Origin of the sequence: Asaia sp. SF2.1, from assembly GCF_000505765.1 — a bacterium.
In the GTDB taxonomy this organism is placed as follows: domain Bacteria; phylum Pseudomonadota; class Alphaproteobacteria; order Acetobacterales; family Acetobacteraceae; genus Asaia; species Asaia bogorensis.
The window spans coordinates 1-44,060 of record NZ_AYXS01000017.1 but is presented as its reverse complement, the minus strand read 5'-3'; the positions used below and the strand labels follow the sequence as shown (position 1 = coordinate 44,060).

Below are 44,060 nucleotides of genomic sequence, written 5' to 3'. Positions count from 1 at the left end.
AATTGCTAGTATGATGCTTTGTTATGGTTTCCTGAGATACTGTGTATAGACTATAGGATATTATAGTGCATGCTGCGCTAATTGCCATAAATTGTTCAATCATGGCAGGTGAGTAATCGTCCAGCACCTTACGGGACAACAACTTAGTACGATCTGGATGATCATTTATACTCATAAGCTCGGCCTGCCTCTTGGAAAAGCCTAGAAACAAAGTGAGCATTAGGCCGCACAAGACCAGCCAAGATGAAGTGGTGATCCCTAGACCCATTGTACCCGCTAGTATTCGCAACATAAACCCAAACGAAATTATGAACACGTCGATAACTGGTACATGCTTCCACTTTAAAGAATAAAATATATTGATCGTGGCATACGCAATAATAAATGATAATGCCCAATAGCTTACCGTGTAGGAGATGAGCACGCTGGTCGAGAATAGGATAAAGACAAACCTGTATGCAAAAGTGATTGAGATGCGTTTCGCGGCAATTGGCCTCTGGCGTTTCGTTGGATGCAGTCGGTCTGAATTGACGTCGAATATATCATTCAGCCAATACACAGCACTTGCCATTGCGCTGAACGAAACAAAGACAAGTAGAGTTTGCCATAATATCCTTAGATCCCATTTGGCATAGAACATTGGTCCTATCAGGACGAAGGAGTTCTTAAGATACTGATGCGGTCTGCATTCGTATACTATATCTTTGAGACGCAAATTTATACCCTCATACAGCTGGTCGATTTCGACATTCAGCGCCTAGTGGTGATGAACGCGTCGTACGCAGCATTCATCATGCTTACGTCGTCGAGGGAAGGGGACCAGCCGAGTTGTTCAACTGTACCGGAGGTCTCAAGCATGATGTCGGCATCCGCGATCATGAACTGCTCCGGATACAAAAGGGTGGCACCGATACGGTCCATCGCAGATAGAACGGCCTTTATAGCGGGTGCGGGTATAGGCAAGAGTCTGGAACGCGATTTAGCGTGCGCTATAATACCTGTTAGAAGGTCATAAGTGGTCGGCGGAGACTTTGACCCAAGATTGAATGGGCCGGGTGGACATCCTTTTCTCACCGCGAGCATCGCAGCGCGCGCACAGTCATCCACACCGACCATCTGATACCGATTGGATCCATCCCCAATCATGGGTACAGGAAGACCTCTATAGATCAGACCGAAAAGTTTTCCGAGAATTCCAAGGCGTCCAGAGCCCGTTATCAGCCGTGGTCGAAAGATGGTCGCGTTAATTCCTTCGGCGTTCATCAGAATCTTTTCAGCCAACAGCTTACTTCTACCGTAGGGACCAAGGGGTTTCTGCTCGCAATCCGGGGGAATAGGGCAAATCCCAGGATTGCCATAAGTCATGTCAGTCGAGAAAAAAACGAGCTTCTTCGAGCCAGCCTTTTGCATGGCATCAACGATAATTTGGGTACCATTGACGTTAACCTCTGAGAACCACTCGTCTCGGTTACGTTTAGGAACGTCGTTCGCAAATTGCCTCGCTGCGAGGTGATAGATGACATCCCCTGCGGCGAGATTGAGGCGTTCCACGTCATCCCGGTTTCGAATATCTCCTGTGACTGTTTGGATTCTTTCCCTGAAGATACCATCCGCCACGGGCTTTTGGTCGAAATGAACAACGGTATTTCCGGTTTTAAGAAGCAATCTTGTCAAGACTTTCCCGGTAAAACCAGATCCACCGGTGATGATATGTCTCATGATTATGCGCTCCTTGAGATCACGACAATACCGATACATATGATACCAATGCCGATAAGGCGGGTCGTGTTCACATGCTCTCCTAGAAAGAAATAACCAATAGCAGCTGTAATGAGGTAGCCAATAGACAGCAAGGGATATGCGGCGCTTACTTCGGCCTTGCTTAGAACGATCATCCATGCTCCAATACTTACTGCATAGCAAAGCATACCGCCTAAAAACCAAAAATTCCCGATGAGATTAGTTAGGAAGGAAAATGCCGTGATCAATGATGATGGCAACGCGCCTAACGTTAACATCGTTTTTCTTAGTGCAATCTGTGCCACAGCATTCAGTGTAACACTGAAGATAGCCATACAAAAAAGAGAAGCGTTCATCGCCGTGATTTGTCCTGATATATTGAAAGTGTATTTTCGATCGTGGCTTGGTCATCAGTGTTAGTTTATTTAAAGTCGGTATGAATGGCCTTTCCCATATCGATTATCAACGTATCTACTGATGATGGGGCTTGAGAAAGTGGTCCCACTTTGAAGTTCGTAAGGCCCGCCGGGATGGGATGTCGCTTTGCGCGCAGTACTGACCAAACCATACCGGCTGGCGCCCACGGTTGACCTGAAGACGGCAGACCAAATTCGTCATGAAGCATGGGAGTAACGAGAGCATCTTCCCACTTCGCAGGAACGAAATATATTGAGCGAGCAGAAAGTATTGTGCCAGAAGCGGTCTTGTAGTCCGTGAGATATTTCTCTATGAGGGCCAATTCTTTAACCTGAGGTTTGACTATCAGCTCTTGAACGTTTCTGTGTGCTAGGAATGCTAGATAGACCACGGCTAGAACCATCAATTTTTCTGACTGGATCTCAAATCTCCTCCCTCGTGTCAGACGACAAATCGAGAGAAATATGTATAGCGCCATCAACGTGCAGAGAGCCACTTGAGACCGATAGCTTGGCCAGTTCTCGGCTACGATCAAATTGGGCGTGTATGAGAGGGGAACAAGCGCAATATATAGGGGGATCGCAAGGGGATGTTTATAGTATTTCGAGACAATACCGATTACGATCAGAGCGATAAACGCCATAGGGATCAGTGGATTGTCGCCGACTGATGAAAGACGTAGTGCGTTGGGTAGTACTTCGCTTAGGAACCATGTTAGTTTACCGTATATATCGTGCGTAATAGCCGAACGCTCAAAAGAAGGTACATTCGAAAACAATATCCTAGGGAGGGCTTTGCTCGCGAGAAAATCCGTAACTAAGGCTAAAGCCATTACGCAAAATGATTTAGCAAAAAACTTGTACATATCTGATGTGTTGTGCGCACCCCACATCGTTATTGCAGCGAAAGCCCAGAACATCATCCCCGACGGTTGATAAACCATCATGGACATGCTCAACATGCAATAAGAGAAAATCGAATCTATGCGTGGATTTCGACCATTTCGCGCGAGAGCCATCGAGCTTAGGCCGGAGAGGCATGCGGCCCACGAAAACGGAGCATCAATGGTCCACGCGGAGTAGACCTGAAATGCTGGGTTTAGTACGCAGATAATAGCTCCCGTTAAGGCGAGAGTATTTGATATTTCAAGTGTAGTTTTTAGATGTCTATAGATAAGCGAAGCGAGTGCAGATATACCTATGATAGAAAATAATCTAATCCATCCATAGTCGGACAAATTAGTCATGAAAACGAAGATGTAATTAAATGGAGCATAGAGGGGTCTACCTCCTTGCACGAGCATTGTGCTAGTGGCAGTAAGATCATGTACTGCGGCATCAAACAAGACAGAATAATCATCGGAAAAGGCGTAGTCTGATGTAACTACCGATCCATATACCAATAGGAGAATCATCAAGAAAATCAATATCATGCCATATCTCCCAAATGGGAGTAGCAATTTTTCCATTCTGCTCATGCTTATTCTTTCATCGAAGTGCAGTTCTTATCGTGGCCCTCGATTCTACGTGACAGGTGCCTAGGCTGATCGACCAATTTGCTGAGATTGTCTGGCCGCGTCAATCTCACCGGCGGGATCGATTGTGTCGACGGAAATCAATGTCCGAACCTAACAGAAGCTGTTTGGCTTATCCAGTCTCTGCCGATTGGCGTCAAAATCTAATGCCAGGATGCTCGCGGATGAAGCTGAATTTTAAAAAGCAAGGGGATAGATTTAAAGTCTCGGTACGAGCACGTTCGTGTTCCTTCGAGTTCCGACATACTGTCGGCCATGCGGTTTAATCGTTAGATGCGCTATATTGTTCCAAGGTGTGCATGATCGCTGATCATAGTGGCCGATGTTCCGCCTACTTATCGTACTTCGTATCCTTAAATTCAGGATTCATACCAGAATATGACGGTTGCGGCGAGGCAGACGGCCGAAAAGAACCCGGTTGGGCATCTGTCGTAGCGCGTGGCGACGCGGTGCCAGTATTTGCGTTTGTTGTAACTCATGGGCGTCGTGCGGGATCTCAGCCCTGGAATGCAGGGTCTGACCCCTTTTTCCTCTAGTCCGTCTTTGAACCAGTCGGTGTCGTAGCTGCGATCGGCCAGAAGCCATTCCGCTGCAGGGAGACTGTCCAGCAAGGCCGCGGCGCCTGTGTAGTCGCTGATTGGGCCTGCCGTCATGAAGAAGCTGAGCAGCTGGCCATTCCTGTCGGTAACCGCGTGCAATTTTGTGTTCATGCCACCTTTTGTAAGCCCGATCAGGCGGCTCGCATCCCCTTTTTAACCCGCAGGCTGGAGGCCGTGCGGTGCGCCTTCAGATAGGTCGCATCGATCATGATCGTCTGACCTGCCAGCAACCAAGCCGTTCATCATGCGGGCGAAAACCCCGGCAGCACTCCAGCGCTTCCAGCGATTGTAGAGCGTTTTGGGTGGCCCATATTCCCGAGGTGCATTCCGCCAGCGCAGTCCGTTGCGGTTTACGAAGATGATCCCGCTCAACACGCGTCGATCATCAACGCGTGGCCTGCCCTGGCTCTTTGGAAAAAACAACTTCAAACGGGTCATCTGCTCGTCTGTCAGTTTGTATAGGTCGCTATCCTGAGGCCTTATAGTTATAGATTGTTGTGATACAAAGCGATGCGGGTTGGGCGTGTTTCGACCTCTCACAGCCTCTACTCATTCCCTCAGCGCAGTTCTAGATTACGCCCATGATCGAACTCGACCTCTCTGACCAGTCTGCCACCGAAGCTCTTGCCATCCGTCTGGCAAAGTTGTCGCGGCCGGGGGATGTGATCGCGCTTCATGGTGAGATGGGTATGGGCAAGAGCGTCTTTGCCCGAGCGTTCTTGCGTGCGCTGGCGGATGATCCTTCGCTCGAGGTACCGAGCCCCACATTCTCTCTGGTGCAGATTTATGAACTGCCCAAGGCCACCGTGGCGCATTTCGACCTCTGGCGGCTGGACGGACCTGATGCCCTGTTCGAACTGGGATGGGACGAGGTTCAGGAAGGAATCATGCTGGTGGAGTGGCCCGAGCGCGCGGGTGACGAGCTTCCTTCGCATGCCTTGCACCTGACCCTTTTGCCGGGGCCGGGAGAAACGGAGAGGCTGGCGCGGGTCACGGGGTGGGACGACCGGCTGTGACACTGGCGACGATTCCACCTGATCGCTCCTTTCTCGACGATGTGGCGCGTCGCTGGCTGGCCGGACCGGCGCGGCAGGAGGCCGATAATGCGCTTATTCTCGTGCCGAGCCGACGCGCCGCCCGTAATCTCACCGAGGCGTTTTTGCGCTCTCTGGATGGCAAGGCAGCACTACTACCCCGCATCGTGCCGGTTGGTGATGTGAACGAGGAGGATCTGGCGCTTTCGGGAGCCGAGGCGTTCTCCTTCCCGCCTGCGGTGGACAAGCTGCGCCGCCTGTCGGTTCTGGCAGCGCTGGTGCTTCAGGCTAAAGGCGTATTCAGCGCTGACCTGACGCTCGAGCAGGCCTGGCCGCTGGCTTCTGCCCTTGCAGAGCTGATGGATGATGCCGAGCGCGTTGGTGTCGATCTGCGCGAGCGTCTGCCCGATGCCGCCGAGCCACGCTTTGCCGATCACTGGCATAAAACGCTGCAGTTTCTGCACATCGTCACCGAGGCCTGGCCGCAATGGTTGCAGGAAACCGGGTTGATGAACCCTGTCGCACGACAGGTGGCGGTCCTGCAGGCGCAGGCGGCGCGCTGGCGCGATGCCCCGCCTCAGGGGCCGCTCTGGGCTGTCGGATTCACCGATGGCATGTTTGCCGTCTGTGCCATCCTGCGTGCGGTGCTCGATGCGCCCCAGGGCTGTGTCATTCTGCCCGGTGTGGATCTCGATCTGCCGGAAACGCTGTGGGACACATTGCCGGAGAGCCATCCGCAATCCGGATTCCGACGTCTCGTCAGCGATCTGGGTGTTTCCCGTGAAACCATCGCGCTCTGGGATGACCTCCCGCCCAATGCGGACAAGGCCGCCGCACAGGCCCTTCAGGCGCGTGCCGCCCTGACCAGCCTGTTCATGCGCCCGATGGAAGGCCTTTCGGCCTGGGGAGAAAGCACGACCCCCCTGCCACTGGCCGGCATCACGCGTGTCGATGCTGATGACCAGCAGCAGGAGGCCGCCAGTCTCGCCATGATCCTGCGTCATGCGGTCGAGACTCCCGGTCGGACGGCTTCACTGGTAACGCCTGACCGCGCTCTGGCGCGCCGCGTGGCAACGGAACTGCTGCGTTACGGTATTGTCGCGGATGACAGCGCAGGTGAGGCGCTGGCACTCACGCCCACTTCCATCCTGCTGCGGCTTGTGGCTGAAGCGGCTGTCGCCAATCTGGCCCCCGTTGCCCTGCTGGCGCTGCTCAAGCATCCGCTTGTCGCGTTGGGCAGCACACCGGGCAATTGTCGTGCCACGGCGCGTCGCCTCGAGCGACTGGTGTTGCGCGGTCCTGCGCCACCACCCGGCATGGCCGGACTGCGCCTTGCGCTGCAAAAGCAGGACCAGAGCGCGGCAGAGACGGCAGACAGCCCCGATCAGGTCGAGCCACTATCGGATTTTCTGGAACGGCTTTCGGAAGCGATGTCGCCCCTTCTGGAATGTGGGGATCTTCCCTTGCCGGATCTGCTCACCTTGCTCGTTCGTGCGGCAGAGGCGCTCGCCACGACACAGGATCAGCCGGGTGAAGAGCGCCTCTGGCTTGGGGCAGAGGGCCACGCCCTGTCGCGCCATGTCGCCAGCCTGATGACTCATGGTGCCGTTCTGCCGCCGCAGGGTCTGGCGGGCATGCCTGCCTTCCTGCTCGCCTCGATGGCGGGGCAGATGGTGTTTGGCCAGCGTGTGTTGCAGGGGCGCGATGGCGAAGCCCTTCACCCCCGGGTCTCGATACTGGGTGTGCTTGAGGCCCGGTTGCAATTTGCCAATCTTGTCATTCTGGGTGGGCTCAATGAGGGGATATGGCCGCCTGCCACCGATCCCGGCCCGTGGCTCAGCCGCCCGATGCGCACGCGCGCAGGCCTGCCTTCGCCAGAACGACTGGTGGGCACGGCCGCGCATGATTTCACCACAGCGTTCCTGTCGGGTGAGGAAATTGTCCTGTCGAGCGCATCGCGACGCGACGGGGCACCTGCCGTTCCGGCACGTTGGCTTGTGCGTCTCGATGCCCTGCTTGAAGGACGCGTGCAAAACCTGCCCAGCCATCCGGCCCTTTTCTGGCAGGCCCGTCTGGACCAGCCACAAGGGGCAGCCCGTCCGGTGCCGCCGCCTGAACCGCGCCCGCCTGTGGCCCGCAGGCCAAGGCGGCTTTCGGTAACGGAAATCGATCTGTGGTTGCGCGACCCTTACGCCATCTATGCCCGTCATGTGCTGGGCCTGAGAGCCCTGCCTGCTCTGGAAGAGGCAGCGGACCGCTCGGATATCGGTGTGGTGGTGCATGACGGTATCGATGCCTGGCTGGCCGCAGGGCAAAACGGGGGCGGGGCGCTTCATGCAGCGTTGCTCAAGGCGATGGAGGGGCGAGACCTTCGGCCAGCTCTTGCAGCCTGGTGGCGCCCGCGCCTGATGCGTATTGCCGATTGGGTTTGCGAGCGTGAGGCCGGGCGAGAGAAACCGGCCCGGATCAGTACGGAGCAGAAAGGCACCCTGACCCTGACGCCGCCCTATGCACCCTTCAAACTCAATGCACGCGCGGACCGGATCGAGATCGGATCTGACGGGCGGGCGACCATCATCGATTACAAGACAGGCAGCCTGCCAAAGGTGAGCGATGTGGAAGCCGGGTGGAGCTCGCAACTTGTGCTGGAAGCCGCCATGCTGCGCCTTGGTGGTTTTGCCGGCCTGCCGCCCGCCGAGACAGCCTCTCTGCTTTACTGGCGGCTGACCGGCGACCGGAACCGCGGTGAGGAGCTCTCGGTACCGCGCAAACCGGAGGATCTCGCCGATCTGGTCGAGACATCCCTCGACAGGTTGCGCCGACGTATCGAGGCTTTCGATAACCCGGCAACAGCGTATCGCTCACACCCGCACCCGGATTATGTGCCGCGCTACAGCGATTACGCCCATTTGGCGCGTGTGTCGGAATGGAGTGCGGCGCGCGAGGAGGGCGGAGAATGAGCCAGATCCCGGCAAGTAACGCCCTGGCGCATAATACTCCACCAGGCAATGCCCAGATTATTGCATCGGCCAATGACATCCAGCGTCTGGCGTCCGACCCGCTGGCTTCGGTTTTTGTCTCGGCCTCGGCAGGCAGTGGCAAGACGAAGCTGCTGATCGACCGCCTGTTGCGGCTCATGCTGCCTGTTCTGGTACCCGACCCGCAAACAGGCTCCCCCGTGCTTCTGCCCGGCTGTGACCCTGCCCGCATTCAGTGTCTAACTTTCACGCGGGCGGCGGCCGCCGAAATGGCCAATCGGCTGCAGTCCCGCCTCGGGCGCTGGGTGTCGCTACCCGATGCGGCACTCGATGGTGAATTGCATGCGCTGAGCGTACCCGTCTCCCCTGAGACGCGTCAGGCGGCACGCGCGCTTTTCGTGCGGGTGCTTGATCTGCCCGGCGGCATGAAGATCGGCACAATCCACGCTTTCTGTCAGTCATTGCTGCGTCGTTTCCCGCTTGAAGCTGCGATCAACCCGCATTTCACCCTGATGGAAGAGACGGATTCCGGTCTCGCTCTGGCCAATGCCATCGAGCAGACGCTCTCACGCGCCGCCCGTGACCCCGTTATGGAAGAAAGGCTCTCCCTGCTGGCCGGGCAGGTCGGGCTTGAAGACTATCTCGATCGTATCAGGGCGCTTCAGGGGCGTGCGGCGCGGCTGCGTCAGAGTTTTGCCCGATGGCAGATCGAGCCGGGGCGCATCGAGCGGGCCTATCGGCGCGCTTTTGATGCTGGTGAGGAAAGTCTTGACGACCTTCTGGCCCAGCGCACGGTTTCGCCTGACGAGGCGACGCTGCGGCGTTGCGCCCAGGAGGCTCTCCCCCTCGGTACACCGACCATGCAGGCTATGCTGGGCCGGATGCTGGATGCCCTGTCCCGCACACCGCAGGAACGGGATGCAGAGGACTGGTATGCGGTTTTCGTCACCGGTACCGGTACCCCCCGTGCCGCTAAGGGCTTCGTGCCCGCCGCCATCAACCGGGATCGCCCCCATATCATGGAGGCGTTTACCCGCGAGGCCGAGCGGCAGATTGCGCTGGGGCGCCGCATTGCTGTCCAGCGTCTGATCGCGCTCAATCTGGCCCTCTTTGCGCTAGCGGCCCCCACGCTCGAACGCTACGCACAGGACAAGACGCTCCGTGGGCTGGTCGATTATGACGATCTGATTGCCAGCACCCGCGATCTGCTGCGCGACCCGGGCGCATCATGGGTGCTCTACAAGCTCGATGGCGGACTTGACCACCTGCTGCTGGACGAAGTGCAGGATACGTCTGCCGCGCAATGGGAAATTGCCACAGCCCTGATCGAGGAATTCTTCGTGGGTGAAAGCGCCCGCGACATGGAAGGGCGGCCCCGAACGGTTTTTGCCGTGGGTGACTTCAAGCAGTCCATCTATGCCTTCCAGGGGGCCGATCCACAGGGATTGTTCCGTGCGCGCGACCGCTTTCGTGACATGGTCATCGGTGCCGCGCAGGAATGGCGTACGCCCGAAATCGGGGTCTCGTTTCGCTCGGTTGCCCCGGTTCTCGATCTGGTCGATGCCGTCTTTACCAACCCACTCGCCGCAGACGGATTGCGCGAGCCGGGGCGCGATACCCTGCCGCCCCATCGCTCTGCCCGCCCCGGTCAGGGGGGGCGCGTCGAGCTGTGGCCGCTCGTGCCAAAAGATGAGAAGGACGGTATCGACGACCCCTGGGCCGCGCCGACAGGCAATGCGGGGCAAAGCCGCGCACCCCAGAAGCTGGCCGATCATCTTGCCCAGTGGATTGCTGCCCAGATTGGCAAACCACCCCAGCCCGGTCAGACACCGTTGCGGGCCGGTGAGGTGTTGGTTCTGGTGCCACGTCGCTCCTCCTTTCTGCGTGCCCTGATCCGTGCCCTCAAGGGGCAGGGGGTGGAGGTTGCCACACTTGTCGGGGTCGGGCTGACGGACTCGCTGGCGGTGCAGGATATGATGGCGCTCTGTCATGCTTTGCTTCTGCCTCAGGACAATCTCACCCTGGCTGCCGTGCTGACCTCCCCATTCGGGGGTGTCAGTGACCATTCGCTGATGGATCTGGCGATGGAGCGAGGTGAGATACCGCTCTGGACAGCCCTGCGGGAGCGCCATCGTGAACGTCCGGAATGGCAGAGCGCCTGGGAGCGTCTGTCAGCGCTACAGACCCGAATCGATTTTGCCACGCCCTATCAGATTCTCGCCGATGCGCTGGGCCGTCATGAGGGGCGGGCAAGGGCTCTCGCCCGTCTTGGTCCTGAAGCCGCCGAACCGCTTGATGATCTGCTTTCCGCCGCCTTGCGCTTTGAGGCGCTGCACGCCCCGTCCATGCAGGGCTTTCTGCACTGGCTGGCGTCAAGCAGCCTGACCGTCAAGCGTGAAGCGGAGGCCGAGATCGATGCCGTACGCATTATGACGGTGCATGGCTCCAAGGGGTTGCAGGCCCGTCTGGTGGTGCTGCCTGATATGACCGGTGATGTGCAGGGTGAGAAAAAGCTGCTCTGGACACATCAGAACGGCCTTGATCTGCCAGTCTGGATGCCCGGCAAGGAGCTGGCATCTGATCTGGGTGACAGGCTCAAGGCTGAGGAGAAGGCCGCAGCCCAGGCCGAACGTAATCGACTGCTTTATGTGGCGCTGACACGCGCCAGTGACTGGCTGGTGGTGTGCGGTTGGGAGCCAAGGAAGAAGCCTGCGGAAACGTCATGGTATGCATTATGTGAGGCCGGGTTCCAGTCGCTCGCTGCCGTTCCCGCACCGTTTGAGGGCGGTTGGGAGGGGGAGACCCTGATCATTGAGGCGGCCCCTGCCGAACAGGCCCGTCAGGCCAAAGCGGTCTCACCGGTCGTGCCGGACGCCATGCCGGCCATTTTCGGTCAGGCACCGGAATGGCATGCTTTGGCTGCCCCCCAGGAATCACCTCTGACCCGCCCCCTGGCTCCGAGCCGCCCCGATAATGCGCAGTATGGCGCCGCGCCGCCCGCCCTTTCGCCCCTCAGGCTGGTGGCCGGGCGTGAAAACAGGCGGGCCCGTGCGATCGATCGCGGCACACTGGTTCATCGCCTGCTGCAGTGGTTGCCTGACAGGCCGGAAGCGGAATGGCGGGATCTGGCCCATGCCTGGCTCTCTCATCCGTCGCATGATCTGTTGCCTGACGATGTGACGCGTCTTGTCGGGCAGGTGCTGGCCATACTCACCGACAAGGCGCTTGCGCCGCTTTTCGGCCCGGGCAGTCTTTCGGAGCAGCCGGTTACCGGCGTGGCTTTCGGTCAGGTGGTGCTGGGGCAAGTGGATCGCCTCTGCGTGAGCGACAGTCAGATCATGCTGTGCGATTACAAGACGGGGCAGAACCCGCCTCGGCCCGGTCAGGCGATACCCGCCGCCTATCGACGGCAGATGGAAGCCTATGGCGCGGTGCTGAAGCAGATCTACCCCGATCATGAGCTCGTCATGGCGCTAGTATGGACCGAAGGCCCCACTATCAGCTTCATTCCCCCACACGCCTCATCATGAGGGGGCCGTCCGTGCTGAGGGGGGACAGGGGCTTGGGCAGCCTGATCCTCAGCACGGGAGGGTGATGGATTTCAGACCCGGTTAATGACGGCGCCAGTCATTACGGTGGTTGTCCCGACGATCCCGATTGTTGTCGTGACGGTTGTCGCGACGGTCATAATTGCGGCGATAGCCGGGTCCGCCCCAGCCACGGCCAGTATAATGCGGGCCGACCGAGTAGCCATTGTTCCAGCCCTGACGGTTCCAGCCGCCCGGATAGCCGTAATAATCGCCACCGTAATAATCATCGTAGCCGCAGCCGCTCAGGCCGAGGGTGCAAATGGCCAGAAGAGCAAAACAGGCAGAGCGTTTCTTCATTGGGGAGCTCCCATTTCCAGCATGTCTTTCTGGGCCTCGATGACGCCGAATACGGCACCGGACGGATCGGCCAGGATAGCGACGATGGCGCCATCCCGATCGACATGGGGCGGTACGATGACCTGCCCCCCTAGCGCAGTTGCCCGGTTGGCGGCATCCGCCGTGTCCTGAACCTGGACAAACTGTACCCACCGGGCACGGTCCTTCTGCGTCACACCATCGGGCAGGGTGTTGAGGCTCGCGCGTTCCTTGTCCTGTGAGGCGATGATGTAATGGCTCCCGTTATCGGCTTCAGGTGCTGCCATGACCTTGTAATTGAACAGAAGCTGGTAATATCCCGCCTCCTGTCCGGGGTTCGGGGCCAACAATGTGGCCCAGGACCAGCTGTTGAGCGCAGGGCTTCCGGGCTGGTCGGCGGGATCGCCCGCCAGGGCGCTGAGCGCTGCGTAAATGCCATGCTGCGGGTCGGAAACGATCACCGTCTGGCCAAGACCATCAATCTGGCGCGGCCCGAAAAGCACCTTGCCTCCCTGCTGCCGCGTCACACGTGCCACTGTCGCAGTATCGGAGGTCGAGATGAAAGGCATCCAGAATGGGGTATCGCGGTCAGGATGGCGCAGGGTGTGGGCCACCATCGTACCTATGGGCTGAGTACCTGACAGGATCTCGACCCGCGGCGTCTTGCCATCACCGACGGCACGGAAGCTCCAGCCAAAAAGCCGGGAGTAAAACACCTGTGCCTTGGTCAGATCAGGGGTCACCAGCATCGAGAAGACGATCTTGCCAGGCAGAATCCGGTGGGTCGCCGGGGCGCTGAGCGGGGCGAAGGGCTGGGTTGGTGCTGGCTGCGCCATGGCGGACGGGATAGCGGCAAGGACGCTGGTGCTGCAGAGCATCCCCACCCAGAGCTTTTGAAAAGCAGATTGTTTGGCCAAGAGAAAATCTCCAGTAACGTTATGACGTTATTGGATAAAACGTCTGCCGAAGGTTTGTGTTTCTCCAAATGCTGCGTCTGAGCCTTCACTAGCTCTTGAAGGCTGCGGCCGAACTGCTGATATGTCCCATTCAGGTGGGCCTGTAATGGCTCGCAGCTGTAATGGAGAACAAGATGAGCGAGAACACCGTTGCTGTCAGCGACAGCGGGTTTGACAAGGACGTGCTGCAGGCCGAAGGCCCCGTGCTGGTCGATTTCTGGGCAGAATGGTGCGGCCCCTGCAAGATGATCGCCCCTGCGCTCGACGAGATCGGTGGTGAGTACAAGGGCCGTCTGACGGTTGCCAAGATCAACATCGACGAGAACCCTGAGGCCCCGACGCGCTTTGGCGTTCGCAGCATCCCGACGCTCATGGTCTTCAAGAATGGTGAAGTTGTCGCCCAGAAGACCGGCGCCCTGCCCAAGAGCGCCCTGAAGGCCTGGGTGGATTCCGCCCTCTGAAACGTCCCGCCCTTTCCGGGGAGCCGAACCGGCTTTGTGGAAGGGGCGGTCGGTAAGGCGGGCACAGCAGCCCGTTCTGGCGCAGACGCGACCGGTTCAGGCCGCGTTGAGTGTCTGTCCTGACCAGTCACTCAGCCTGATATTGGCTGAGTGCACAGCCTGACGAAGCTCTGGGCTCACAAGGGCATCGAACTCGCCGCTCTGGTCGTAATCCGGCATGAGGCTGTGCAGCAGGTCATTCTGGCTCAGGGCCGGATGAAAATAGAGTTCTGACAGTCCCTCGGGCAGATGCGGGATCAGCCCCGCCACGCGCCCGGCGCGCATCTGTCCGCTCCATGCCAGTCCGAAGCAATGATCGTTGGTGGTCATTCCGGCGTGGGCAATCTGATGGCGCAAGACATTGCACCAGCGTCGCAGGGCCGCAGCACCCAGTGAATCGAAATATGTTTCTGCCGCTGCCAGTGGCGCCGGAGGCTCGCAGGGTGTCCGGACATGGCGAAGGCCGTAATGCTGCCCGGTCTCGATCAGAAGCCGCCCCACGGTCGGATGCAGATGCATGTGCTTGTGGGCATTGGCATGATCGAGGGTGAGCCCTGACGCCAGAAAAGCCCGAAACTGGGCCTCGATCTCGCGCGACAGCGCCCTGCGCGCGGCAGGACGGAAGAAATAGGAGACGCCAAGGCCGAGCTGACTCGTGCCGAAACGGTCATCAGGGGTGGCGATGGCCGGTATGGTGGCACCGGGCAGGGCGGTATCGCCCTCGATCACCACCAGATGCAGCCCGACCCGCAGATTGGGCAAGCGCCTGGCCCGGCGCACGGCATCCATACTGGCCGGGCCGGAAACCATGAGGCTGGCCGTCGAGAGCAACCCGTCACGATGGGCGATCTCGATGGCCTCGTTGACCTCTTCACTCAGGCCGAAATCATCGGCCGAGATAATCAGACGACGCATGGGAGTAAACGACGCCTGAGTGATCAGGCGGCGTTGCGGCCCTTGAGGAACTGGAAGAACTCCACGCCTTCACGGAGGCGACGCTTCATCATCTGCGGGCTGCGGACCATCTCGTTGACGATCGAGGCGATCTTCGGCGCGCGGAAGTAGAACTTGCGATAGAATTCCTCAACCGAGTTGAAGATCTCGGTGTGCGACAGATGCGGGTAGTGCAGCGGGGCAATCTGCACGCCATTCTCGTCGATCAGTTCGGCTTCAGCTTCGTTGAACCAGCCATTCTCGGTGGCCTGCTTGTGCAGTGCGGTGCCGGGATAGGGGGCTGCCAGCGAAACCTGCAGCGTGTGCGGGTTGATCTCGCGGGCGAACTGGATGGTTTCCTGAATGGTCTCCTTCGTCTCGCCAGGCAGGCCGACGATGAAGGTGCCGTGGATCTTGATGCCCAGCTTGTGGCAGTTCTTGGTGAACTCGCGCGCCACTTCAACGCGCATACCCTTCTTGATGTTGTGAAGGATCTGCTGGTTGCCGCTTTCATAGCCGACCAGAAGCAGGCGAAGCCCGTTTTCCTTCATGATCTTGAGCGTTTCATAGGGCACGTTCGCCTTGGCGTTGCACGACCAGGTGACGCCAAGCTTGCCCATTTCACGCGCAATGGCCTCTGCACGGGGCAGGTCATCGGTGAAGGTGTCGTCATCGAACATGAACTCCTTCACCTGCGGGAAATACTGCTTGGCAAGGCGGATTTCGGCAGCCACGTGCTCGGGGCTGCGCGTGCGGTAGCGATGGCCACCCACCGTCTGCGGCCACAGGCAGAAGGTGCAGCGCGATTTGCAGCCACGGCCCGTATAGATCGAGATGTACGGGTGCATCAGATACCCGATGAAGTAGTCCTCGATCTTCAGGTCGCGCTTGTAGACTTCCGTCACGAAGGGGAGGGAGTCCATGTCCTCGATCATGGCGCGGTCACGATTGGCGATGATCTCGCCATCCTTGTTGCGCCAGGTGATGCCGTCTACGTCCTTCAGGTCGCGGCCTTCGGCAATTTCCTTGATTGTGAAGTCGAACTCGTTGCGCGCTACGAAATCGATCGGGCTGCCCTTGGCCATCGACTCGTCCGGCTGCACGGCAACCTTGGCACCGACCATGCCGATCATCAGCTTGGGGTTGGCATCTTTAAGCATCTGCGCCACGCGGACGTCGGAAGCGAAAGACGGGGTTGAGGTGTGCATCACCACCAGGTCGCGATTCATCACGTCCTTGAGGATCGGCTCCATGCCCATACCGGCCGGGGGGGCATCGATCAGGCGCGAGCCCTCGACCATGGCAGCAGGCTGGGCCAGCCAGGTCGGGAACCAGAAGGAACGGATTTCGCGCTTGGCCTGATAGCGCGACCCGGCGCCGCCATCGAAACCATCAAAGGAGGGGGGCTGAAGGAACAGCGTGCGCATCATGATGAAGGCTTCCTCGGTAATAACGGTCGGGTCGTAAGATCCCGTGGGAGTGAAAAATCAGAATTGCCTGACGAATGCCCCTGCATATGGGGCGGAAACAGTAAAAAGTCTAATCGCCGGGTTCGACAGGTTGTACGGGTGGGGTCACGGGAACAGTGCGACGTATGTGAAGCGTCTGACCGCGCCATTCCACTTTTTGCCCCCGCGCACTGCCCACCATGATGCTAGCGGAGAGCCATTCACGCAGGGGGAAGAGGGCATAGACAGCCGGGCTTGATTGCCCCACCAGCCGATCAATAAAAAACGCTGTGGCGCTGCGGATCATCCAGACGGCCAGAAAAAACATTTCTGCCCACACCGTGGCCTGAAAACAGGCCAGCGTGACGCTTGCCCAGAACAGGGGAAGCTGGATGGCGGATAATCCATAGCCGACGGGCTCGACATTCTTGACCGTACGGCCCCAACGCAATTCATGATCGATCATGTCGCGTGCCGAGGCTTCGGCCACCGTTGTCCATGTCAGGCATGGAGCAAGCGCGATTTTCTGACCGTGAGCGCGGACAAGCTGGCCAAGAACGGCATCGTCAGCCACATGGTCTGCCAGTGCTTGCAGACCGCCAATGCGATCAAGCGTCGCCCGGGTAAAGGCCATGGTGGCGCCCAGGCAATCCTGTCGTCCCAGAAGGCGCGACATCATGACGCCCGGCATGAAATTATGGTTGATCTGACTGGCGGCAAATTGACGCACTACGCTGCGTGTTGCGGCCAGACCGGCATAGAGTGTGGTGACCAGCCCGATCTTTGGTGCCGAAAGGGTCTGAACGACATCGCGCAGATAACTGCGCTGAACATGAATGTCCGAGTCTGACACGACCAGAATGTCGTGTCTGGCTGCGGGAAACATGTTGATCAGATTGGCAATCTTGCGGTTGGCCCCATGCGTGGTGCCATCAATCACAAGGTCCAGATCAAGGTCAGGGTAATCCTGTTGAAGGCGACGCACGATGGCAATCGCAGGGTCATCACCGCGCTGAACGCCAAAGACGATCTGGTACTGGGCGTAATCCTGTTCGCAAAAGCTGCGCAGCGCTTCCTCAAGCAGCGGCTCGTCCCCGTGGAGGGGCTTGAGCACCGTCACTGGTGCCTGTGCACTTGAGTCGACAGGCGTTTGCTGAAGGATGTTGCGTTCGTTGCGACGAAAGGCCGCGAGCAGCCCGGCGCCGATAACGGATTGGGTGCAGCCTGCCAGGGCGAGACCGGCCGAGGCATAGCCCAGCACTGTGAGAGCGCCGGCCCAGTTCAGGGCGTGGGTCACGCGACACCTCTGCCCCTGACGGGACTTTTCATCTCGGGTGACCGGCAGCGCATCTTAGTTGTTCATGAACTTTGCGGTTTTGCGGTTCAGCAGAGTCACCAGGGCATCGGCACCGCCACGGGCAAGGGTCGAGCTGAAATCGGCACGCTGGGCCGCAACCTGGCTGATGTGACCATTCAGCAGGATATCGACAATGCGATAGCCGCCGCCTGAAGGCATCATGACATAGTTGATGGCTGTGGCCGTATCGGAGCCGTCACCAATGGTGGTGTTGACAAGGGTGCTGCCGCCGCTGGGCGCTGGGCGCGTGGTCGGGCTGACGGTGAACTTGGCGCTGCCACCCTTTTTGAAGCTCGACACATAGCGCGCGATGGTGAACTGACGAAAAGCAGCAAGAAGCTTCGTCTGCTCATCGGCCGAGAGGGTGATATAGCGCATGCCGATCGAGTTGTGCAGGACAGTCGACAGGTCGAAAACCCTATCGATAACGGGGGCCATGATCTGCGCCCGCGCCTCGTTGGAGCCGCTCGATGTGGTCTGGATCTGGCCGAGCACCGCATAAAGATCGTTGATTGGCGCGATGGCTGCCGATGATGGTGCCGCCGTCTGGGCAAGAGCAGGCGTGATCAGCGCAGCAGAGGCGACCGGTGCCGAGAGAAGGGCCAGAACACCGAGGGCCGCGTAACGGGACGCAGCTCCTTTTCGGCGCCCGGCGGAGGCGGCTTTGATCGTTATGCTGGAAAGCTGTGTCATGCTGCGTCCTCAAAATCTTTCCCGTACGACGGGCCCGTTCGGCGGGATCGACATATATCTGGATCCGTAGTCGGAAAACTGGGATGGCTCATATCAATTACAAGTCATCAGATGCCTGACCACGTGGGCATATGTCCGACATAATGTCGAAAAGTGCAATCTTCTCACTCTTCTCCAGTAACGATGGGTGGGAATGAGCGCATCGTTTGGTGTTGTGCAACTTGTTTCAGCTTAAAATTTGGTTAGTCATTACGCTTCGATGTCGCCAAAATGACACAGCCTGTGCAATGAAACGTCGCAGATGTTGAGATGCGACCACGGGACGGTGTATAGCCCACGTTTTATCATCCCGTTCGTCTCGTTTCGGGTCTTGTATCGGGTCTGGCACGCCTGTCATTATCCCGGTGTCTTTTTCTCGGATCCACAAGAACCGGCGGGTCTCAACGCCAACGGGTCTCAACGTATGACGTCTGAGTGGCAGGGTCATGGCGCTTTTCCGCGCTGCCAGAGCCTGTCACCTGGTGTAGGAGCATAGAGTTACATGGCCGTTCCATTGATGCAGGCCGTCCGTGTCGGGCGCTATGTGGTCAAGCAGCATCTTCTGGGTCGCAAGCGCTATCCGCTCGTTCTGATGCTCGAACCCCTGTTTCGCTGCAACCTTGCTTGCGCGGGCTGCGGCAAGATCGATTATCCGGCCCAGATCCTGAACCAGCGCCTTAGCCTGCAGGAATGTCTGGATGCCGACGCCGAAGCCGACGCCCCCGTCATCGCCATCGCCGGCGGTGAGCCTCTCCTGCACAAGGAGATGCCCGAGATCGTCAAGGGTCTGACGGCGCGCAAGAAATACGTCTATCTCTGCACGAACGGCCTTCTGCTTGAGAAGAAGCTCGATGATTACGAGCCGAACCCGTTCTTCTCGTGGGATATCCATCTCGATGGCGACAAGGCGATGCACGACTCGTCCGTCTGCCAGGAAGGCGTGTACGAGCGCGCGGTCGCAGCCATCCGCAAGGCGAAGGAGCGCGGCTTCCGCGTTTCGATCAACTGCACGCTGTTTGACGGTGCGCAGCCCGAGCGCGTGGCACGGTTCTTCGATGAGGTCATGGCGCTTGGCGTTGATGGCGTCATGACGGCACCGGGCTACGCCTATGAGCGTGCGCCCGATCAGGAGCACTTCCTGAATCGCCAGAAGACCAAGCAGCTCTTCCGTGACATCTTCCGTCTGGGCAAGGGCAAGAAGTGGCGCTTCACGCAGTCGCCGCTCTTCCTGAACTTCCTGGCTGGCAACGAGAACTATCACTGCACGCCCTGGGGCAAGCCCCTTCGTACCGTGTTTGGCTGGCAGCGTCCCTGCTACCTGCTGGGCGAAGGCTATGCCAAGACGTTCAAGGAATTGATGGACGATACGGCCTGGGAACAGTACGGCACCGGCGCTTACGAAAAATGCGCCGATTGCATGGTTCATTCAGGCTACGAGTCCACAGCCGTCATGGATGCGGTCAAGCGCCCCTGGCACATCGCGAAGGTTGCGCTGTTCGGCCCTGAGACCGAAAAGCCGATGGTCCCCGAGATCTCGCTCGAGAAGCAGCGCCCGGCGGAATACAAGTACGAGGCTCAGGTGGCCGAGCAGGTAACCCTGCTCGAATCCCGCAAGCCGGCCCGTGGCCCGCGTGTGCGCGTCCACAAGGCCGAGGAAAAGCCGGTCGAGGTTGCTGACGCCGCTGACTAACGGGCGTTGCGTCCGGACCGGTCTCTGCAGGGCAGGGCAACCATGCCCTGCATACTGGTCAAGACAGGCATGAGCGCCTTATCCTAAGGGGGCGGACATACGCTATGTATGTCCGCCTTTTCTTTTTTCTGAACGAAGGGCCCCATGCTCACCCCCATTCTGGTCATCTGTCTTCTCATTGCCCTGAACAGCATTTTCGCCATGGGTGAAATGGCGCTGATCTCGGCCAAGCGGCCGCGGCTTGCGGCGCTGGTCAAGCGTGGGGTGCGTGGCGCAGAGCGGGCGTTGCGTCTGGCTGATGAGCCCCATGCTTTTCTGCCCACCGTGCAGATCGGCATGACGCTCGTCTCGATTCTTGAAGGTGCCTTCGGCGGCAGCCAGATTGAAGAGGATCTGGCCCTGCTGATACGACGCAGCGACATGCTGCGGCCCTTCGCCAATGAATTGTCGATTGGCATTGTGGTGATGGCCATTACCTTCGCCATGCTCGTGTTTGGCGAACTCGTGCCCAAGCAACTGGCGCTTCAGCAGCCCGAAAAAATGGCGGCAAGACTTTCCTTCATCCTTTCTGCCCTGCTCACCATTTCACGTCCGATTGTGGCCCTGCTGAGCGGCACATCGAATCTCGTGCTGCGCGTATTCGGGGTGGGCGGCCTGACCCGTGCCGCCATTACCGAGGAAGAGTTGCGCGCCATTCTGGCAGAAGGTGCCCAGGCCGGAGTGCTGGAGACCGAAGAGCGCATCATGATCGAGCGCCTGCTTCGTCTGGCTGATCGTCCTGTGCGTGCCATCATGACCCCGCGTAACGAGTTGTTCTGGGTCGACCGGCACGCAAGCCGCGATGCACTGATCGTGAAGCTACGCCAGTCCACCTACACACGTATTCTCGTCTGCGAGGGCGATGTGGATCATCCTGTGGGTGTGGTGCTGGCCAAGGACCTGATGGATCGTCTGCTTCAGGGACTGCCGATTTCCATTGAAGCGGCCCTGCGCCAGCCCATCGTTGTACCCGATAGCCTCACGGCACAGGACATGATCGAGCGGATGCGTGGCGAGCGTCTCGGCATTGCCTTCGTGCTGGATGAATACGGCTCATTCGAGGGCATCGTGACACCGTCTGATATCTTCGAGGCGATCGTGGGCGATGAAAGCGCTGAGAAGAACAAGACCGAGCGTGAGAATCCGCAGCAGCGCGACGAATATGTGCTCGATGGTTTCATGCCTGCCGATGAGGTGCGCTCGGTGCTGGATCTGCCCGATCTGCCGGCTGCGGGCAGCTATCATACGTTGGCCGGGGCCATACTCGCTCTGCTGCGTCGCGTTCCCGCCAAGGGCGACAAGGTGGTTTTTGCGGGCTGGCTGTTCGAGGTGGTTGAAATGGAGCAGCGCCGGGTGACCAAGGTGCGCGCAAGCCGACAGGTCCTGGCTGAAAACTGAGGTTCAGTCTAGCGCTCTGGCCTCTGGATGGCGTGAGGGAAGAACGTGACGACAGAGCACGCGACACCGTCCTCTTCCCATTCGGCGAAATCCCTTCCGACGCGCATGGCTGTTGCCCCTTGCAGCCTTTCTGCCTTCTTCCGCCTGAGACTGCGTTACCTGCTGCATGCGGGCAAGACGCGTCTCATGCAGCGCTGGCTCGGGCTGCTTGTCATTGTTTTCCTTTCCCCGGCCCTGCCAATCGTCGCCCTATTGGTGCGGGCGGCGCATTTCTTGGTTTTGCTGTTCGCCACGCCGGGAGTTTTTCCGAAGGCAATCGGCCTGCATCTCGGGGCAATGGCTTTTGCGCAGATCAGCGCCCTGCTCTGGGTGGAGGGGCTGCGGCCGATCCTGCGTGGCGGACCCTTTCGCGGCTATCTGGACAGCCTGCCCATCACACTGAGCGAGCGTCTGGCGATTGCCGCAGGGCTTGCCTTCCTGCTCGATCTCCCCCTGCTGCTGCCCCTGCCGGTCGGCCTTGCGCTGATCGGTCTGAAGGCCTCGATGGTTGTTCTACTCTATATAATGAGAGGCCTGGTTTTTACGGGGCTGACCATCATGGTGCAGGCCGCTCGTATCGAAGCTGCGCCAGTTCTGGTGCTCTTCGTCCTAATGGCCGATGCGGCACTCGCGATGGTGTGTGGTATGGCGGCGTCTGGCGCCGCCCTGTCGATGCTCGCCTTGCCAGTTCTCATTGCCGGGGCAGGCCTGCGCCTGAGTGCGCGTCTGGGGGACTGGAACGGCGCCGCGCGGTACGCACGCCGGATCTCAACGTTTTCCCTCAAAGGGCTGAGCCGCCTGAACCCGATCCTGCGTCTACAGATACGGTGCTGTATCGAGCGCGGTAACACAACGCCCGGTGTGATGCTGATCGTCTGGGTCCTGCCGGTTGCCCTATGGGCGCTTCTGCATGGCTTTGATTACGATTCCCGCTCCATGCCCGTCGAGATCGTAGCCATGGGGCTCATCGCGCAAGGCAGTCTGGTGCCTTTCGCTGCGCTTGCCGAAGCGCATGAGCAGGCCTCGGGATTCTGTCTGGCCTTGCCTCTCCCGCGGTTCTTCTGGGTCAGAAGCGATATTGGCCTCGTAGTGGGTTTGTTTGTGATCCCGGGGCTGCTTTGTCTGCTGCCTCTCGTGCTGCATGGACTGATCTCGCTGCTGGGCGCGCTCCTCGTGCTCGCCTCCTATCTGCTCCTGATTTCGGCGTTGAGAGCGACCATCCAGATCGATCCACGCTGGCGGCCCATGCCTGCGCTCGCCCTTTCCGCGCTGTGGATTTCAGTCATCCTCTTTGGGGCTTTCGCATGACCGATAGACTGCTCTGCACCGACCTGGAGATGGCCTATAAGGGACGGCCCGTATTCTCTTCGGTGACCTTCGCACTGGGTGTGGGTCTGCATGGGCTCTGGGGCGGCAACGGCACGGGGAAATCAACCCTGCTTCGTGGTTTGTCCGGGGTCGCAAAACTGCAGAAGGGCCGGGTGATGATCGCGGGACATGACCTCGCTCGCCAGTCCGTCGCAGCCAAATCATGCCTTGCCTATGTCCCGGACGAAGGGGCGGTCTATCCGTTCATGACCGGGCGCGACCTCATGGCCCTGTGTGCCTGGGCACGCAAGGCGCCCGATGTCTCGCCGGATCTGATCGAGGGGTTCGGTCTCACGCCGCATCTCGACAAGCGCTATGACGCGCTGTCGCTCGGAACGCGGCGTAAGATGCTCATCGCTTCGGCTTTTATAGGCACACCGCAGCTATTATTGATGGATGAGCCGGGCAACGGGCTCGATGCAGCCTCACGCGATTATCTGATGATGCTGCTGGCAGAAACAGCGCGATCGGCCTGTATCCTGCTCTCGTCCCATGACAGCCTCTTTCTCGAGACGCTTGGGGCGCGGATCATCAGAATGGAAACGTTGGGAAAAGACTGAGGGCGACACCGTATTCCGGCATCGCCCTCATCATGAGCCGCTTGCCTGTCTGAGGCAGGCATCAAGTCGTGGAGGTCAGGCGACGCCTGACGACCTGAGACCTTCAGTGATAGGTCACTGGCCGCGCGCTGGCGATTTCCTGTTCCTCGGCGAAGGCTGGCCACTGGGCGTGGGCCAGAGCATGGAGCGACGGCGCGGGCAGGCCGAGCTTGTCGGCATAAATCCAAAGATAGGTAAAAGCGTGATGGACGTAGTCACGCGTCTCGCCGTTGGGGAGAAGCTCCATGAAGAGAAGTGGATCATGGGCCAGCTCTGCCTCGTGAGGCGTGCCGCTTTCCCAGCGCGCGATCGCACCCGGCCCGGCATTGTAGGAGGCAAGGGTGTGGATCAGATCGCCTCCCTTGGGTGCTGTGTCGGAACGCTCTGAAAGGCCAGCCAGATACTGAACGTAAAGCTGGCCGATTTCGAGATTGACCGCCGGGTTGTGCAGGCGACCGACCATATCGGCGGGGACGTTGATGATTGCGACGCCGTGGGAGTCGAGAGCAGGTTTGGGCCCGCTCACAAAGCTCGCCGTCAGGGGGCGGATCTGCATCAGGCCATGTGCGCCGGCACTCGATGACGCCTTCGGATCGAAATTCGATTCCAGACGCGTCAGGGCATAGACGAGCGCCGGGTCCATCTTGAAACCATGACGTGGCGAAAGCTGCGGGGTGGGGAACCCGGCCAGATGGGCCGGACGCCCGTCGCGTGAGCCAAGGATGGTGGCAATCTGCTCTGACAAGTCATGCAGGCCGGCCGCAGCGGCAACCAGCTGCACGGAATGACAGAGTGCGGTATCGGAAACGATGTCGGGCCACATACGGCGCAGCAGGGCTTCCGCACGGGCTGTTTCGCCAATCTGAAGCAGGGCGAACAAGCGCGGTCCCTGCGGCGTGGCGGCTACGGCATCGATATCGATTTCACCCATCACCGGGATCGGATTCTGGAGCGCGGTCTCATCTGACTGAAGCGCCGTGGCATTTCCTGCCGTGGCGTCCTCTGTGCTGGCAGCGATCTTGCCAGCATGATGCAGCCCAAGGGATTGTCTCGCCAGGATGCCATAGAATGTGCCGGGTTCAGCCGCCGCGCGCTGCAACCACGACGTTGCCAGAGTGGCAGGGCCCGGCAGATGACGATGCACACGAGCCGCCCAGTAGGCGCTGGCAGCGCGAATGTCGTTATTGGTCGTCCGAGCGCGTGAGGCCTGCTCGAAAAGCTGGGCCGCATCGCTCAGTTCGCCCTGACGCCAGGCGGCAAGGCCAGCCACGTAACCGGCATAGCCAAGCTGGCTTTCGCTCTGGGCAAACCCTTTTCGGGCCGTTTGCAGGGCAAACCCGGTTTCACCGGCACTCAACATGCCCAGAGCGACTTCTGCCTTGAGCTGCGCCGCATAGAGCGGCGTCATGCCTGGGGTGGAATCGATAAGTTTGACAGCGCTCTGACCGCCCTTGAGCCCCCACGAAACACGCTCGCTCACGGTACGGTCCAGCAGGGGATTACGGTTGAGAAGGTGAGAAAGCGGGTCTGTCGTCCCTGTCGTTGCGTTTGACGCGGTATCCGAAGGGGCAAGAGACGTTGGGAAATTCTGCAGGGTCACGCTGCCCTTGGGGCTAAGTGAGACCAGCAGGTTCTGTATGGCACCTGCATCGGCAAGGCTTGAAAAGGTCTTGAGCCACAGGCGCAGTTGTACCGGCTGTGGGTGATAGGCTGGGTTGAGATAGCGCTCCGCCAGAAGGTCACCCATCAGGATGCCATCATGGGCAGCACGGGAACGGGCAATGGCGGTCTCGAAATCACCGGCACGCTGGGCGCGGAACGCCTCTTTCAGCAGCGCGGCATCTGACGCGGTAAGGGGATGGGGAAGACCATTCGAACCCCCAGGCGTGTAGGATCGCGGCGTAGCAAACGCCGTTTCCTCGCTCTGGGCATTGTCATGATCGGCAGGGTTAAGCGTCGGTTTGCTTTCCTGGGCACGAAGCGGGTTGAACGTCGCTCCCGCCACAAGCATCGCGCACAGCATGAAAGCACGGGCGCTATTACTCGACGCGAAATAAGAAATTCCTCGCATGGTGGGGATGCTCGTAGCCCCTCTTGCATGTCAAAGCAAGAGTGGCCGAAAGGTCACACCAAAGGAGTTCGCTATTCTAAGATTGTTTGCTGAATTCTACCAGAGGGATACAGGCTAAAAACCGCGTTTTTCCGGGCAAAAATCAATTTTTTTTATTAAGGCTTTGCAACTGTCCGTGTCAGCCCGCAGCGTCGAGGCTTTCTGCCATGAAAACAAGGTCTTTCCACATCTCCCGGCGGGCACGGGCACTCGCAATCATCTGCTGGGGATGCTGCAGAACGAGCGCCTGAACGTCATGGCCATTGTCGAGTCGCAAAGTGATCCACGCGCCTCGTGAGCGTGCCACGCTCGCCTGTTCATCAACGAGAATGCGCAGAGGGGTCGGTCCAAGGAGAATCAGTCGCTCCGGCCGAGCGCGAGCAATGACCGCATTGAGCAGGGCACGACATTCTCGGCCTTCGATGGTCGAGACAGCACGCCCGCCCGGCGGACGCCAGGGAAGGGCAGGTGCCTGCGAAAGCGCATGGCGTTCAAGCCCGATGCTAGGCAGGATCATGTCGAGCAATTTGCCAGTCTCTCCGGCAAACACATCGCCCGACCGGTCTTCATCGGCGTCGGGCGCATCGCCAATGAGCATCAGCTTCGCGTCGGGCACGATATGAGGCCGGACACTGGTTGAGGCGGTGCGTGACAGGCCGCACTCCGGAAAGGTCTCCACACCCCACAGGCGCGCCGTTTCAGGGTCGACCGGCGCGGCACGTGCTGTGATCGTCGGCGCAGCACTGCCCTGTGCGCCGCCATGCGCACGGTCACCCGCGCGGCTATTACCCCCGGTAGCGGCGCGTCCTGACGGTCGTGCTGTGAGCGAGGCGGGACGATCGAGCCTTTGGGGCGGGGTCTCATCCAGAAGGCAATCCACCCCCCACTCCCGGTAGAGCTCCAGCAGGGCGAGAATTTCGGACTGGTCCTGACCGGACAGGGAAAGAGGCATCATATCTTATCAGTTTGGTGTCTGCTCGCGTTCAGTCTAGATTGCCGCACGATGCAAACCAAGCACTCTCCGCTCCGGCGCGTTCTTCTCGCCAGTCTGACAGCCATGCCCCTCGCGATGGTGCCGGGCGCTGCCCCTCATGCGGCCGAGGCGACCCCATCGGTACGCGACCATCAGGCCGGAGCCTTTCAGGTGCGGGGGGCCGCCACCCCGGCCTGGTCGCTCACGGGTAGTCTGCTGGGTAGTATCGTGTCGGTTCAGCGCAACAATATTCCCGATGCGGCGCAGGCATTGTTCGGTGCCGTGATGCACGGCTATCGCGAGCCGGATTTCATGCTCATGGCCCTGCGCTACAACGCCATGGATGCAGGCGAGGAAGCTGCCGGTCACGCTCTGACGCTGGCGCGCCTTCTGCCAAAGGAGAGCCTCTCACGCATCGTGATGGGGACTGCAGCCTTTCGTGACAGGCAGTGGAAAGACGCAGCAGCCTATTTCTCCCTGCATAGCAAGGCCTCTCAGGGTTTCCTGCGTCTGGCTGGACAGGGGTTGCTGGACTGGTGCCAGTACGGGGCCTCCCCCACGCAGGATGATGTCAGCCGTCCGGCACAATCCACGGCCTCGCTCGACCCGGTGGCCTATCTCGCCTTGCTGCAACAGGCGCGTATCGCTTCGCTGCGCAACCAGGCCCGCACCGATGGGCTGTTTGCTCGCCTGGATGCCAGCGCCGGATCCATGCCCCCCCTTCTGCGGGTACAGACGATGCAGTTCGAAGCGGACTGGCTGGCCTTCAGGCACCACCGTGACGCTGCCATCAAAAGACTGCATCAGGTCGGTGGGGTACTGCCTGCGTTCCAGCTTGTGGCTGACCGGCTGCGCCCGCAGGAACTCGGCACCAGATTTGACCCCTCCCAGGGGCTGGCGGAATTCTATGTTGGTATCACCACCCTTCTGGGGGACACCAACAGCCGTGACCGTAATGAGGAGGGGACTGTGAGCCCCGCCGATCAGGGCGATCAGAATGATGACAAGCTGAAGGATATCCGGCAGCTCAAGATCCTGCTCCTGCGTCAGGCCTTGCTGCTCCGGCCGGATCTGACCCTGGCGAAGATTCTTCTGGCCGAGGAACTTCGCAACGATGGTCAGGCCGACCTGGCCCAGACAGCACTCGACCATGTGGCAGATGATGATCCGCTGGCCCCCCTGTCAGACCACGCGCAGGCTCAGATCGCCCTCAAACGGCATGACCTGAAGGCAGCCTTGCGAGCGCTTGAGCGTGTGGCCAGGGCCAATCCCGATAACCCCGATATCCTCAACGAACTGGGTGCCACGCAGGACCAGCTTGGTGCGTATCAGGCCGCGGTGGATACCTATACGCGGGCGCTCAATCATGTCAGCGTCATGGAGGCACGGGTCTGGCCGTTGCTGCTTGGGCGCGCGATGGCGTGGGATCATATGGGCCGGCGCGACAAGGCGCAGGCCGATCTCGATCGGGCGCTTGCGCTTGCACCTTCGGAGCCAATGCTGCTCAATTATGCGGGTTACTCCGATGTGCTGCATGGCGAGCGACCGGAGCAGGCGCTCAAGCTGCTCCGTCACGCCATGGACCTTGCGCCGGATGACGCCGAGATACGTGACAGCTATGCCTGGGCGCTTCTCAAGCAGAATGGTGATCTGGCGCAGGCGCTTCCGCTTCTGCTCTCCGCCGTCAATGCCGCGCCGGGCGACGCCGAAATCGCGTATCATCTGGGCGTAGCCTACTGGTATCAGGGGCGCCAGCTCGAAGCGCGCGACCAGTGGAGCCAGGCGCTCAACAACAAGCCCGAGCCGGAAACGAAGGCCCTGATCGAGGCTGCGCTCGCCAATGGGCCTGATTTGCCTGTTTTGCGTGGTCGGCCCATCCCCCCGTCACGATGAGACAGACCATGAGCCCAGACGGCATGACCCCCGATCACTCCAGCGCCCGCGCCAAGATCAACCTGTTTCTCCATGTCACGGGTCGACGTGAAAACGGTTACCATGAGCTGGATTCGCTGGCCGTTTTCGCAGACACGGCCGACCGTCTGGTTCTGGAGGCACCGGCTTTACCCGGCGAAAAAGGCCGTCTCGTTATCGATGGGCCCTTCGGGGCCGGGCTGGATGCTGGTCCCGATAATTTGGTGCTCCGTGCCGCCGCGGCCTTGCGCGAAGCTGCCGCGGTGCCATCCACGACCCCTGACTGGCATATGCGCCTGACCAAGAACCTCCCTGTCGCTTCGGGCATCGGCGGTGGCTCGGCCGACGCTGCTGCTGCACTTCGCCTTCTCTCTCAGGCATGGTCGTGTGAATCGGCTGATCTTGCCACGGTTGCGGCAGGGTTGGGGGCTGATGTGCCTGTCTGTCTGGCTCAGAAGACACAGCGCATGCAGGGTATCGGCGAGACGCTGGTGGCTGCGCCGGTCTTGCCGCGTTGTGCCATGTTGCTGGTCAATCCCGGTATTGCCGTGCCGACGCCCGCCGTATTCAAGGCATGGAAGGAATCAGGCGCGGGGTTTCGACCGCCAGCCAGTCTGCCCGTATGCTGGGAGAATGTTCATGCCATGTGCGCGGCGCTGGCAGCGACATCGAATGACCTTCAACCCCCTGCGATCACGCTTTACCCGGTTATCGGTGATGTGCTGGCAGCCCTTGCCGACACCGAATCCTGCCTCTTTTCACGCATGAGCGGTTCGGGCGCGACCTGTTTCGGGCTATATGAAGATATGCCTGAGGCGATGCGTGCCGTTGCCAGCCTGCGTCATCACGGTTGGTGGGCCGAGGCTGGATGGATCCATACGCCACTAAACTGATCTGAAAACCCGGAAAGAGGACGATCACGACATGGGTGCGAGAATGCAGGTTGTGCAGAAAGATGATGGCACAGGGGCGACGCTGCGCTTTCTTGAAGGGAGCGGCCTGGAAGGGGAAATCGACCTGACCCTCGACCAGCTGAGCCAGCTGATTGCCAGCCTCGGACGGGTACGTTTTGCCATGACGGCCGGGCAGGCTCAGCCCCCCATCGGCAATGCGCCATTCCTGCCGGTTTACAGCACGAACTGGGCGCTCCAGATCGATGCCCTGACCGAGGGCTCGACGCTGGCCTTCCAGCACCCGGCATTCGGGCCGGTCGGGTTGGTGTTCGGGCCGGAAGATGCCGAGAAGCTGGTCAATGGCCTCAAGCATCATCGTGCGATCATGTCGACGAACACCAGCCGCCGACCGAGCTAGGCATGACAACCCTGATTGTCAGTTTGCTGACAATCAGGGAGGCAAGGCTTTCAGGAGACGGGGCGTGGCGTCAGTTCTTGCCCCGTGCAGCGCGCCACAAGGCCACGATCCCGGCCAGACCCAGCAGGGACGCACCCAGACCGATACGCCGCGGAATTGTCAGCAGCAGCGGCTTGCGACCCTGTTCGCGGAGCGGAATTCCCTCATAGGGGCCGTGCGCTGCGTAAGCGCCCTCGACGCTTTCCACAAAGGAGTCCGGTGCGTCTTCCGGTGCGCCGGCGCCAAATTGTGCCTTGAAACCCTTGCGCGCCAGAAAGCGGTCGCGCAGCGAAGGGGCAAGCCCATTGATCAGGCTTGGCAGAATGGATGATGCCCCAACCCAGATGTCACGATGATGGCCCAGGACAGCCTGACAGATCGCGTGGGCTGCAATCTCGGGCTCGTAGATGCGCCCGACTGGCTTGAGGGTATGACCCGAGAGGTTACGACTCCAGCCCAGTCTTGTCGTGTTGATGGAGGGCAGATGCACGACCGTCAGGTCGATGCGATCGGAAAGTGCGCGGATTTCCGGGCGGACACTGTCGCAAAAGGCACTGATTGCCGCATGAGCGCCATTGACGGCAGATTGCAAGGGCAGGCCGCGCAACGGATGAGCCAGACCCAGATTGACGATCGTGCCGCTGCCACGGCGGCGCATGCAGGCCAGCGCTGCCTGCGTGCCGAAAACGGAGCCGAGATAGGTCACGTCGGTCACCCGGCGCAATGTGGCCTCATCGAGCGACAGGACCGGGCCGATGGCGGTAACGCCCGCTGCGTTGATCCAGACCGTGATCGGACCCAGATTGCGCTCGACCTGCTCTGCTGCCTGGGCGAGCGCTGCAGCGTCTGACACATCCACCTGCAGGGTGAGGGTGCGCACCGCGCTTGCCTCGAGTTCCTGAGCGGCGTCCTGAAGCCGCTGCTCGTTTCGACCAATCAGGGCAATGTCGAAGCCATAGGACGCCAGCATACGCACGGTGGCCCGCCCGATACCGGCTCCGGCGCCTGTGACGACGGCAATCTGGTTGGGCATGGCGACAATCCTCATTCGGTCTACAAAAGGGTGACAGCCAGAATGCCAGTGATGATGAGAAAGAGAAAGCCTGCGAGAACGAGGGTCAGGCGGCGTTCGATGAAATCGCGGATAGGTGCACCGTAGAACCAGAGCAGGGTCGCAACCAGAAAGAAGCGCGCCCCGCGCGTGACCAGACTGGCTGCGATAAACGGCAGGATTGCGAAATGCGCTGCACCTGCTGCGATCGTGACGATCTTGAAGGGAATGGGTGTCAGCCCCTTGAGCAGAATGATGGCCACACCATACTGGCGGAACTTCTCCTGCATGACGGCCAGTGTATGCTCGGCATGATAGAAATGAACGATGGGTAGCGCGACGTGCTGAAGCAGCATGGCGCCGATCACCCAGCCGAGCATCGCCCCGGTGACCGATCCGACCGTGCAGATCGCCGCAAGCCTGAAAGCGCGCTCACGGGCCGCCAAAATCATCGGGATCAACATCAGGTCGACCGGGATCGGGAAGAAAGAGGCCTCGGCAAAAGCGACGGCAAACAGCCACCAGCTGGCATGACGTGAGGCCGCCAGTGCCAGGGTGCGTTGGTAGAGGGCGTGAAACAAGAGGCGACTCCGGGTGGGGCAGACCTCAGGTCAATGGCTCAAGAACCGAATCATGTCGAGCGCGGCGCCCATAAAATAACCCCGGCACCCAGAAGGCATATGGTGGCGCCAAGCAGATCCCACCGATCGGGCAGCCGGCTTTCGATCAGCCACATCCAGAGCAGCGACGCCACGATGTAGATGCCGCCATAACTTGCAAAGGCGCGGCCCGCGCTGTCGCTGTCTATACGTGTCAGCAGAGCGGCAAAAAACATGAGGCTCGCCATGCCGGGTACAAGCCAGAGCATCGATCGCCCCAGCCGCAGGCAGGACCAGAAGGCAAAGCAGCCTGCAATCTCTGCAAAGGCGGCGGCAACATAATAGAAGAACGTCAGCATGGCGTGACCTTGGATGGAATGCGCATTTCGCTGCGTCTCTTCTTACAGCAATCCTTCAGGTCGGCCTCATGCAAGGGACTATGCCGCGGTGAAACATGCGGTGATGCAGAACCTGCCTGTGGTCGAGCGACGGGATGGGAGCCTCTCCTGTACCCCCAACATATGACCCCGAATGGCCGAGCCATGATTTTCGGAGAGGATCAGCGGGATAGTATCAGGGACTGGAACGAAGGGGTGAGCCATTCGAACGCGATGGAACATTGCTTTATCGAGCGTTCTGTATAAGACACAGATCAATCGTTGAATGCGTCGAGACTGATATTATTAACGAATAAAAATCGTTTAATTTATCGGCTCGCGCCAGGAACCGGATATCTTTCTCATGTCCCTCGCCTCGCTCCCGCGTCGTACGGTGTTGTCCTCGCTTCTTGGTGCGTCCATGGCTCTAAGCCTGCGCGGCGCCCATGCTGAAGGCAAGCCCATCCGTGTGGGAATCATGGCGGGCGAGGATGAGGATATCTGGCGTCTGGTCAGCCAGAACGCGCAGAAGCAGGGGCTGGCGCTCAAGATCGTCACGTTCTCTGATTACTCGACACCGGACGAGGCGCTGGCGTCGCACGACCTCGATGCCAATTCCTTCCAGCACAAGCCGTTTCTCAAGGCGCAGTGCGACGCGCATGGCTACCGTATTACCCCTGTTGGGGATACGTATGTCGCACCGATCGGCCTCTATTCGCGCAAATGGAAAACGCTCGCCGCCCTCCCCAAGGGGGCCGTGATCGGTGTGCCCAATGACCCGAGCAATGAAGGGCGTGCGCTGCTGCTGCTTCAGACACTGGGCTTCATCAAGCTGTCGCCATCTGCGGGCCTGCTGCCGACGCCGCTGGACATCACCGAGAATCCGCATGAATTCACGATACGCGAGCTGGATGCCGGGGTGGTGGGGCGTGCCCTGCCGGATCTGGATGCCGCGGTGATCAACACCGACTGGGCGCACAAGGCCGGGGTCGATGTGGTGCATGAGCGGCTGGCGCGCGAGGGCGTGAAGGACAATCCCTATATCTGCGTGATTGCCGTCAACACCGATGATGTGCAGGCCCCTTGGGTAAAGCCGCTGGTCAGCGCCTATCAGCAGCCCAATATCCGTCAGGCGCTCATTGATGTTTACGCCAATACTGTCATCCCTGCGTTTTCATGACGCTTCTTGATGTCTCGGGTCTGTCGTGCCGTTTCGGGACGCAGACCGCTCTGAGCGATATCAGTTTTCAGGTCGATAAAGGCGAGATCATCGGTGTGATCGGCAGCTCCGGCGCCGGAAAATCCACGCTGCTGCGCTGCCTCTGTGCGCTTGAGCGCCCTTCGGAAGGGCGAATCCTGCTCGACGGAGCCGATCTCGCTGCCCTGCCCGAACGCGACCTCGTGGCGGTGCGCCGCAAGGTCGGGCTCGTGTTCCAGCATTTCAACCTGCTCGATTCACGCGATGCGGCGGGAAACATTGCCCTGCCGCTCGAAATTGCCGGCTGGCCCCGTGCTCGGATTGCCCCACGCGTGGCGGAGCTCCTGACGCTGGTCGGGCTTGAAGGGCACGGGCACAAGCGCCCCTCCGAATTGTCAGGCGGTCAGAAGCAGCGTGTGGGCATTGCGCGTGCCCTTGCTAATTCACCCTCGTTGCTTCTGTGCGACGAGGCGACATCTGCCCTCGATCCGCACACGACGTCCTCCATTCTCGAATTGCTGGCGCAGATCAACCGTGATCTGGGCCTGACGATCATCCTGATCACGCATGAAATGGATGTTGTACGACGTTTTGCCCATCGCGTGCTGGTGCTCGATCATGGCTCGCTGATCGAAAACGGCACGATGGCCACCTTGCTGCGTGACAGTCGCGGTGATGAGCGTCTGGAGCGGCTTCTGGCCGATATCCGACCGACCCTGCCGGCCTATGTCCGTGAGAAGCTCTCGCCCGATCCGCGCCCCGGAGACAGAACCCTGCTGCGTGTCGTGCTTGGCGCAGAGGCTGCCTGCACGGCGTTTCTGTCAGAACTCACGCGTCGTTTCGACCAGGATATCACGCTTGTGCAGGGCGGGGCGCTCGATTGCGGGGGAGAACCCCTGACCGACATGATCCTGGCCCTATCCGCGCCGCTGAGCCCATCGCTCAGCCTCTATCTCGACCAGCAGGCCCATGTGACGGAGATACTCGGCTATGTACCGGCTGATCGGTAAGCTCATCATCGATTCCACCCTCCAGACGGTGGAAATGGTTGCAGCCTCGACACTGGTGGCCCTTGTGTTTGGCCTGCCTCTTGCCGTGCTGATGATCGCAACCCGTCGCAAGGACCTGTATGATGTGCCGTGGCTTGGCTACCCCATCGGCTGGCTGATCGACGCCATCCGGGCCATTCCGTTCATTATCCTGCTGGTCCTGCTCATACCGGTCACGCGGCTGATTGCCGGTACGTCTCTGGGTACGCTGGCGGCCATTGTGCCGCTCTCGATTGCAGCCATTCCCTATTTCGCCCGTATTGCTGAAATTTCCCTTCAGGAGATAGAGCCCGGGCTGATCGAGGCTGTGCGTGTCATGGGCGGAACGCGCTGGATGGTCATCCGTTATGTGCTGATTCCCGAAGCCCTGCCCGGATTGCTCTCAGGGCTGACTGTCACCGCCATCACCCTGGTCGGCGCCTCGGCCATGGCAGGGGCGATCGGTGCGGGCGGTCTGGGTGATCTGGCCATCCGCTACGGCTATCAACGCTTCAACACCACCATCATGTTCGCTGTGGTGGCTGTGCTGATCCTCCTTGTGGGACTTATCCAGGGAGCGGGGACCCTGGCGGTGCGAACTGTCAAACGCTAGGCAATAGATGATGCGGGGCGCTGCCCCGCACCCCGCCAGAGGCGCGCCTCAGGACTCGACTGAATAACGAGGCGAGCCAGGTCGAGTGGTTACTGACTCCTGCCGCAGAACTTGCCACCGAAAAGGCAGTAAGCGCATGGCTGACGCAGAGTGCGCGCGCCGCGCCCTGCGGTGCCCGTAGCGCACCCTCTGACCGAGTTTGCCGGTCATCAAGCTGAAGGGCAGGGAAAGGCCGCCGTGTCCGTGCCGAGCCTGGATTGCTTACAAAGGCAGGATGACGCTTGCGCGCAGCCCTCCTTCGGGGCGGTTGATAAGGGTGACATCCCCGCCCTGACCGCGCACGGTAGAGCGGGCGATGGCCAGACCAAGGCCGGTGCCGCCGGTTTCTCGGTTGCGGCTGGTTTCGGCACGCACAAAGGGTTCGAACATACGCTCGAGATCTTCCTGCGGCAGGCCGGGGCCGTTATCGTCGATGCGGATACAGACGTTCTTTTCCTGACCCGGCCCACGGGCGCAGGTCACGCTGATTGCGGCGGAACCACCGTATTTGAGCGCATTCATGACGAGGTTGGTCAGGGCGCGTTTGAGCGCCAGCGAACGTGCCTTGATGCGGATCGCATGATCGGGCTCGTGGTAGCTTACCTGATCGGCAAGGTCGGGGCGGGCCTCGGCCGCTTCATCCGCGATGGTCTGCAAAAGTGCGCCCAGATCCAGAGCAGTCATGGGCTCCTGGGTCGAGCTGTCACGCCCAAAAGCGAGGGTCGCAGCAACCATGCTTTCCATCTCGTCCAGATCGGCCAGGAACTTCTCACGCAACTCGTCATCGTCGATGAATTCAGCACGCAGCTTCAGGCGCGTGATGGGTGTGCGCAGGTCATGGCCGATGGCGGTGAGCATCAGGGTACGATCCGTGACGAAACGCCGGATACGCGCTGCCATCGTGTTGAAGGCCATTGCAGCCTGACGGATCTCGGTTGGCCCGGATTCAGGTAATGGCTGCGTATGAACATCACGACCGAGTGCCGTGGCAGCATTGGCAAGCGTTGCGACAGGGGCGATGAGCCGGAGCGAACCCCAGAGAATCAGGCCGCCTCCACAGATCGTCATCAGGGCAAACGAGATCATGAAGGTGGGTGAGCCAAACGGATTGGGCGGCCGCACCGTGTAGTTCATAACCAGCCAGCGATGGTCATCGGGCATCTGCAGCGACATTGCATAATGGCGCGTGCCGGGTTTATGGCCCATCACCATGCGTTGCGGGCGCAGACGCGCAGGCAGCATGCCGATGCCCGAAAGGGCCGGGGGCATGAAGGGCGGTGGTCTCCGCTCCTCGGAAACGCCAGGATCGAAACCTGCCGGAGGGGGGGGCATCCCCTCGAAGGGGAAGGGAGTGTGTCCTTCACCGCCCATGTCGCCCGGTGGGGGAAATCCCCCTTCCTCCTGCCGCTCGGAAGGCGGATTGCCGCGCATCATGGGGTTCATGGCGAATGGCAGGGGTATGAACGAATTGGGGAAACGAGTGTCCGGTCTGGTGTCGAGAACGATCTTGAAATTCGAGGGGATTTCTATCGCATCGAGCCCGGCCTGACGGTCAGCGGGCGGAAGTTCGACCAGCGTATGATAGATCGAAAAGGCATGATGCTCGTTGTCATGCATCTCCGCCCGGTCGGCAATATTGAGGTGATCGAGGGCATGGATGGTCAGGCCGGCCGCCTGAACCACGCAAAGCCCTGCAATCAGAAGCAGATTGGTGCGCGCTCGCAATGAGCGCGGCAGGAGGTGGATCACGGTGTCAGAGGCGTTCGACATCGGCGGCCAGAACATAGCCGCCCCCGCGTACCGTCTTGATCATCTGGGCGTTGCGCCCGTCATCCTCCAGCTTGCGGCGCAGACGGCTCACCGCAACGTCAATGGCGCGATCGAACGGCCCGGCCTGTCGGCCACGCAGCATTTCCAGCAGCATGTCACGTGTCAGGACACGGTTGGCGCGTTCGAGAAACGCCAGGAGCATGTCATATTCGCCACCCGTCAGCGGCACTTCAGCACCGTCCGGGTTGAGCAGGCGACGGCGCGCAGGCTCAAGGGTCCAGCCCGAAAAGCGGATCATGCGTGAATCGGCCGAAAGCTTCTTGTCGGAACTGTCGGCGGTACGACGGAGCACGGCACGGATACGGGCCAGCAGTTCACGCGGGTTGAACGGCTTGGCCACATAGTCATCAGCGCCAAATTCGAGGCCGATGATACGGTCTGTCTCATCGCTCATGGCGGTCAGCATGATGATCGGAACATTGTCCTGGCTGCGCAGCCAGCGGGCAATGTCGAGCCCGCTTTCGCCAGGGAGCATCAGGTCGAGCACCACAAGCTGATAATGGCCGGCCGCCCAGGCACGACGGGCTTCGCGCCCGTCGCGTGCGGCGGTCACGCGAAAATGGTTGCGCTCGAGAAAGCGGCAGAGGAGCTCGCGTATCTCGCGGTCATCATCAACAATGAGAAGGTGCGGGGTCGTTTCCATGAATGTAACATTGGTCCGAATCGAATGTCCCCTTCAAGGGGCTGTTTCATTCCGTCACAACTTGCGAAAACCTGTCTCAATCGAGCCAGGGTGGGGTCGGCAGGTTTTTGGCCCGCAGGAATTCAGGATTGAAGATCTTGGACTGGTAGCGTGCCCCACCATCGCAGAGGATTGTTACAATACGATGGCCCGGACCAAGGCGTTTCGCCACGCGAATCGCTGCCGCCACGTTGATTCCCGCCGAACCGCCCAGCGAGATTCCCTCACGGTCCTGAAGCGAGAAGATCTGCTCAAGCGCCTCGGCATCGGGAATACGCTCGGCATCGTCAATCGTGATGCCCTCCAGATTGCCCGTCACGCGGGATTGCCCAATCCCTTCGGTAATCGAGCTGCCCGAAACACTCAGATCGTTCGATTTGACCCAACCATACAGCCCTGAGCCTTCCGGGTCGGCCAGAACGATCTCGGGACGCTTGCGACCTGCCGCCTCGGCCAGTTCGCCAAGGCCCAGTGCAACACCTGCCAGCGTACCACCCGTGCCGCAGGCGCAGGTGAACGCATCGACACGACCATCGAGCTGCTGCCAGATCTCGAGCGCCGTGGTTGTGCGGTGGCCTTCGCGGTTGGCAGTGTTGTCGAACTGGTTGGCCCAGACAGCATTGTCGGTTTCCTCGGCAATACGGCGGGAGACATGCACGTAATTGCCGGGGTCACGAAAGGGCTTGGCAGGCACGAGGCGCAGATCGGCCCCGATCATGCGCAGGAAATCGATTTTCTCGCGGCTCTGCGTTTCCGGCATGACAATGATGGTGCGATAGCCACGGGCCTTGGCGACGAGGGTAAGGCCGATACCGGTATTGCCTGCCGTGCCTTCGACGATCACACCGCCCGGCTTGAGGGCGCCCCGCTTCTCGGCATCCAGAATGATAGCCAGAGCCGCACGATCCTTGACCGACCCTCCGGGATTGATGAACTCGGCCTTGCCGTAGATTTCGCAGCCGGTCGCTTCCGACGCCAGCTTCAGACGGATCAGCGGCGTGCCGCCAATGGCGCCGATCATACCCTCTGAAGGGTGCTGCCAGCCCGGAATGACACTGGTGGCGTGGGAGGGGGTCACGGTCTGCGTGGTCATCTACATTCCATCCTATACGTCTGCGGTTTGAGAGTTTAACGTCGCGACATGTAAAATAAATGAGGAAAAACGATGGTCGACTGTATTTCGGCACAAGCTGCCTGGGAACGCCTGACGACAGAAAAGGATGCCGTCCTGATCGATGTGCGCACCCCCGGCGAATGGCAGCTGGTTGGATTGCCCGACCTCTCAACCCTCGACAAAGATGTCAGAACCCTGAGCTGGGACCCTTACGATGCCAATGGTTTCGCGCTCTCGCTGCGTGAGCTTGTGCCGTCGCTGGAGACGCCCGTGTTGTTCCTGTGCCGCTCGGGCGTGCGCTCACAGCAGACGGCGGAACTCGCGGCGCATCTCGGCTATGTCGAGGCGGTGAATGTGGTCGAGGGATATGAAGGCCAGCCGGATGCAAACGGTCAGCGCGGGCGGGTCTGTGGCTGGCAATACCAGAATCTGCCCCTGTATTTCCCCGGCTGAGAGCGGCGCTGACTGCGTCAGAAACCCTGTAGTCTCAGGGTTTCGCGCAGGCGTTCTGCCTCCTGCGCCACGCTTTGCGGCGTGATGGCGTTCAGCAGAGGAATTTCGGCCAGCACAGGCACCTGCCCGAAATGCTCTATGGCCGCCCGATTGGCAGCGTTCGGGGGGCCGCTCATCACCACGCCGGCAATGCCGATACTGCGCCGCTTCAGGGCTTCGAGACTGAGCAACGTGTGATTGATCGTGCCCAGTGTGGAGCGGGTGACGAGAATGACCGGGAGGCCCAGTGTGGCCGCCCAGTCGATCAGCAGGGTCTCGTCATTGAGCGGTACCATCAGCCCGCCAGCGCCTTCGACCACCAGAGGCCCTGTGCAATCCGGAAGGGTCAGGCCCTCCAGGTTGACCTTCCGGCCCTCTGCCGCCGCCGCGTCCTGCGGTGAAAGCGGGGCGAGAAAGGCATGCGCGGGGGCCATCACACGTGAAGCGGGGAGGGCGGCAAGCGCGCTGACGCTATGCGTGTCGCCTGCTTCATCGCTCAGCCCGGTCTGAAAGGGCTTCCAGTAGGTGGCATCGAGCGCACGGGTGAGAATGGCTGACACAAGGGTCTTGCCGATCCCGGTATCCGTGCCTGTGACGAAAACACCCCGTGTCTTTACGGCGCTGCCGAGAGCGATCTGGTAGTCCATCTCGTTGGTCATCCTGTCGAAATGCTGCATCACGCGCCGAAGTTCGGAAGCTGTCAGCTTGCGGCTGGCCTCCTTCGGCGTTGTCGCCCCGATTTTCCTGAGGTCGAGCAGAAACGCGCGTGCGGAACCTACAGGATCACGCTGCGTCTCAAGCGACCATTCGCCCTGAAGCGACGGGGGGAGTTCAGCCAGAAGCGTTCTGGCCGTGGGATAATCCGGAAAGCCGCAGGGCAGGGATTGCGCGGCGCAGGCCTCGCGCCATTGGGCAAAGCTGCCTTCAGCCAGCGTTGTCACCTCAAGTCGCCCACCCGGTGCCAGAAGATGGGCCAGTCGACGAAAGGCGGCTCCCCGATTGCTGAACCACTGCATGCAGAAGCTGGAACAGATGAGATCGAACGGCCCGGGCAGGGTTGGGTGCTCGGCATCCATCACATGATAACGGATATCGGGCACGGCGCGTGCAGCGCGGGCGATCATGCCGGGTGAGAGGTCGATGGCGGTGATCTCCGCCGCCGGGAAAAGCCCGCGGAGGAGGCGGGTGAGAGCCCCGGTGCCGCAGCCCAGCTCCAGAATCCGGCGGGGCGGGTTGTCCGGCGTGACATGCGAGGCAATGCGCTGTGCTAGCGCGATAGCCGTGAGCGCCTGAACACGCGCAGCCTGATCATAATGTTCGGCCATGTCGAAACGCGCGGCAATCGGGGCGAGGCGGCTGGCTTCCTCGCTCATGCGTCTTGCTCCAGCCACTCCCGGATGATGGATGCACAACCCTCAGGATCGGTCAGGGGCAGAAGATGCCCGCCTTCACGTTGCATGGTCTTCGCCAGAGGGAAACCGGCCTGGGTCATGGCAGGCGTTACCAGCGGATCATTCGTGCCGCTGATTGTTGTCAGACTGGCCCCCCAGCGGCGCGCTTCGGCTCTGGCATCGGCCGCGATCAGCGCATCAAGTCCGTCTTGCAACCTGTCGGGTGTCAGCGTGGTGCAGGGCTGGAAGGGCTCGAATTGCTGCCGGAACTGCGTGACAACCTCCGCCGGATCATCAGACAGGCGACTGGCCATGCGGGAAAGGATACGGGGAGGAAGACCTTCGGGAAAATCTTCCGACCGGGTGAAACGGGCAAAACTGTTGAATGCCACGATGCCGCGACATCCTGCGAGGTCGCGGGCGAGAAGATCTGTCGTGCCTGCTGAATGGGTGATGGCAAGATAGGGGGCGTCGGGCAGGGTCAGTGTTTCGGGTGCACCTGTGTAGCCGCGATCGAGAAAGACCGAGTCAGGATGGCCGAGTGCCTCGTGAACCGGGGACCAGAACCGGGCATCGAAACTCCATCCATGAACAAAGACGAGCTTCATGACCGGCCTGGCCGCAGGGCTCCGGTCAGGGCATCGGCGAGCCTGTTGATGGCGGCTTCATCATGGCTGGCACTGAGGGCCAGACGCAGGCGCGCCGACCCGGCGGGGACTGTTGGCGGACGGATGGCGATGGTCAGCAGGCCCTGCTTTTCGAGCGTTTCAGCGAGAGCAAGGGTCGCCTCTTCATCGCCGATCATGACGGGAATGATCTGCGTGGTTGAACCGCCTGTATCGATCCCGGCTTCGTTGAGCCGTTGACGCAGGAGCGCCGCATTCTGCCGCAGTCTCAGGCGGGCCGCCTCCAGATCAGGCATGAGTTCCAGAGCCGCATCCATGGCGCCCAGCATCGGCGGGGATGGGGCTGTGCTGTAGATGAACCCCGAGCATGCCGTGATGATCCAGTCGCACAGGGCGCGTGAACCGGCAATATAGGCTCCCATGCTGCCCAGCGCCTTGCTGAATGTGCCCATGACGAGATCCACCTCATGACCATGAGACAGGCCGCGTCCCTGGGGGCCCAGAACGCCCGTTGCATGGGCTTCATCAAGGTAGAAGAAGGCATTGTATCGTTTGGCGAGAGCGCTCAGCGCGGCGATATCGGCCGTATCGCCATCCATGGAAAAGACGCTCTCCGTCACGATGAAGCGCATGCCCGGCTGTTCGGCGTGGCGCTCAAGCAAGGCCTCGAGATGGGCCAGATCGTTGTGACGGAATCTGATCTGCTTCACCCCGGCTGCAGCACAACCGTGATGCATGCTGGCGTGATTGAGCTTATCGGCAAAGACCAGCGGCGCCACGCCGGTCTGTTCACGGGCCAGGCGGAACAGAGCGGGCAGAACAGCAGCATTGGCTTGCCAGCCTGATGCGAACAGCAGGGCGGCTTCTGCCCCCTTGAAGCGGGCAAGGCGCCCCTCGACCTGTTGATGCAGATCCAGCGTGCCACTGACCAGCCGTGATGCCCGCGCTCCCGTGCCATGCTGCACGGCCCAGTCGGCGGCGCGGTCTCGCAGGAGCGGATGACCCGAGAGACCAAGATAGTCGTTTGACGAGAAATCGAGCACTTCGCGGCCCTGACGCAGAACCGCATCGGGGGTGCGATGCAGGGGGCGCAAGGTGCGTCGCAGGGAACGGGATTCCAGCGTGTCGAGTGCCTGTCTGAGAAGCGGATCAAAGCGCGTCATGGCTTGTCCCTGCCGCTACGGCGTGGCCTTGTCAATTCTTCGGCATGACCCGAACCCGGTATGGGTGTTCCCTGCTCAGCCGCGATGCCGGACCTTCGCGTAATTACGTCGTCCAATTGCGTAGAGCACAGGCAGTGTCAGGCGTAAAAGTGCAGGAGCGACCATGCACATCTTGCCAAATACCCCATCAATAGCGGGCATGAACTGCTCGCGGCAGGTATTCTGCCGGTTTCTGCCCAGTTGGTTGACGACGGCCTGCGCGACCTTGGCAGGGTCGAGGGGCGTACTGACGTAGTTCAGGACGGAGCCACCCTCTGCCATTTCACGGTGCAGCATGGATGTCTGTACCGCACCTGGAAAAACAGTGCTGACCGACAGGCTTGTCGGTCGCAGTTCCTGGGCGAGGGAGAGCGCGAAGCTTCGTAGGCCTGCCTTGGCTGCAGCATAAGCCGCGCTTCCGGCCAGTGGCATGACCGCCGCCATGGAGTTGACGAAAACGATATGACCGCCCGCCTTTTCTCTGCTCGCGCCACGGCTCATGAGGGGCAGGAGGTGGCGTGTGAGGAGAACGGGTGCGGTAAGGTTGAGGGCGATCTGGGCTTCGATTGCGGCGCTCTCGGCCTCGGCAAGCGGGGATGGCGTGATCAGCCCTGCACAATGGATGAGGGCAAAAACGGGTCGATCGAAGTGCTCGATGCTCTCGCTGACCGAAGCGAGCGTTTCGGTCCGGGCAAAATCGCAGGCAATATGGAGGGTACGACCGGAATCAAGATCGGGCGTCGAGCGGCAAACCGCTATGAGATCGTAGCCCTGTGACAGAAGGGTCTGGCCGATCAGGGCACCAATTCCCCCCGAGGCTCCCGTAAGCACCACCAGTTTTCGCTCGTTCTGCCACTGTTCCGGCGCGTGTACTGAACCACGCGAAGAAGCGACAGGGCGGAAGCCTTGTTGGGGGGGAGAAGCCGTCATGGGCATTGTCTTAACGCCGAATGCCGAAGTGAGACATGGGAATTCGGTCGTATTGGGTCTTTTTTAATCAGGATGTTACGTGCCGGAGGGTATGACCCGGTTATCGGTCATACCCGAAGCCCTCGACCCCGAGTCAGTCCAGCCTTAGTCAAGGCTGGCTGGCAAAAGAACCGGTCGTGCCGGAAGCGACGCGGTTCTGTCAGGTGGTCAGGTACTCAGTTGAAACGGCCAAGATTGCGGAAATCCTGACGCGTTTTGTTGGAAAGGGCCTTCATCTGGTCGCGCTGCGCCTTCTGGTCAGCCTTGAACTGATCGATGCGCTGGGTACGATCCTGTTTCAGGTCATTGAGCCGATTTTTCTGCTCGTCGATCTTGTTCTGGATTTTTTCGCGCTCGTGCTGGGGCGCGTTGGCATATTTATCGCGCAGATCGTCGATTTTCTTCTGACGAGCCTGAGCGGCCTCCTGGTTCTTGTTCTGCCAGTTCTGCATGCGCTCATTCATGCAGTTTTCCTTGTTGGCCAGACGGCCGATCATGGTGTCGTTTCCCGTTGCATTATTGCATCCGGAAGTCTGCGCATGAGCGACAGGCGCTGCAACAAGAGCTGTCAGGGCCAGTGCGGGCAGAAAACGTGTCTTGAACATGTGTCCTCTCAGTCAAATACTGTACGAGGATAATCAATGATCCCAATGTGTCGAATATACGGCGCGACGAATCGCCCGTCAGCGCGATTTTTTCAGGTTTATCGATTTCTCACGCATTTTCTTCAGTAATTGACGTGCCTGAGAAAGATCAAATTTCTGCGCCTGTTCATGTCCGCGTCTGATGCATTCTTCTCTGAGTTCTTCATCATCAATCAGGCGGAGCATCGCCTTTTCCAGCGCATCACCGTCATCCGGGAGGGCCAGGAGCGCAGCTGTACCGACGACTTCGGGCAGCCCGCCGCGTGGTGAGGCGATAACGGCCGCGCCGCTCGCCATGGCCTCGAGAGCGGTCAGACCGAAAGGCTCGGGCCAACGGCTGGGTACGACGACAATCGAGGCCGCAGCCATGGCTTCGAGCACCTGATGATGCATCTGATAGCCACAGAGTGTGATTCCCGCCGCGCTTGCACTGGCCTCGACCCGATCGACAAAGGTTGTGCGTGGCGAATTGAAGCGAAAGCGATCGGCCCCGATCATGATTGCTTTCCACCCCGGAGCCTTCTGGCTGACCGCAGCCCAGGCGCGCACGAAGGCGTCGGCCCCCTTATCCGCCACCATACGGCCCGCAAAAAGC

Annotated in this window: 39 protein-coding genes and 1 pseudogene; 15 read left to right on the top strand and 25 right to left on the bottom strand. The window is 60.2% G+C overall.

The window, feature by feature from the left end:
- The 5 genes and pseudogenes from P792_RS39675 to P792_RS36605 form a co-directional block, all read right to left on the bottom strand.
- Window positions 1–715: UbiA family prenyltransferase (locus P792_RS39675; protein ID WP_031240856.1), on the bottom strand; the 715-nt coding region annotated here is incomplete at its 3' end.
- A gap of 35 nt (window positions 716–750) precedes the next feature.
- Window positions 751–1,719 (bottom strand): NAD(P)-dependent oxidoreductase, encoded by a 969-nt coding sequence (locus P792_RS28900; protein WP_023978809.1) that lies wholly within the window; start codon window positions 1,717–1,719, stop codon window positions 751–753.
- Between the two features lie 2 nt (window positions 1,720–1,721).
- Entirely contained in the window at window positions 1,722–2,096 is a 375-nt protein-coding gene (locus P792_RS28895) for an EamA family transporter (RefSeq protein WP_023978808.1), read from the bottom strand.
- Window positions 2,097–2,161: 65 nt separating this feature from the next.
- On the bottom strand, window positions 2,162–3,103 hold the full coding sequence (locus P792_RS38000) for a hypothetical protein (protein WP_200863474.1): 942 nt from the start codon (window positions 3,101–3,103) through the stop codon (window positions 2,162–2,164).
- A gap of 947 nt (window positions 3,104–4,050) precedes the next feature.
- Window positions 4,051–4,773, bottom strand: a pseudogene (locus P792_RS36605) (IS5 family transposase).
- Window positions 4,774–4,871: 98 nt separating this feature from the next.
- Between P792_RS36605 and tsaE the strand changes: the two are divergent.
- Genes tsaE through addA form a run of 3 tightly spaced genes read left to right on the top strand, consistent with a single transcriptional unit; the run spans window position 4,872 to window position 11,832 of the window.
- Window positions 4,872–5,306 carry a tRNA (adenosine(37)-N6)-threonylcarbamoyltransferase complex ATPase subunit type 1 TsaE gene (gene tsaE, locus P792_RS28875; protein ID WP_023978804.1) on the top strand — a complete coding sequence of 145 codons (435 nt, stop codon included), beginning with the start codon at window positions 4,872–4,874 and terminating at the stop codon, window positions 5,304–5,306.
- Window positions 5,303–8,284, top strand: a complete 2,982-nt coding sequence (addB, locus tag P792_RS28870; protein ID WP_031240854.1) for a double-strand break repair protein AddB — start codon at window positions 5,303–5,305, stop codon at window positions 8,282–8,284. Before tsaE ends, addB begins: the two co-directional genes overlap by 4 nt.
- On the top strand, window positions 8,281–11,832 hold the full coding sequence (gene addA, locus P792_RS28865) for a double-strand break repair helicase AddA (RefSeq protein WP_023978802.1): 3,552 nt from the start codon (window positions 8,281–8,283) through the stop codon (window positions 11,830–11,832). The genes addB and addA overlap by 4 nt, the downstream gene beginning before the upstream one ends.
- Before the next feature lie 81 nt (window positions 11,833–11,913).
- Here the strand turns inward: addA and P792_RS0119100 are convergent, their stop codons facing one another.
- Window positions 11,914–12,189 carry a hypothetical protein gene (locus P792_RS0119100; protein ID WP_023978801.1) on the bottom strand — a complete coding sequence of 92 codons (276 nt, stop codon included), beginning with the start codon at window positions 12,187–12,189 and terminating at the stop codon, window positions 11,914–11,916.
- Window positions 12,186–13,124 carry a VOC family protein gene (locus P792_RS28860; protein ID WP_023978800.1) on the bottom strand — a complete coding sequence of 313 codons (939 nt, stop codon included), beginning with the start codon at window positions 13,122–13,124 and terminating at the stop codon, window positions 12,186–12,188. Before P792_RS28860 ends, P792_RS0119100 begins: the two co-directional genes overlap by 4 nt.
- Window positions 13,125–13,297: 173 nt before the next feature.
- Here P792_RS28860 and trxA point away from each other — a divergent pair, with 173 nt between their 5' ends.
- Window positions 13,298–13,624, top strand: coding sequence for a thioredoxin TrxA (trxA, locus tag P792_RS28855; protein WP_031240847.1), 327 nt, complete (start codon window positions 13,298–13,300; stop codon window positions 13,622–13,624).
- 96 nt (window positions 13,625–13,720) lie between these two features.
- Here trxA and hpnK read toward each other — a convergent pair whose 3' ends face one another.
- From hpnK to P792_RS28835, 4 genes are all read right to left on the bottom strand, one after another.
- On the bottom strand, window positions 13,721–14,578 hold the full coding sequence (hpnK, locus tag P792_RS28850) for a hopanoid biosynthesis-associated protein HpnK (protein ID WP_023978798.1): 858 nt from the start codon (window positions 14,576–14,578) through the stop codon (window positions 13,721–13,723).
- 23 nt (window positions 14,579–14,601) lie between these two features.
- Window positions 14,602–16,026 (bottom strand): hopanoid biosynthesis associated radical SAM protein HpnJ, encoded by a 1,425-nt coding sequence (gene hpnJ, locus P792_RS28845; protein ID WP_023978797.1) that lies wholly within the window; start codon window positions 16,024–16,026, stop codon window positions 14,602–14,604.
- A 109-nt stretch (window positions 16,027–16,135) separates the two neighbouring features.
- Entirely contained in the window at window positions 16,136–17,341 is a 1,206-nt protein-coding gene (gene hpnI / locus P792_RS28840) for a bacteriohopanetetrol glucosamine biosynthesis glycosyltransferase HpnI (protein WP_023978796.1), read from the bottom strand.
- Between the two features lie 54 nt (window positions 17,342–17,395).
- On the bottom strand, window positions 17,396–18,094 hold the full coding sequence (locus P792_RS28835; protein WP_023978795.1) for an ABC transporter substrate-binding protein: 699 nt from the start codon (window positions 18,092–18,094) through the stop codon (window positions 17,396–17,398).
- 541 nt (window positions 18,095–18,635) lie between these two features.
- Here P792_RS28835 and hpnH point away from each other — a divergent pair.
- From hpnH to P792_RS28815, 4 genes are all read left to right on the top strand, one after another.
- Window positions 18,636–19,823: an adenosyl-hopene transferase HpnH gene (hpnH, locus tag P792_RS28830; protein WP_023978794.1), complete on the top strand. Its 1,188-nt coding sequence runs from the start codon at window positions 18,636–18,638 to the stop codon at window positions 19,821–19,823.
- 144 nt (window positions 19,824–19,967) lie between these two features.
- Entirely contained in the window at window positions 19,968–21,260 is a 1,293-nt protein-coding gene (locus tag P792_RS28825; protein WP_023978793.1) for a hemolysin family protein, read from the top strand.
- Window positions 21,261–21,305: 45 nt separating this feature from the next.
- Window positions 21,306–22,607 carry a hypothetical protein gene (locus P792_RS28820; RefSeq protein ID WP_023978792.1) on the top strand — a complete coding sequence of 434 codons (1,302 nt, stop codon included), beginning with the start codon at window positions 21,306–21,308 and terminating at the stop codon, window positions 22,605–22,607.
- Window positions 22,604–23,227, top strand: coding sequence for an ATP-binding cassette domain-containing protein (locus P792_RS28815; RefSeq protein WP_081866720.1), 624 nt, complete (start codon window positions 22,604–22,606; stop codon window positions 23,225–23,227). The genes P792_RS28820 and P792_RS28815 overlap by 4 nt, the downstream gene beginning before the upstream one ends.
- Window positions 23,228–23,330: 103 nt before the next feature.
- Here P792_RS28815 and P792_RS28810 read toward each other — a convergent pair whose 3' ends face one another.
- Together P792_RS28810 and P792_RS28805 are read right to left on the bottom strand one after the other, a co-directional pair.
- The gene (locus tag P792_RS28810) at window positions 23,331–25,337 is read right to left on the bottom strand and encodes a transglycosylase SLT domain-containing protein (RefSeq protein WP_023978790.1); all 2,007 of its coding nucleotides are present in this window, start codon (window positions 25,335–25,337) and stop codon (window positions 23,331–23,333) included.
- 178 nt (window positions 25,338–25,515) lie between these two features.
- The gene (locus tag P792_RS28805; protein ID WP_023978789.1) at window positions 25,516–26,331 is read right to left on the bottom strand and encodes a uracil-DNA glycosylase family protein; all 816 of its coding nucleotides are present in this window, start codon (window positions 26,329–26,331) and stop codon (window positions 25,516–25,518) included.
- Between the two features lie 48 nt (window positions 26,332–26,379).
- Here P792_RS28805 and P792_RS28800 point away from each other — a divergent pair, with 48 nt between their 5' ends.
- The 3 genes from P792_RS28800 to P792_RS28790 are packed head-to-tail and all read left to right on the top strand — an operon-like array spanning window position 26,380 to window position 29,571.
- Complete coding sequence (locus P792_RS28800; protein WP_023978788.1) at window positions 26,380–28,242, top strand: tetratricopeptide repeat protein; 1,863 nt, start codon at window positions 26,380–26,382, stop codon at window positions 28,240–28,242.
- A gap of 8 nt (window positions 28,243–28,250) precedes the next feature.
- The gene (locus P792_RS28795; protein ID WP_051395882.1) at window positions 28,251–29,153 is read left to right on the top strand and encodes a 4-(cytidine 5'-diphospho)-2-C-methyl-D-erythritol kinase; all 903 of its coding nucleotides are present in this window, start codon (window positions 28,251–28,253) and stop codon (window positions 29,151–29,153) included.
- 31 nt (window positions 29,154–29,184) lie between these two features.
- Window positions 29,185–29,571 carry a hypothetical protein gene (locus P792_RS28790; RefSeq protein ID WP_031240841.1) on the top strand — a complete coding sequence of 129 codons (387 nt, stop codon included), beginning with the start codon at window positions 29,185–29,187 and terminating at the stop codon, window positions 29,569–29,571.
- Window positions 29,572–29,641: 70 nt separating this feature from the next.
- Here P792_RS28790 and P792_RS28785 read toward each other — a convergent pair whose 3' ends face one another.
- The 3 genes from P792_RS28785 to P792_RS28775 are packed head-to-tail and all read right to left on the bottom strand — an operon-like array spanning window position 29,642 to window position 31,619.
- Window positions 29,642–30,643, bottom strand: a complete 1,002-nt coding sequence (locus tag P792_RS28785; RefSeq protein ID WP_023978785.1) for an SDR family oxidoreductase — start codon at window positions 30,641–30,643, stop codon at window positions 29,642–29,644.
- A 20-nt stretch (window positions 30,644–30,663) separates the two neighbouring features.
- Window positions 30,664–31,242: a YqaA family protein gene (locus P792_RS28780; RefSeq protein ID WP_023978784.1), complete on the bottom strand. Its 579-nt coding sequence runs from the start codon at window positions 31,240–31,242 to the stop codon at window positions 30,664–30,666.
- Between the two features lie 50 nt (window positions 31,243–31,292).
- Window positions 31,293–31,619, bottom strand: coding sequence for a YnfA family protein (locus P792_RS28775; RefSeq protein WP_023978783.1), 327 nt, complete (start codon window positions 31,617–31,619; stop codon window positions 31,293–31,295).
- A gap of 382 nt (window positions 31,620–32,001) precedes the next feature.
- Here P792_RS28775 and P792_RS28770 point away from each other — a divergent pair, with 382 nt between their 5' ends.
- The 3 genes from P792_RS28770 to P792_RS28760 are packed head-to-tail and all read left to right on the top strand — an operon-like array spanning window position 32,002 to window position 34,476.
- A complete protein-coding gene (locus tag P792_RS28770; protein WP_023978782.1) occupies window positions 32,002–32,817 on the top strand; it encodes a MetQ/NlpA family ABC transporter substrate-binding protein in 816 nt (271 codons plus the stop codon).
- Window positions 32,814–33,845 (top strand): methionine ABC transporter ATP-binding protein, encoded by a 1,032-nt coding sequence (locus P792_RS39670; RefSeq protein WP_023978781.1) that lies wholly within the window; start codon window positions 32,814–32,816, stop codon window positions 33,843–33,845. The genes P792_RS28770 and P792_RS39670 overlap by 4 nt, the downstream gene beginning before the upstream one ends.
- Window positions 33,826–34,476, top strand: a complete 651-nt coding sequence (locus P792_RS28760; RefSeq protein WP_023978780.1) for a methionine ABC transporter permease — start codon at window positions 33,826–33,828, stop codon at window positions 34,474–34,476. The genes P792_RS39670 and P792_RS28760 overlap by 20 nt, the downstream gene beginning before the upstream one ends.
- Window positions 34,477–34,737: 261 nt before the next feature.
- On the opposite strand, the gene P792_RS28755 is transcribed toward P792_RS28760, so the two are convergent.
- From P792_RS28755 to P792_RS28745, 3 genes are all read right to left on the bottom strand, one after another.
- A complete protein-coding gene (locus P792_RS28755) occupies window positions 34,738–36,285 on the bottom strand; it encodes an ATP-binding protein (protein WP_031240837.1) in 1,548 nt (515 codons plus the stop codon).
- Window positions 36,269–36,988 (bottom strand): response regulator, encoded by a 720-nt coding sequence (locus tag P792_RS28750; RefSeq protein ID WP_023978778.1) that lies wholly within the window; start codon window positions 36,986–36,988, stop codon window positions 36,269–36,271. Before P792_RS28750 ends, P792_RS28755 begins: the two co-directional genes overlap by 17 nt.
- A gap of 76 nt (window positions 36,989–37,064) precedes the next feature.
- On the bottom strand, window positions 37,065–38,120 hold the full coding sequence (locus P792_RS28745; protein ID WP_023978777.1) for a cysteine synthase A: 1,056 nt from the start codon (window positions 38,118–38,120) through the stop codon (window positions 37,065–37,067).
- A 72-nt stretch (window positions 38,121–38,192) separates the two neighbouring features.
- Here P792_RS28745 and P792_RS28740 point away from each other — a divergent pair, with 72 nt between their 5' ends.
- Window positions 38,193–38,594 carry a rhodanese-like domain-containing protein gene (locus P792_RS28740; RefSeq protein ID WP_023978776.1) on the top strand — a complete coding sequence of 134 codons (402 nt, stop codon included), beginning with the start codon at window positions 38,193–38,195 and terminating at the stop codon, window positions 38,592–38,594.
- A 17-nt stretch (window positions 38,595–38,611) separates the two neighbouring features.
- Here the strand turns inward: P792_RS28740 and bioD are convergent, their stop codons facing one another.
- The 6 genes from bioD to P792_RS28710 all read right to left on the bottom strand — a co-directional run.
- Window positions 38,612–40,006: a dethiobiotin synthase gene (gene bioD / locus P792_RS28735; protein WP_023978775.1), complete on the bottom strand. Its 1,395-nt coding sequence runs from the start codon at window positions 40,004–40,006 to the stop codon at window positions 38,612–38,614.
- Entirely contained in the window at window positions 40,003–40,632 is a 630-nt protein-coding gene (locus P792_RS28730; protein ID WP_023978774.1) for an alpha/beta fold hydrolase, read from the bottom strand. The genes bioD and P792_RS28730 overlap by 4 nt, the downstream gene beginning before the upstream one ends.
- The gene (locus P792_RS28725; RefSeq protein WP_023978773.1) at window positions 40,629–41,813 is read right to left on the bottom strand and encodes an 8-amino-7-oxononanoate synthase; all 1,185 of its coding nucleotides are present in this window, start codon (window positions 41,811–41,813) and stop codon (window positions 40,629–40,631) included. Before P792_RS28725 ends, P792_RS28730 begins: the two co-directional genes overlap by 4 nt.
- Before the next feature lie 75 nt (window positions 41,814–41,888).
- Window positions 41,889–42,782 carry an SDR family oxidoreductase gene (locus P792_RS28720; RefSeq protein WP_152530200.1) on the bottom strand — a complete coding sequence of 298 codons (894 nt, stop codon included), beginning with the start codon at window positions 42,780–42,782 and terminating at the stop codon, window positions 41,889–41,891.
- A 215-nt stretch (window positions 42,783–42,997) separates the two neighbouring features.
- Window positions 42,998–43,426 (bottom strand): hypothetical protein, encoded by a 429-nt coding sequence (locus P792_RS28715; RefSeq protein ID WP_023978771.1) that lies wholly within the window; start codon window positions 43,424–43,426, stop codon window positions 42,998–43,000.
- Window positions 43,427–43,504: 78 nt separating this feature from the next.
- On the bottom strand, window positions 43,505–44,060 hold a 556-nt coding region (locus P792_RS28710), incomplete at its 5' end, for a glycosyltransferase family 4 protein (RefSeq protein ID WP_023978770.1).

Bases quoted from the DNA above. Each gene is read 5' to 3' on its own strand.
- hpnJ (WP_023978797.1), bottom strand. From the start codon at position 16,026: ATGATGCGCACGCTGTTCCTTCAGCCCCCCTCCTTTGATGGTTTCGAT.
- addA (WP_023978802.1), top strand. From the start codon at position 8,281: ATGAGCCAGATCCCGGCAAGTAACGCCCTGGCGCATAATACTCCACCA.
- P792_RS28720 (WP_152530200.1), bottom strand. From the start codon at position 42,782: ATGACGGCTTCTCCCCCCCAACAAGGCTTCCGCCCTGTCGCTTCTTCG.
- P792_RS28775 (WP_023978783.1), bottom strand. From the start codon at position 31,619: ATGCTGACGTTCTTCTATTATGTTGCCGCCGCCTTTGCAGAGATTGCA.
- hpnH (WP_023978794.1), top strand. From the start codon at position 18,636: ATGGCCGTTCCATTGATGCAGGCCGTCCGTGTCGGGCGCTATGTGGTC.
- P792_RS28835 (WP_023978795.1), bottom strand. From the start codon at position 18,094: ATGACACAGCTTTCCAGCATAACGATCAAAGCCGCCTCCGCCGGGCGC.
- P792_RS28790 (WP_031240841.1), top strand. From the start codon at position 29,185: ATGGGTGCGAGAATGCAGGTTGTGCAGAAAGATGATGGCACAGGGGCG.
- trxA (WP_031240847.1), top strand. From the start codon at position 13,298: ATGAGCGAGAACACCGTTGCTGTCAGCGACAGCGGGTTTGACAAGGAC.
- P792_RS28730 (WP_023978774.1), bottom strand. From the start codon at position 40,632: ATGAAGCTCGTCTTTGTTCATGGATGGAGTTTCGATGCCCGGTTCTGG.
- P792_RS28815 (WP_081866720.1), top strand. From the start codon at position 22,604: ATGACCGATAGACTGCTCTGCACCGACCTGGAGATGGCCTATAAGGGA.
- P792_RS28785 (WP_023978785.1), bottom strand. From the start codon at position 30,643: ATGCCCAACCAGATTGCCGTCGTCACAGGCGCCGGAGCCGGTATCGGG.
- P792_RS28770 (WP_023978782.1), top strand. From the start codon at position 32,002: ATGTCCCTCGCCTCGCTCCCGCGTCGTACGGTGTTGTCCTCGCTTCTT.
- P792_RS39670 (WP_023978781.1), top strand. From the start codon at position 32,814: ATGACGCTTCTTGATGTCTCGGGTCTGTCGTGCCGTTTCGGGACGCAG.
- P792_RS28760 (WP_023978780.1), top strand. From the start codon at position 33,826: ATGTACCGGCTGATCGGTAAGCTCATCATCGATTCCACCCTCCAGACG.
- P792_RS28745 (WP_023978777.1), bottom strand. From the start codon at position 38,120: ATGACCACGCAGACCGTGACCCCCTCCCACGCCACCAGTGTCATTCCG.
- P792_RS28725 (WP_023978773.1), bottom strand. From the start codon at position 41,813: ATGACGCGCTTTGATCCGCTTCTCAGACAGGCACTCGACACGCTGGAA.
- P792_RS28755 (WP_031240837.1), bottom strand. From the start codon at position 36,285: ATGTCGAACGCCTCTGACACCGTGATCCACCTCCTGCCGCGCTCATTG.
- P792_RS28805 (WP_023978789.1), bottom strand. From the start codon at position 26,331: ATGATGCCTCTTTCCCTGTCCGGTCAGGACCAGTCCGAAATTCTCGCC.
- P792_RS28800 (WP_023978788.1), top strand. From the start codon at position 26,380: ATGCAAACCAAGCACTCTCCGCTCCGGCGCGTTCTTCTCGCCAGTCTG.
- P792_RS38000 (WP_200863474.1), bottom strand. From the start codon at position 3,103: ATGATGGTTTATCAACCGTCGGGGATGATGTTCTGGGCTTTCGCTGCA.
- P792_RS28900 (WP_023978809.1), bottom strand. From the start codon at position 1,719: ATGAGACATATCATCACCGGTGGATCTGGTTTTACCGGGAAAGTCTTG.
- tsaE (WP_023978804.1), top strand. From the start codon at position 4,872: ATGATCGAACTCGACCTCTCTGACCAGTCTGCCACCGAAGCTCTTGCC.
- hpnK (WP_023978798.1), bottom strand. From the start codon at position 14,578: ATGCGTCGTCTGATTATCTCGGCCGATGATTTCGGCCTGAGTGAAGAG.
- P792_RS28810 (WP_023978790.1), bottom strand. From the start codon at position 25,337: ATGCGAGGAATTTCTTATTTCGCGTCGAGTAATAGCGCCCGTGCTTTC.
- P792_RS28740 (WP_023978776.1), top strand. From the start codon at position 38,193: ATGGTCGACTGTATTTCGGCACAAGCTGCCTGGGAACGCCTGACGACA.
- P792_RS28795 (WP_051395882.1), top strand. From the start codon at position 28,251: ATGAGCCCAGACGGCATGACCCCCGATCACTCCAGCGCCCGCGCCAAG.
- P792_RS0119100 (WP_023978801.1), bottom strand. From the start codon at position 12,189: ATGAAGAAACGCTCTGCCTGTTTTGCTCTTCTGGCCATTTGCACCCTC.
- P792_RS28750 (WP_023978778.1), bottom strand. From the start codon at position 36,988: ATGGAAACGACCCCGCACCTTCTCATTGTTGATGATGACCGCGAGATA.
- P792_RS28895 (WP_023978808.1), bottom strand. From the start codon at position 2,096: ATGAACGCTTCTCTTTTTTGTATGGCTATCTTCAGTGTTACACTGAAT.
- P792_RS28825 (WP_023978793.1), top strand. From the start codon at position 19,968: ATGCTCACCCCCATTCTGGTCATCTGTCTTCTCATTGCCCTGAACAGC.
- P792_RS28715 (WP_023978771.1), bottom strand. From the start codon at position 43,426: ATGTTCAAGACACGTTTTCTGCCCGCACTGGCCCTGACAGCTCTTGTT.
- bioD (WP_023978775.1), bottom strand. From the start codon at position 40,006: ATGAGCGAGGAAGCCAGCCGCCTCGCCCCGATTGCCGCGCGTTTCGAC.